This is a genomic window from Hydrobacter penzbergensis, assembly GCF_900106985.1.
GTDB classification, from domain to species: domain Bacteria; phylum Bacteroidota; class Bacteroidia; order Chitinophagales; family Chitinophagaceae; genus Sediminibacterium; species Sediminibacterium magnilacihabitans.
In genome coordinates, this window is the sequence record NZ_FNNO01000020.1 from 1 (window position 1) to 57671 (window position 57671).

The 57671-nt window shown below is 45.4% G+C and carries 53 protein-coding genes, 1 tRNA gene and 1 pseudogene (1 of these 55 running past the window's edge); 31 read left to right on the plus strand and 24 right to left on the minus strand.

Annotated features, from left to right (window positions below):
• Window positions 1-72: 72 nt before the first annotated feature.
• From BLU98_RS15905 to BLU98_RS15950, 11 genes and pseudogenes are all read right to left on the minus strand, one after another.
• Window positions 73-4305: an AAA domain-containing protein gene (locus BLU98_RS15905; RefSeq protein ID WP_092726690.1), complete on the minus strand. Its 4233-nt coding sequence runs from the start codon at window positions 4303-4305 to the stop codon at window positions 73-75.
• A gap of 71 nt (window positions 4306-4376) precedes the next feature.
• Window positions 4377-4856, minus strand: coding sequence for a site-specific integrase (locus tag BLU98_RS15910; protein ID WP_307777222.1), 480 nt, complete (start codon window positions 4854-4856; stop codon window positions 4377-4379).
• An 87-nt stretch (window positions 4857-4943) separates the two neighbouring features.
• Window positions 4944-5084 (minus strand): annotated as a pseudogene (locus BLU98_RS17985) (phage integrase SAM-like domain-containing protein); the annotation flags it as partial.
• A gap of 12 nt (window positions 5085-5096) precedes the next feature.
• Window positions 5097-5570, minus strand: a complete 474-nt coding sequence (locus BLU98_RS15915) for an Arm DNA-binding domain-containing protein (protein WP_092726695.1) — start codon at window positions 5568-5570, stop codon at window positions 5097-5099.
• 283 nt (window positions 5571-5853) lie between these two features.
• Window positions 5854-5927, minus strand: a tRNA-Asn gene (locus tag BLU98_RS15920).
• Window positions 5928-5999: 72 nt separating this feature from the next.
• Window positions 6000-6350 (minus strand): Rieske (2Fe-2S) protein, encoded by a 351-nt coding sequence (locus BLU98_RS15925; RefSeq protein WP_092726697.1) that lies wholly within the window; start codon window positions 6348-6350, stop codon window positions 6000-6002.
• A 5-nt stretch (window positions 6351-6355) separates the two neighbouring features.
• The gene (gene hflX, locus BLU98_RS15930) at window positions 6356-7543 is read right to left on the minus strand and encodes a GTPase HflX (RefSeq protein WP_092726700.1); all 1188 of its coding nucleotides are present in this window, start codon (window positions 7541-7543) and stop codon (window positions 6356-6358) included.
• A gap of 33 nt (window positions 7544-7576) precedes the next feature.
• Window positions 7577-8311: an outer membrane beta-barrel protein gene (locus BLU98_RS15935; protein ID WP_051347664.1), complete on the minus strand. Its 735-nt coding sequence runs from the start codon at window positions 8309-8311 to the stop codon at window positions 7577-7579.
• Between the two features lie 141 nt (window positions 8312-8452).
• The gene (locus BLU98_RS15940; RefSeq protein ID WP_092726702.1) at window positions 8453-9049 is read right to left on the minus strand and encodes a carboxymuconolactone decarboxylase family protein; all 597 of its coding nucleotides are present in this window, start codon (window positions 9047-9049) and stop codon (window positions 8453-8455) included.
• Between the two features lie 10 nt (window positions 9050-9059).
• Entirely contained in the window at window positions 9060-9629 is a 570-nt protein-coding gene (locus BLU98_RS15945; protein ID WP_092726705.1) for a peroxiredoxin, read from the minus strand.
• Window positions 9630-9784: 155 nt separating this feature from the next.
• Window positions 9785-11245: a redoxin domain-containing protein gene (locus BLU98_RS15950; RefSeq protein WP_092726709.1), complete on the minus strand. Its 1461-nt coding sequence runs from the start codon at window positions 11243-11245 to the stop codon at window positions 9785-9787.
• A gap of 58 nt (window positions 11246-11303) precedes the next feature.
• Here BLU98_RS15950 and rlmD point away from each other — a divergent pair, with 58 nt between their 5' ends.
• The 5 genes from rlmD (at window position 11304) to cysS (ending at window position 17300) form a co-directional block, all read left to right on the plus strand.
• Window positions 11304-12731 (plus strand): 23S rRNA (uracil(1939)-C(5))-methyltransferase RlmD, encoded by a 1428-nt coding sequence (gene rlmD / locus BLU98_RS15955; RefSeq protein WP_026772548.1) that lies wholly within the window; start codon window positions 11304-11306, stop codon window positions 12729-12731.
• A complete protein-coding gene (locus BLU98_RS15960; protein ID WP_092726711.1) occupies window positions 12728-13576 on the plus strand; it encodes a rhomboid family intramembrane serine protease in 849 nt (282 codons plus the stop codon). Before rlmD ends, BLU98_RS15960 begins: the two co-directional genes overlap by 4 nt.
• Before the next feature lie 18 nt (window positions 13577-13594).
• Window positions 13595-14512: a rhomboid family intramembrane serine protease gene (locus BLU98_RS15965; protein WP_092726714.1), complete on the plus strand. Its 918-nt coding sequence runs from the start codon at window positions 13595-13597 to the stop codon at window positions 14510-14512.
• 30 nt (window positions 14513-14542) lie between these two features.
• Window positions 14543-15658, plus strand: coding sequence for an endonuclease/exonuclease/phosphatase family protein (locus BLU98_RS15970; RefSeq protein ID WP_092726717.1), 1116 nt, complete (start codon window positions 14543-14545; stop codon window positions 15656-15658).
• A gap of 136 nt (window positions 15659-15794) precedes the next feature.
• On the plus strand, window positions 15795-17300 hold the full coding sequence (gene cysS, locus BLU98_RS15975) for a cysteine--tRNA ligase (protein ID WP_092726718.1): 1506 nt from the start codon (window positions 15795-15797) through the stop codon (window positions 17298-17300).
• A 2-nt stretch (window positions 17301-17302) separates the two neighbouring features.
• Here the strand turns inward: cysS and BLU98_RS15980 are convergent, their stop codons facing one another.
• Entirely contained in the window at window positions 17303-17707 is a 405-nt protein-coding gene (locus BLU98_RS15980; protein WP_026772552.1) for a MerC domain-containing protein, read from the minus strand.
• Window positions 17708-17806: 99 nt separating this feature from the next.
• Here BLU98_RS15980 and BLU98_RS15985 point away from each other — a divergent pair, with 99 nt between their 5' ends.
• Genes BLU98_RS15985 through BLU98_RS15995 form a run of 3 tightly spaced genes read left to right on the plus strand, consistent with a single transcriptional unit; the run spans window position 17807 to window position 19902 of the window.
• Window positions 17807-18463 carry an SCO family protein gene (locus BLU98_RS15985; RefSeq protein ID WP_092726720.1) on the plus strand — a complete coding sequence of 219 codons (657 nt, stop codon included), beginning with the start codon at window positions 17807-17809 and terminating at the stop codon, window positions 18461-18463.
• A 6-nt stretch (window positions 18464-18469) separates the two neighbouring features.
• Window positions 18470-18892, plus strand: coding sequence for a Fur family transcriptional regulator (locus tag BLU98_RS15990; RefSeq protein WP_092726722.1), 423 nt, complete (start codon window positions 18470-18472; stop codon window positions 18890-18892).
• A gap of 35 nt (window positions 18893-18927) precedes the next feature.
• Complete coding sequence (locus tag BLU98_RS15995; RefSeq protein ID WP_092726724.1) at window positions 18928-19902, plus strand: NAD-dependent epimerase/dehydratase family protein; 975 nt, start codon at window positions 18928-18930, stop codon at window positions 19900-19902.
• Window position 19903: 1 nt separating this feature from the next.
• On the opposite strand, the gene BLU98_RS16000 is transcribed toward BLU98_RS15995, so the two are convergent.
• The gene (locus tag BLU98_RS16000) at window positions 19904-20848 is read right to left on the minus strand and encodes a UDP-3-O-(3-hydroxymyristoyl)glucosamine N-acyltransferase (RefSeq protein WP_092726726.1); all 945 of its coding nucleotides are present in this window, start codon (window positions 20846-20848) and stop codon (window positions 19904-19906) included.
• A gap of 425 nt (window positions 20849-21273) precedes the next feature.
• Here BLU98_RS16000 and BLU98_RS16005 point away from each other — a divergent pair, with 425 nt between their 5' ends.
• The 3 genes from BLU98_RS16005 to lysS are packed head-to-tail and all read left to right on the plus strand — an operon-like array spanning window position 21274 to window position 23864.
• Window positions 21274-21864, plus strand: a complete 591-nt coding sequence (locus BLU98_RS16005; protein WP_092726728.1) for a pseudouridine synthase — start codon at window positions 21274-21276, stop codon at window positions 21862-21864.
• Entirely contained in the window at window positions 21851-22315 is a 465-nt protein-coding gene (locus BLU98_RS16010) for a GNAT family N-acetyltransferase (RefSeq protein WP_092726730.1), read from the plus strand. The genes BLU98_RS16005 and BLU98_RS16010 overlap by 14 nt, the downstream gene beginning before the upstream one ends.
• A gap of 28 nt (window positions 22316-22343) precedes the next feature.
• Window positions 22344-23864: a lysine--tRNA ligase gene (lysS, locus tag BLU98_RS16015; protein WP_092726732.1), complete on the plus strand. Its 1521-nt coding sequence runs from the start codon at window positions 22344-22346 to the stop codon at window positions 23862-23864.
• Here lysS and BLU98_RS16020 read toward each other — a convergent pair.
• From BLU98_RS16020 to BLU98_RS16035, 4 genes are read right to left on the minus strand one after another with little or no spacing between them, the layout of a single operon-like run.
• The gene (locus tag BLU98_RS16020; RefSeq protein ID WP_092726734.1) at window positions 23861-25321 is read right to left on the minus strand and encodes an amidohydrolase; all 1461 of its coding nucleotides are present in this window, start codon (window positions 25319-25321) and stop codon (window positions 23861-23863) included. The two genes, lysS and BLU98_RS16020, sit on opposite strands and share 4 nt — an antisense overlap.
• Before the next feature lie 23 nt (window positions 25322-25344).
• A complete protein-coding gene (locus BLU98_RS16025) occupies window positions 25345-26163 on the minus strand; it encodes an SDR family oxidoreductase (protein WP_026772559.1) in 819 nt (272 codons plus the stop codon).
• An 18-nt stretch (window positions 26164-26181) separates the two neighbouring features.
• Window positions 26182-26760: a guanylate kinase gene (gene gmk, locus BLU98_RS16030; RefSeq protein ID WP_092726737.1), complete on the minus strand. Its 579-nt coding sequence runs from the start codon at window positions 26758-26760 to the stop codon at window positions 26182-26184.
• A gap of 16 nt (window positions 26761-26776) precedes the next feature.
• Window positions 26777-27370: a nitroreductase family protein gene (locus BLU98_RS16035; RefSeq protein ID WP_092726739.1), complete on the minus strand. Its 594-nt coding sequence runs from the start codon at window positions 27368-27370 to the stop codon at window positions 26777-26779.
• Between the two features lie 95 nt (window positions 27371-27465).
• Between BLU98_RS16035 and BLU98_RS16040 the strand changes: the two genes are divergently transcribed.
• Together BLU98_RS16040 and BLU98_RS16045 are read left to right on the plus strand one after the other, a co-directional pair.
• Complete coding sequence (locus tag BLU98_RS16040) at window positions 27466-28677, plus strand: DUF2252 domain-containing protein (protein WP_257575059.1); 1212 nt, start codon at window positions 27466-27468, stop codon at window positions 28675-28677.
• A 6-nt stretch (window positions 28678-28683) separates the two neighbouring features.
• Window positions 28684-29313 (plus strand): MgtC/SapB family protein, encoded by a 630-nt coding sequence (locus tag BLU98_RS16045; protein WP_092726743.1) that lies wholly within the window; start codon window positions 28684-28686, stop codon window positions 29311-29313.
• Window positions 29314-29321: 8 nt separating this feature from the next.
• Here BLU98_RS16045 and BLU98_RS16050 read toward each other — a convergent pair whose 3' ends face one another.
• The gene (locus BLU98_RS16050; RefSeq protein WP_092726745.1) at window positions 29322-30611 is read right to left on the minus strand and encodes a sugar MFS transporter; all 1290 of its coding nucleotides are present in this window, start codon (window positions 30609-30611) and stop codon (window positions 29322-29324) included.
• Between the two features lie 161 nt (window positions 30612-30772).
• Between BLU98_RS16050 and BLU98_RS16055 the strand changes: the two genes are divergently transcribed.
• Genes BLU98_RS16055 through BLU98_RS16065 form a run of 3 tightly spaced genes read left to right on the plus strand, consistent with a single transcriptional unit; the run spans window position 30773 to window position 34172 of the window.
• Entirely contained in the window at window positions 30773-32296 is a 1524-nt protein-coding gene (locus BLU98_RS16055) for an arylsulfatase (RefSeq protein ID WP_257575060.1), read from the plus strand.
• A gap of 2 nt (window positions 32297-32298) precedes the next feature.
• Window positions 32299-32817, plus strand: coding sequence for a hypothetical protein (locus tag BLU98_RS16060; protein ID WP_092726747.1), 519 nt, complete (start codon window positions 32299-32301; stop codon window positions 32815-32817).
• A complete protein-coding gene (locus tag BLU98_RS16065; RefSeq protein WP_092726750.1) occupies window positions 32814-34172 on the plus strand; it encodes a Gfo/Idh/MocA family protein in 1359 nt (452 codons plus the stop codon). The genes BLU98_RS16060 and BLU98_RS16065 overlap by 4 nt, the downstream gene beginning before the upstream one ends.
• Before the next feature lie 49 nt (window positions 34173-34221).
• Here the strand turns inward: BLU98_RS16065 and BLU98_RS16070 are convergent, their stop codons facing one another.
• Entirely contained in the window at window positions 34222-34953 is a 732-nt protein-coding gene (locus tag BLU98_RS16070; protein ID WP_092726752.1) for a FadR/GntR family transcriptional regulator, read from the minus strand.
• A gap of 97 nt (window positions 34954-35050) precedes the next feature.
• On the opposite strand from BLU98_RS16070, the gene BLU98_RS16075 reads away from it, so the two are divergent.
• The 9 genes from BLU98_RS16075 (at window position 35051) to BLU98_RS16115 (ending at window position 49402) form a co-directional block, all read left to right on the plus strand.
• Window positions 35051-36619, plus strand: a complete 1569-nt coding sequence (locus BLU98_RS16075; protein WP_257575061.1) for a sialidase family protein — start codon at window positions 35051-35053, stop codon at window positions 36617-36619.
• Window positions 36620-36733: 114 nt separating this feature from the next.
• The gene (locus BLU98_RS16080; RefSeq protein ID WP_092726759.1) at window positions 36734-40075 is read left to right on the plus strand and encodes a SusC/RagA family TonB-linked outer membrane protein; all 3342 of its coding nucleotides are present in this window, start codon (window positions 36734-36736) and stop codon (window positions 40073-40075) included.
• A gap of 37 nt (window positions 40076-40112) precedes the next feature.
• Window positions 40113-41663 carry a RagB/SusD family nutrient uptake outer membrane protein gene (locus tag BLU98_RS16085; RefSeq protein WP_092726761.1) on the plus strand — a complete coding sequence of 517 codons (1551 nt, stop codon included), beginning with the start codon at window positions 40113-40115 and terminating at the stop codon, window positions 41661-41663.
• Window positions 41664-41894: 231 nt separating this feature from the next.
• Window positions 41895-42815, plus strand: a complete 921-nt coding sequence (locus BLU98_RS16090) for a dihydrodipicolinate synthase family protein (RefSeq protein ID WP_092726763.1) — start codon at window positions 41895-41897, stop codon at window positions 42813-42815.
• 18 nt (window positions 42816-42833) lie between these two features.
• Window positions 42834-44036, plus strand: coding sequence for a kelch repeat-containing protein (locus tag BLU98_RS16095; RefSeq protein WP_257575062.1), 1203 nt, complete (start codon window positions 42834-42836; stop codon window positions 44034-44036).
• Window positions 44033-45265 carry an MFS transporter gene (locus BLU98_RS16100; protein ID WP_092726764.1) on the plus strand — a complete coding sequence of 411 codons (1233 nt, stop codon included), beginning with the start codon at window positions 44033-44035 and terminating at the stop codon, window positions 45263-45265. The genes BLU98_RS16095 and BLU98_RS16100 overlap by 4 nt, the downstream gene beginning before the upstream one ends.
• Window positions 45262-46635, plus strand: coding sequence for a sialate O-acetylesterase (locus BLU98_RS16105; protein WP_092726767.1), 1374 nt, complete (start codon window positions 45262-45264; stop codon window positions 46633-46635). The genes BLU98_RS16100 and BLU98_RS16105 overlap by 4 nt, the downstream gene beginning before the upstream one ends.
• Window positions 46632-47801, plus strand: a complete 1170-nt coding sequence (locus tag BLU98_RS16110; RefSeq protein WP_092726770.1) for an AGE family epimerase/isomerase — start codon at window positions 46632-46634, stop codon at window positions 47799-47801. The genes BLU98_RS16105 and BLU98_RS16110 overlap by 4 nt, the downstream gene beginning before the upstream one ends.
• 68 nt (window positions 47802-47869) lie before the next feature.
• On the plus strand, window positions 47870-49402 hold the full coding sequence (locus tag BLU98_RS16115; protein WP_092726775.1) for a S10 family peptidase: 1533 nt from the start codon (window positions 47870-47872) through the stop codon (window positions 49400-49402).
• Between the two features lie 44 nt (window positions 49403-49446).
• Here BLU98_RS16115 and murA read toward each other — a convergent pair whose 3' ends face one another.
• Window positions 49447-50757 (minus strand): UDP-N-acetylglucosamine 1-carboxyvinyltransferase, encoded by a 1311-nt coding sequence (gene murA, locus BLU98_RS16120; protein WP_092726778.1) that lies wholly within the window; start codon window positions 50755-50757, stop codon window positions 49447-49449.
• Between the two features lie 46 nt (window positions 50758-50803).
• Complete coding sequence (locus BLU98_RS16125; protein WP_257575063.1) at window positions 50804-51556, minus strand: DUF4290 domain-containing protein; 753 nt, start codon at window positions 51554-51556, stop codon at window positions 50804-50806.
• A gap of 25 nt (window positions 51557-51581) precedes the next feature.
• Between BLU98_RS16125 and pheS the strand changes: the two genes are divergently transcribed.
• Both pheS and recO read left to right on the plus strand, forming a co-directional pair.
• Complete coding sequence (gene pheS / locus BLU98_RS16130; RefSeq protein ID WP_092726782.1) at window positions 51582-52613, plus strand: phenylalanine--tRNA ligase subunit alpha; 1032 nt, start codon at window positions 51582-51584, stop codon at window positions 52611-52613.
• A 5-nt stretch (window positions 52614-52618) separates the two neighbouring features.
• The gene (recO, locus tag BLU98_RS16135; RefSeq protein ID WP_092726786.1) at window positions 52619-53356 is read left to right on the plus strand and encodes a DNA repair protein RecO; all 738 of its coding nucleotides are present in this window, start codon (window positions 52619-52621) and stop codon (window positions 53354-53356) included.
• A gap of 50 nt (window positions 53357-53406) precedes the next feature.
• On the opposite strand, the gene BLU98_RS16140 is transcribed toward recO, so the two are convergent.
• From BLU98_RS16140 to BLU98_RS16150, 3 genes are read right to left on the minus strand one after another with little or no spacing between them, the layout of a single operon-like run.
• A complete protein-coding gene (locus BLU98_RS16140; RefSeq protein ID WP_139173987.1) occupies window positions 53407-54591 on the minus strand; it encodes an amidohydrolase family protein in 1185 nt (394 codons plus the stop codon).
• Window positions 54592-54595: 4 nt separating this feature from the next.
• Window positions 54596-54967 (minus strand): helix-turn-helix domain-containing protein, encoded by a 372-nt coding sequence (locus BLU98_RS16145; RefSeq protein WP_092726791.1) that lies wholly within the window; start codon window positions 54965-54967, stop codon window positions 54596-54598.
• Window positions 54968-54977: 10 nt separating this feature from the next.
• Complete coding sequence (locus tag BLU98_RS16150; protein ID WP_026772581.1) at window positions 54978-55271, minus strand: type II toxin-antitoxin system HigB family toxin; 294 nt, start codon at window positions 55269-55271, stop codon at window positions 54978-54980.
• Window positions 55272-55584: 313 nt separating this feature from the next.
• Here BLU98_RS16150 and rplM point away from each other — a divergent pair, with 313 nt between their 5' ends.
• The 4 genes from rplM to tsf form a co-directional block, all read left to right on the plus strand.
• Entirely contained in the window at window positions 55585-56028 is a 444-nt protein-coding gene (gene rplM / locus BLU98_RS16155) for a 50S ribosomal protein L13 (RefSeq protein WP_092726793.1), read from the plus strand.
• A gap of 35 nt (window positions 56029-56063) precedes the next feature.
• On the plus strand, window positions 56064-56453 hold the full coding sequence (rpsI, locus tag BLU98_RS16160) for a 30S ribosomal protein S9 (RefSeq protein WP_092726794.1): 390 nt from the start codon (window positions 56064-56066) through the stop codon (window positions 56451-56453).
• Between the two features lie 53 nt (window positions 56454-56506).
• A complete protein-coding gene (gene rpsB / locus BLU98_RS16165) occupies window positions 56507-57394 on the plus strand; it encodes a 30S ribosomal protein S2 (RefSeq protein WP_092726796.1) in 888 nt (295 codons plus the stop codon).
• A gap of 111 nt (window positions 57395-57505) precedes the next feature.
• Window positions 57506-57671: the beginning of a translation elongation factor Ts gene (tsf, locus tag BLU98_RS16170; RefSeq protein ID WP_026768411.1), read on the plus strand. The gene runs 674 nt beyond the window's last position; only the first 166 of its 840 coding nucleotides appear in the window; the start codon lies at window positions 57506-57508; its stop codon lies off the right edge, out of view.

Genomic DNA, 57671 nt, shown 5'->3' on the forward strand with positions numbered 1-57671 from the left:
TCTACACGAACTATTCGCTGAACCCATACAACAAAATTTCAAAGAGCAAAAAGATAATCAGTTGAAATTCTTTTAATTAAGACGAAACGTTAATGATACAATATCAATTCTAAATCCTGCAAACTGTAATTGAGGAATTAATTTATCAGGTCCTAAACGATCAGCTAAACATTGGTAAACTTCTTCTTCAAAAGGAGATTCTAATTCGCCGAACGTTTTAGGGTCAATTCCAGCACTCTTTGTTGTATTTTCGGCAAGTGTTGTAAGGACAGCTAAACGCAATTCGTTGTTTGATTCGCTTACTGCTTTGCAGTAAGCCAAATATGCAAAGAAAACAGCCGACTTATTATTTGAACCCTCGATTATTAAAGACTCCTTATAATTCATAAATACTTGTTCAGGTATAGAAGAACAACAATAAACCTTAAACTTTGCTCTGGTAATAATTACATTTAATAACTTATAGCCCTTAGAATGATTTATTGGACCAAATCTTCTTGCAAATTTTTTGTCTTTCCCTATCCCGTAAGTAGTGGAGAGAATAATTACATCTCTTTCATCTCCTTGAATATTTTCCAAGTTTTTAATAAACATTCCGTTTTCTTCTAACTCCTGAACTTTAGCATTAAACTCTTCAAATTTCGAGAACTTTTGACGCTCTAAAATTTTGCTTTTAATCAGATTTCGTTGAGTAATGTTAAAAGTAGCAATTCCTACAGTTGGATATTCTCCATTTGGTAATCTGTTTATGTTCTTGTCAATGATTGATAAAACCATTTCGGCTTCTGCTTCATTTGTATGTTCCGAAAATATACCATTTACCTGAATATATTTTATCGGTACATAATCAAAGTTATTTGGTAAAGGTTTTAACCTCTGATTGTAAAAAGCATAGTTAGAAAAATCAATTAAAAAAGGATGTCTTGAACGATAGTGAAAGTCTAAGTGTTTTCTTTGAAAGTTTAATTCTGAACCAAAATCAAGCAAGGACTCACAGGACAGTAAAATATTTTCTTTATCAACAAAAACTTCTTTTTCTTCTTCCAAATCATCTTCATCCTCGGCTGCGCCATCAAAGACTTTACTGAAATAATTTGATGGCGGCATTTGGTGTTCATCTCCAGCAATAATGATTTGCTTACCTTTTAAAATTGCTGGCAGATTATCTTCTAACCTCAATTGACTGGCCTCGTCAAACATTACGATGTCAAAATAGCTATTCATTCCTTTGAATAGATTACTTGCAACATCAGGAGAAGTAAGAATGATTGGAAAGAAAGTTGTAAATAGGTTTGCGTCATATTGAACAATTTGCCGTAATGAAAGTCTTTTAAAGCGGTTACTACTTCTCTTATTATACAAATTTTCAACTGAAAGATTTACGTTTTTTTGTTCAAATTCTCTTGTGGCATCTATCTGTTTGGAAAACCAAAATTCTTTTATAAATTTTAGCTGCTCTTTTTCTACTCCATTTAATGTTTTATCAAGCTCTTTGTGTTCTTCGTCATTTGTTGGCAAATCCAAATTTGCGTGACTAACAAGCATTGAATTTAGATAAAAAACTAAGAAAGATTTTCTCCAATTACTTTTAGGCTTGAGTTCATTCACAATTGCTTTGTTTGTTTCAGACAAGCCGTTATAAAACTGAAACCACTTAAATTCTATTGCAAAGAAATCCTTCTCCGAGTTGAAATATCCTGTTTTATTGCGAATAAGCGTTTCAACGTCAGTTATGAATTTATAGAATTCTGTGAATACAATTTTTTCAACTGTCCAATTGTCGCTTTGTATTTTTTCGGCTAAAGCATTTACTTTTTCTTGAAGTAGTGGAAGACTTTTTATTTCAATTTCATTTGGATTCGCTTTTAGTAAGCTTATCTGCTGGAACTCACTTTTAATTTTTGATTCAAATTCAGTTTTAATCAATTCAATTTTTTCTCTTGCCTCAGTTAAAAGCGCTTTATTTTCTGGAAAAGAGGCACTAAAACAGTAATTCAGGTTAATGTCTTTACTCTCTGCTAAATCTTTTCCAAGTATTTGGAATGCTGAATTTATCTCTGATAAATAGTTTTTGAATGTAGACTGAATTGATTGAAGTATTTCCTTGAATTCTTTAGAGTTTATTGAATCGTTAATCGCTGTCTGGATTGTTTGGAAACATTTATTACTATCGGTGGAATTTAAAACCAAATGAAGTTCAAATGAATTAAACTCATTATGGATATTGTCAGCGAAACTATTTTTTACTTTTGCAATTTCCTTGCAAAGTGTATTCAGAGAATTTTTATTTGCTTCTAAAGTGCCGCCAAAATCTATTGCTTTAATATCTTTAGTTCCTTTTAAACAATCTTCAAGATTTGAATAAATATTGTGCAATTCTAAATGGTCTGCAATTGTTTGTCTTTTACTCTTTGAGAAAAGGGACAGGAATTTATAACTGAAACTATTAATCTTTGAGTGATTTGTTAAATCAGGGTTGTTTTTGTTATTACTAAAAATTAAATCAATTTGGGAAATATATTGTGATAGTCTTTCATCTTGTTGGGCTAATTCTATAGTTCTATAATTAATGAACTCATCTTTTGATGATGAAACTAAAGCACTTAATTCTGACTCTTTTGCGAATATGTTTTTAATATTTTTCTCAATTGAAGCAATTTGGTTTATAAGTTCTGTCTTTCTCCATTCTGCGTATTCACTGCGGTTTGTTTCGAGAACAATTTTTAGCAATTCTAACTGCTTGGAATAAATGTCAAAATCGTCATTTATACTTTGCTCAATTAAGTAGGGGTTGTCGCCTACCAATTTTAATGAATTAATAAAGGATGTTGATTCTATTGGCAAATATTCGGCATAAAGAGATTGCCCTTTTTGAGCAATGTCAAGTAAAGTGTTTAATTCTTGTGTGGAGTAGATGAATGCATTTCTTTCGATATTCAAGTTGTTATCGTCAGTATTTCCTTTTACTTCTGCTAATAAATTGCCAACAACATCGGACCAAGATTTATTTCCAATAAGTTTTTTATCAAGTTTTTGATGTTTCTTATTGATGTTAGTAATTAGGTCTTTGGCTCGTGTAATCAAATTATCCAAAGATTCTTTTGAATAATTATATCTGTAACGTTTGTATTCGGAGGTATCAACTCTTTCCCTAACTGAATCAACAACTGTTTTGCGATCTTTTACAATATCACGAACCAATACACAGTGATAATTCAGCCCTTTTTCAATAAGTGCATTGTGTAAGACTTCAAGTGCAGTTCTTTTTTCACAGACTACAATAGTTTTTTTATTATTCTCAAGGGCATTTATCAGAACTGCGGTAAGCGTTTGGCTTTTCCCTGTTCCTGGAGGACCCTGAATTAAAATATTTCTCGTTGTTTCTAAGGAATGTAAAATGCTTTGTTGGGAAGGGTCAGTTTCAACAGATGAAATCGGCTGGAATGTATGCCCTTCTAAATCTTCAAGATCAATTGTTAGCCCTTCAAGCTCCATAAGGTTTCCGTAGTCATTAATTATATTTTGTTTTTGTACTTCATAAATTGAAAATAAACCACCAAATTCAATAAAAGAATTAGTTGAATTAAGTGGCAATTTTTCATAATGGTTTTTGTCACCGATTGAAATAATTCTGTCAAGTTTTGCTTTAAAAGTCTCGTCTAAATCTTCAGGCGATGTGGTGTTTACAGTTCTGATTAATTTAGAACAAATCTCAATGAGTTCATTTTTATTAATAAGACCGTCATCAAGCATTTCACTTGGTATTTGCTCTATTTCAACATTTGAATCGCTTTGAAGGTGATTTATTAGAACTTCATTTATATAAATTGGGTCATCTTCGTTCCTTAAAATTTCCCATGTATTAAATTCTTTCGTTCGCTTAATTTTTAAAGACCAAATCAATATTGGAGCAACAGTGAGTTTGTTGTCTGCTTTGTCCCGCCTTGCTAGAATAGGAAACCCAAAACCAAAGGTATTTATCCCTTTTTCAGATTCAATTGCTTCAGTTTGATTGATAAGATTTTCAAATGCTTTTGTGATTTTAACCAGCTGGGCTTGGTCTTCTTCAAAGAGTGAATTCAGGTCAGGCACATTATCTTTCCAACTTATTTTGAATTTAAGTGGCAATTCAGATAGTAAAGCTTTTATAAAATTGTCGGGCAGGTTTTTGTCAATATGAGATAGTCTGTTTAAGTCGAACTTGTATCTTGAATTAGCTGGAATAGCATTTAAATGAACGCCTCTGCGATTCCCAATTTTAAGTCTTCTTTGAAGTTCGGTTAAAAGTTTCTCTGTTAATTCCATACTATATATAATGGGTCATATAAAATTAAAAATTATTTTGTAAAGGAGCCGGTATTTTGCCAGCTCCTTTTTTATAACTTCCCTTTCAACTGTTTCATTTCCTCACTGACCTTCAAATCTGTAACCAAAGCATACTGATGTGTGATTTTCGTAGATGAATGCCCAAGAATTTTAGAAATGGTTTCAATGGATACTCCATTAGCAAGAGCAACAGTGGTAGCAAAAGTTCTCCGACCAACATGGCTTGTAAGGTTCTTATTGACCTCACAGTGATCAGCTATTTCACCAAGATAAGAGTTGAATTTCTGGATTGCATAACAGGGTAGGAGCTTGGTCTCTTTACCCTGATACCTGCCAAGAATGGTCAAAGCCATAGGTAAAAGGGGTATAGCACTCCTTACATCGGTTTTCTTCCTACGAATGATGATCCATTTACCGCCATCAACTCCGGTAGAAATATCCTTATCTGTCAGCTTTGCCATATCACTGTAGGCCAATCCGGTATAACACTGGAATAGGAACAGGTCTTTTACCAATCTAAGCCGTTCCATTTTAAATTCCTTCTGTTCAATGGCTTTTAGCTCCGGTAAGGTCAGATATACCCTTTCAACGTCCTTATAAGCCGATTTATACTCCACAAATGGATTTTTCAGCAACAAACCATTGGTAACAGCCATGTTCACAATCTTTTTCAGATTGGTGATGTACTTTACAACAGTATTATGCTTGTTACCGTCATTATGCTTCAGGTAATAATCGAAATCTGATACAAACACAGGATTAAGGTCTTTTTACCGGATATCAGCTTTGCCATATTTGCTTGGAATGAACAGTTCCAGCTTCTTACGGAGTATATCGTATTTCTCATAGGTAGAGAAGGTATAATCAATCCCGATGCGTTTATGAAAGTCTTCGTTATGGTATTTTACGAGTTCCATAAGGGTCATAGGGCTGGTATCTCTACCAAAGAACCGATCCACCAGTTTATCCAGATTAATATCACCTTCCTTGAGCATTTCGTTATAAATACTGATTAACCGGCTTTGTGTTTGTTGGATATACTCGTTGATTTCCCTAGCATCCGGTAAAGAGCCTTTTACTCTGCCTTTAGCTGAATCCCATCGTTCAGATAATACATAAAACCCGGAAGCTATGTTTTTACGTTTGCTGTTATAAGATACCCTGATATATAAGGGCGACTGGCCTTTTTTATTGGTTTTCACTTTATATAACCATACGAGGATGCTAATATTATTACTGGACATTACATTAAGTGATTAGGGGAGTGAAGAATTGAGTTGAAAAACGAAAACCCTTATCTGTATTGGGTTTCGAGGGAAAATTTGGATACCTTTTAGAAAGAGATAGGAAACCTTTTTGGATACCTGATAGGGTAGTAAAAGATGTAAAGAATGGTATAAAATAAAAAAGCCCGTAAGGTAGATTCTTACAGGCAACTTTTAATGAAATGCTTTAATGACGTGTATTTCTGAGGATTGGTAAGGCAATAAAAAAAACCCGTAAAACTTATGTTCTACGGGCTTCCTGCTCCCAAAGCTGGACTTGAACCAGCGACCCTCTGATTAACAGTCAGATGCTCTAACCAACTGAGCTATTTGGGAATACCTGCCCTATTCGGGGTTGCAAAAATAGGGAAAAATGTATTCCGGAAAAACCAGTTCAGAAAAAATATCTCATAGCCACCAACCCTTCTGTTCTATTCCAATATATATACCATCGGGGCGCTGTTCGGCTAAATAGGTTTTCAGGTAATAACCCTCGCCACTCGTATTACGACCATTCTGCATATTAAAGCGATAACGGTGTACCGGGCATACTACCTGCCCCTGTGCATCAATATATCCATCGGTCATGATGCCGCTGGCATGCGGGCATTTTTGTGCAAAAGCATAGAACCGGCCACCAAAACGCGCCATGGTTATTTTTTTACCATTTGCTTCTATCTGGCACATATTATTGTCTTGCCATGGAAGTAAGGCAGCATCATCGGCAACTTTGAACCAGCTGATCTTTTTTTCTGTCATGGAAACTAAAAATGAACGGTGCGGTAAGGATAACGCACCTGGTACATATCGCGCACTTTATTCAATATCAGCTCGCGCAGGGCATCCACATTCCTGCGTTCCAGGGCCGAAACGAATACACAATTATTGTGGGTAATTTCATCCCACCGGTCTTTCAGGTCCTGTAAAATCTCTGTTTTCACACTGTCTTCCAGCCATTCGTCGAACGTGCGCTCTTCGTACAGGTCCATTTTATTGAAAATGGTGAGTATGGGCTTTTCAAAAGCTTTCAGGTCCTGCAAGGTCTTGTTCACCACACCTATCTGCTCTTCATATTGCGGATGGGAAATATCTACTACGTGCAATAAAATATCTGCCTCTCTTACTTCATCCAGCGTGCTCTTGAAACTTTCTACCAGGTGGTGTGGCAGTTTGCGAATGAATCCTACGGTATCGCTCAATAAAAAAGGTGTGTTTTCAAATACCACTTTGCGGGTAGTGGTGTCGAGCGTAGCGAACAATTTGTTTTCAGCAAACACTTCACTCTTGCTCAGTAAATTCATCAGTGTGCTTTTGCCCACATTGGTATAACCCACCAGCGAAACACGTATCAGCTCGCCGCGGTCTTTGCGTTGGGTGAAGGACTGCTTGTCTATTTCTGCCAAACGTTTGCGCAAGAGAGATATCTTATCCTTCACAATACGACGGTCGGTCTCGATCTCCGTTTCACCCGGTCCGCGCGTACCGATACCACCTCCCTGTCTTTCAAGGTGCTTCCACATACCCTTGAGGCGGGGCAGCAGGTATTGGTATTGCGCCAGCTCTACCTGCACTTTGGCCTGCGCAGTACGGGCGCGCCGTGCGAAAATATCGAGGATGAGGTCGCTGCGGTCGATCACTTTGATGCCCAGCTCTTTTTCAATATTGGTGATTTGGGAGCCCGTGAGTTCGTCGTCGAAAATAACGAGGTCTATCTCCCTGCCCGTTGCATAATCGCGGATCTCTTCCAGCTTGCCCTTTCCTATGAAAGTGCGGCTGTCGGGATGCGCCATTTTTTGTGTAAACCGCTTAATAGCAATAGCCCCGGCGGTCTCAGAGAGGAACGCCAGTTCATCGAGGTATTCGGCAACCTGTTCATTGGTCTGATCTTTCTGTATCAATCCCACCAGCACAGCCTTTTCTTCACGCTGTATAACCTGCTTTTTTTCGATCATAGGCTGCAAAGGTATGGCGGATCGCTGAACTCCTTACAGCCCGCTGATGGTAAGTCCAATAGAGAATTTGTGCATATTCGGCCCTACGCCGTCTTTCAATACGCTGGTGATCTGGTACCCCGCATCCAGCGAAATGATACCATAACCAATACGGCCGGTTACCGCCAGCATGGTGCCGTCGATGAAACGTTTGTCGTACTCTTTTACAATATAAGAAGGTCCATAAATAGAAGCGCCGTTCTTGTTCACCAGGTTCTTACCCTTGGTGTAAGCCTTCAGCAAAGTACCCACTTTCACGCCCAGGGCCGCTTTCCAGGATTTGTTGGGATTGGCGGGATTGGCATAATAGCGCAATTCAACAGGCACTTCCAGGAATATGGTAGTAAGCTTGTTCTTTTTGAAATGATCGGTACTGTCCTGGTTGATGAAGGGCAGTTTGGAAGACATGGATTTGATGTCCACCTTGGTGTTATGAAAGAACATATTACTGGTACCGATGCCCGCGCCCAGTCCCACACTGAAATGAGGGTTGGTCTTGAAGGGCTTATCCAACATGAAATAAAAGTTGAAATGCCGGCTGAAACCGCTGGTTTTTACGCTGTCGGGAGCGCCCTGCCAGCTGTCGATACCATATTGGATCATGAAATGGTCGGCCGACCTGCTGCTGATATCTATTTTACTCCAGTCTTTCTTAGTGTTTGTTTCCGTTTGTGCAATAGATAAAATGCTCAGAGAAACGCCCAGCAGTAATAGTAGTGTTTTTTTCATTTGATAGCTATGAGGGGCAAAAATAATAGAATTGACTGCACCCCAGCCGTTAAAAATAAGTCAAATCGCCGGAAAGGGGCTTTATAAATAAAAAAAGAGCGGGCTTACCCGCTCTTTTTCAACCCCATTCTATCACTCACACTAAGCCAGTACGGTGATCAGTCCCTTCAATACTGCACCCAGTTTAACAGCTTCCAATACCCTTGCTTCACTGCTCCCGTGCTGTAAAACAGATTGCTCATGCGATCGCACGCACAGCTCACAACCATTTACTGCCGAGATCACCAGGCTCACCAGTTCAAAGAACTCTTTTCCCAATACCGGGTTCATCATGATGCTCATTTTGATACCGGCCGGATGGTTCTGGTAGAATTCTTTATCGGTGAAATGGCGAAAACGGTAAAATATATTATTGGTATTCATCAGCGATGTACAGGCAACGATCTCTGCCAGTTCGCCTTCATTGGCGCCGGCTTCGAGCGCCTGGCGCGAGAAACTTTCGCTGAGCGCTGTATGCTTTTCATTCACGGCTACCGCCAGCGCCAGCAACAACGCTTCCTTTTTGTTCAGGTATTGCGTGTTGTTGAGCACATTGCCCACATTGATCTTCAGGTCGCGGATGTATTTGGCATCCACGTCGAGCAGGGCCTGTGCATTGGCAGAAACGGCGTAGTCAGACAACTGCAGGTCGTTGAGCAGGTTGCTGAAAGTTTCATTTTGTATGATGGATTCACTCATGATACGCGTATTAATTCAGGTTCAACTGTGTGGTGAGGGTTTCTTCGCCTTTGCTCCAGTTACAGGGGCAGAGCTCGTCGGTTTGCAAAGCATCCAGTACACGGATCACTTCCTGCACGCTACGGCCTACATTCAGGTCATACACACTTACCCAGCGAACGATACCCTGCGGATCGATGATGAAAGTAGCGCGGTATGCGATCTTTTCTTCTGCATCCAGGATACCCAGCTCTTCGGCCAGCGATTTGGAAGTATCGGCCAGCATGGGAAATTTCAGGTCGCGCAGGTCGTTGTGGTCCCTTCTCCAGGCGGCGTGTACAAATTCAGAATCGGTAGAAGCGCCGATCAGTACCGCATCGCGGTCGGTGAATTCGCTGTTTTTTTTGTTGAATTCGGCAATCTCAGTAGGACAAACAAAAGTAAAATCCTTAGGCCACCAGAATAGCACAGTCCATTTGCCTTTTTCGGTTGCATACTCGTTTGTCAATTCAATGAACTCTTTTCCTTTCTCGATAGAAACCACTGCTTTTTTCTTGAATGCAGGAAACTGGCTTCCAATAGATAATACCCTGTTACTCATATTGTGTAGTTGTTTTTTACAATACTGAAAATGGACAAGCAATAATAAAGATGTAAATGACCGGTAGCCGGTCTGATTATAATGCAAATGTCAGCTATTCGATGATAGCTTTCTATATATAATATCTATAGATTGATAGATAAAATCTATAATGGTTACTTCGTTTTTATTTTCAAAATATCATCGAACTGCTCCAGGCTGAGTTGCTTTGCAATGATGTGTTTGTCTTTGTCGAGCAGGTAGAAAGTAGGGGTCTTGATGATGTCGAATAACTGACGGTAATTAGCCTGTCCTGATTTTTCAGTGGCTTCTTTAGCTTCTTTTGTTTCGTAAGCCTGCAGCCAGTCGGATGATAAGCTCTTGGCCGCTATGAATTTTTTCCAGGAAGGAATTTCATTTTCATAAATATTCACCGATAACACTTTCACGCCCATGTTTCTCCACTTGGCTTTATACAATGAATCGAGTCGTGGAATTTCTTCCTTGCAATGCCCGCAGTTAGGGTCCCAGAAAGCGATCATGGTAAAAGGCGCCTGGATAGCATATAAAGACACGGCTTTGCCCGTGGTATCGCTGAGGTTGAGTGTGGGCGCGGGCTGGCCGATCTGGTTGGCCATCAGGAAATAAGCCCGCTCCGTAACTGTTTTGCGCGAAGCCTGGTTCAGCAACACGGTATCGCCCTTGGCATAAAAATTCTCAAAGAGATACACAAATACTTTGTCCTGCCCCATGAATTCGGGATTCATGTATTTGTTGGTGAACTTGGTCAGCAAGTAAGGATAGATCTCTTTACCCGTTCTGGCATATAATAATATGTATTTCACTTCTGCAATAATAGAGTCGGGTTCGGGCGATACATAGTATTTAAAATATTCATCAAGCTTGAGTTCAAAGAATGGCGTGCGCAGCAGGCGGTCGTCGTTAAAATTCACATCATCCCAAAAATGTTCTTTTACAAAGCGATAAGGATACAACGAATCGGCCTTGCCATTTACAACGGGAATGGCCGGCGCCGTAGGCCGCTTCATGGTATTGAACAGCATGGCCAGCAGCGATTGCGGATATTTTGCAATGATGTCTGACTGGTATTGACGGATCGCTTTATCGGCTTTGACCAACTCGGCCTTTGCAGCGGCTGAATCGGCGCTGGTCCTTGCTGCATGATAAGCAGCTTCGTATTGCTGGATTTTTTTGCCCTGTGTAGTGGATATTTCTGAATAGGTTTTGAAAAGATCGTTATCGAAAGAACCGGTGATCACTGCCTGTTCTTTGAGTGCCGTATCGGCTGCAATGGAAAAATGCTGCTTGTCATCCATCAATAATTCAAACTGAATGGTGAGTTGCGGCGATACCACGAAATAAATACCACCTGTGAGTTTGTTGGCGCCGCGAAACACCCCCTGGCTTTTATCGTTCAGCATGGCGGAATCAACCAGCGCCTTGCCTTTGCCCATATAGCTGCCCAGGTACACTTTGCAGTTCTTAAGCGGGGTAAGGGTGATGTTGATATTGCGTCCGTTGGTAGTAACCTGGGGTTTAACAGGCGCTGTTTTTTTCTGTGCCACAAGCGAAAGACCCGAACAAAGGAAGACCAAAAAGATGCTGATACGATTCATAATAAGGTATTGGATGGTAAATGTAGTTAAATAGGCTATCCTGATTACATTTGCAACCGTGGGAAAACAAAGAAAAAATACAATTTTAGAAAATGTTTTGGTACAGGACTATGCTGCTGAAGGAAAATCTTTGTCGCGCGTGGATGGAAAAGTAATATTTATTGAAGGCGCTGTGCCCGGAGATATAGTAGACATCAGGTTATCAAAGAACAAGTCCGACTGGGCCGAAGGCCAGGCCATCCAGATCAAAACACCATCGCCCACCCGTGTAACACCTTTTTGTTCGCATTTTGGTGTTTGCGGAGGTTGCCAATGGCAGATGCTGCCTTACGAACAACAACTCGTGTACAAACAAAAACAGGTAACAGATAACCTGCAGCGCATTGGCAGGATCAGTTTGCCATCCATTTCACCCATCATCGGCGCCGATGCTACTACCGGCTACCGCAACAAGATGGAATATACTTTCGCCACGCGGAAATTCATCCCCGCCGATGAGTTCCAGCAAATGAAAGCGGCGGGCCTTTCCTGGGAATCGCAACCCGGCGCCGCAGGTTTTCATGTGCGGGGATTTTTCGACAGGGTAGTAGAGATCGATACCTGTTACCTGCAGGAAGAACCCACCAATCAACTGCGCAAGGCAGCCGCCCGGTTTGCCATAGAAGAGGGACTTCCGTTTTACGATATCAAACAACACCAGGGCTGGCTGCGCAATATGCTGGTGCGCAATACCACTACCGGTGAACTGATGGTGAACCTGGTATTCGGATATGAAGATGCAGGCGCGAGAAAAAAATTACTCGATCAACTCTTGCATGATTTTCCGCAGATCACTACCTTATTATATACCATCAATACCAAAAAGAATGATAGTCTCTACGACCTCGATCCCAAAGTGTATCATGGCAAAGGGTATATTATAGAAACACTGGAAGATTTCAGGTTCAAGATCAGTCCCAAGTCGTTCTTCCAGACCAATACCCGCCAGGCCGAAAAATTATACAAGGTAACGCGCGATTTCGCGGAGCTCGATGGCAGCCAGGTAGTGTACGACCTGTATTGCGGCACCGGCAGTATTGGTATTTTTGTAAGCAAAGGAGCGCAGAAAGTAGTGGGTGTGGAAGCCGTGGCCGATGCCATTGCCGATGCCAAAGAAAATGCACAACTGAACGGCCTGGCCCATACCGCTTTTTTCACGGGCGATGTGATCGATATATGCGACGATGCTTTCTTTACCACCCATGGCCAGCCCGATGTGGTGATCACCGATCCGCCAAGAGCGGGCATGCATGAAAAGCTTGTTAAAAAACTACTGGATATTGCAGCCCCCACCGTGGTTTATGTAAGTTGCAATCCGGCAACACAGGCGCGCGACCTGGGATTGCTGGATGAAAAGTACCGGGTAGAAAAAATACAGCCGGTTGACATGTTCCCGCATACCTTGCACATAGAAAACGTTGTACAGTTAAAATTGAAGGATCAATGACAGAATTCAGGCCCAGCCGGTTTGAGATATTACCTACCATCATCAAAAACCTGCTCATCATCAACGGATTGGTTTTCCTGGCGCAGAATACGATAGGAAAGAGCCCGGCTATTGCTGCGCAGCTGGACGACCTTTTTGCACTGCATGCATGGCAAAGCAGTCTCTTCAGACCCTGGCAGCTTGTTACGCACATGTTCATGCACGGCGGGTTCTGGCATATCGTTGGAAATATGTTTGCGCTGTGGATGTTCGGATCGATACTGGAAAATCTTTGGGGATCGAAGCGGTTCCTGATCTTTTACTTTATATGCGGACTGGGCGCGGCTTTCATACACCTGCTGTTCCTGAGCTATGAACTCACACCCATGATGCATGACTATGCATCGATCGTAAGCCGGCATTCGAATGGAAGCGCTGCGGCATTAACAGATGCCATCATGCAGTTCGGACGCAGATACGAATTACAATTTGCAGCAGATCCCAATCTGGTATCATTTATAAATGCCAATCCCGGTGACACCGGAATTGCCAATCAATTGTTCAGGGTGGTCACGGATTACTACGAAAAAAACATCGACATGGCCACGATCGGCGCCAGCGGCGCGGTGTTCGGAGTGCTCGCTGCTTTTGTGTACCTGTTTCCCAACACCTATATCTACCTCTATTTCCTGGTGCCTATCAAAGCCAAGTGGTTGGGACTGATCTACTTTGGATACGAAGTGTTTTATGCCTTCGAGAATTCAGCAGGCGATAATGTGGCACGATGGGCGCATATTGGAGGCGCCATCGTTGGATTGCTGATGGTGATGACCTGGAACAAAACGAATAAAAAGACGTTTTATTAAAGAAGTAAGGAGCTGGCTATGCAATCAATGAAAAGCAATCGCAAAATATTACTCGGACAAGACAACAATGCCCTGGTGTTGCTGTTTGCCATCAACATGCTACTATTTGCCGGCATCATATCACTCAAGATCATTTATTATTTATCGGGCAGCACCAATGAATTGTTTTACCAGCAGGTACTCAACTGGCTCAGTCTACCAGCTTCATTCGGACAACTGGCAGGCAGGCCCTGGACCCTGCTGATATATATGTTTGCGCACCATGGCATCTGGCAACTGGTAAGCAGCATGCTGTGGCTGTGGTGCTTTGGATACATATTGCAGGACCTCGCCGGCAACAATAAACTGTTCCCTCTCTACCTCTATGGAGGATTCATAGGCGGTGTACTTTTTTTGTTGAGCAATAACCTGGTGCCTGTGCTGGCGCGGGACCTGAACAATATAGCACCCATGCTGGGCGCCGGGGCAGCTGTGATGGCCATTGCAGTAGCCACCACCACGCTGGCACCTGATTACCGCATCTTCCCCCTGATCAACGGAGGTATTCCGCTTTGGGTACTGACACTTGTTTATGTGGCGATAGATTTTGCCACCCTGGCCAGTTCGAACGCAGGTATTGTTATTGCACATTTGGGAGCAGGCATCACAGGTTTCTTTTTTATCAGGCAGTTGCGCAGGGGGCAGGACTGGTCTTTGTGGATGATGCGCCTGGTGAGTTGGGTAGATGATCTCTTCAACCCGGAAAAAAAACATACGCAGAAAGAAGGTAAGGGAAGACTGTTTTACAAATCAGACAGGAAGCCATACACCAAAACTTCTCATGTATCCCAGCAAAAACTCGATGCCATACTGGATAAAATCAACCAGCACGGATACGATCAACTCACAGATGAAGAGAAAGCGTTCCTGGAACAAGCCAGCAAAGAAGAGTTGTAAGGCTTGAGATAAGATTTCGTAAATTTACGCATGGCCAAGACCCTTTTTCGTCGCGCAGTAAAAACAACGCTTATCGGAATCAATCTTTTACTCGTTGCTTTGTTTTTACTGGCTTGTCTTTCGCCATACCTCAACCCCACACATTGGTGGTTGATAGGTTTTACCGGGCTTATTGTTCCATACCTGGTTTTATTGCTGATATTTTTTCTGATTGGCTGGCTTATTGCGAAGCCGGTATTGGCGTTGCTGCCACTTGTTGCACTGTGTGTAGGTTACCGGCAACTCAATGTATTGTTTGCCTGGCATCCCGGATCGGGTATCAACAAACCTAAGAAAAGTAACGACCTGCGCGTGGTGGATTGGAACGTGCAGAGTTTTAACGGGCTGTCTAAAAACAAGGAAACAAAAAAACACATCCGCGAAGAAGTAGCGCAAACTGTGCTGAAGCTGGAGCCCGATGTGATTTGCATGCAGGAGTTCAACCATGCCAGCCGTTCAGGCAATGATGCCGATAATCTCTCGTTGTTTACCGGCCGCTTTCCTTATTATTTTTTTTCGAAAGATTACCAGCGTAACAACGGGGAGTACCAGTCGGGCTGCATCATCTTCTCTAAATATCCCATCGTAGACACGGGCAGGGTACGATACCCGGTGGCCGAAAGTCTTATTTACGCGGATATCGTAAAAGGCGCCGATACTATACGATTGTTTACCACGCACCTGCAATCTTTCAAATTCAAAAAAGGCGACTACAACGACCTGGAGAAGATCCGCACGCAGGACGAAGAAGCCCTGATGGCGTCTAAGAATATTTTTGTGAAGATGCGATTGGCCTTCCGCCGGAGGGGCGTACAGGCTTCCCTGGTGCGGGAAGCGCTGGATGCCAGTCCGTACCCCACCATTCTCTGCGGCGATTTCAATGATGTGCCCAACTCCTTCACTTATTTCCATATCAAGGACAGCTGGCAGGACGCCTTCCTTAAAAAAGGCTTTGGTATTGGCCGCAGCTTCATTTCCCTGGCGCCCACATTGCGGATCGATTATATCCTGGCCGACAAACATTTCGAGGTAAGGCAGTTCGATATGGTGGATGAAGACCTGAGCGATCATATTATGCTGATATCCGATCTTCGTTTAAGAAAATAAAATATCTTCGCAGCGAAATGATTAGAATCTATCCATACTGTTGCTGTTGTTGCTGAAGCCGCCGATCTCCTGTTGTTGCGGCAGTATCTGCCTTGTTCCTGTCTTATTGTATCCATGCTAATAACCATAACCTCTCATGCCACTCAAAGTATATAATTCCCTGACCCGCGAAAAAGAAACGTTTACACCCATCAATGCACCGTATGTTGGCATGTATGTATGCGGACCCACCGTAAGCGGAGAAAGCCACCTGGGTCACGCCAGGCCTTTCATTACTTTCGATGTTATCTACCGGTATCTTCTTTACCTGGGTTATAAAGTACGGTATGTGCGAAATATCACCGATGCAGGGCATTTTGAAGAAGAAGGACGCGAAGCGGAAGACAAGATCAGCAAGAAGGCCGTGCTCGAGAAACTGGAGCCCATGGAGCTGGTGCAGAAATACACCAATCTTTATCATTGGGCCATGCGGCGTTTCAACAACCTGAACCCCAGCATAGAACCCACTGCTACAGGTCACATTATTGAGCAGATTGAAATGATCAAAAAGATCATTGCCGATGGATATGCTTATGAAACGAATGGCTCTGTGTACTTCGACGTAGAGAAATACAACACCGATTTTTCTAAAAAGGGACAGCCTTATGGCATATTGAGCGGCCGTATTTTGGAAGACCAACTCGATACCACCCGCGAACTGGATAACCAGGATGAGAAGCGGAATAAAAGCGATTTCGCGTTGTGGAAACATGCGCCTGCCGAACACATCATGCGCTGGCAAAGTCCCTGGGGAGAAGGGTTTCCCGGCTGGCACATCGAGTGCTCGGCCATGAGTACCAAATACCTCGGAGAAGAGTTCGACATACACGGCGGCGGGATGGACCTCGTTTTCCCGCACCACGAATGTGAGATTGCGCAAAGTACCGTATGCAATCACAAAACCCCGGCCCGTTATTGGTTACATAATAACATGATCACCATCAACGGGAAAAAAATGGGTAAGAGTTATAACAATGTGATCAGGCTTACCGAACTGTTCAGCGGCTCGCATCCTGCACTCACACAGGCTTATCATCCCATGACCATCCGTTTCTTCATTTTGCAAAGTCATTACCGGGGCACACTCGATTTCAGCAATGAAGCCTTGCAGGCGGCAGAAAAAGCCATGAAGCGTTTGTGGGAAGCGTATAACTGGTTGCAACAGTCGGGCATCTGTGGAGCCGATACGGCCAGTGATGTGGCACTGGATGAAAAAGTGAAGAAGCTGGTAGATGAGTTCGATGAATTCATGAACGATGACTTCAACACAGCAAAAGTGCTGGCCAATATGTTCGAACTGGTATCCGTGATCAATTCCATTAAAGACAAACATATATCGGCCGAATCTTTATCAACCACTACAGTGGCGCTGCTGCAAACGCAACTGAAAGCCTATGTAGAAGACATCTTCGGATTGCAGAGCGAGCGGTCTGCCGACGATGGCAAACTCGAAGGTGTGCTGCAATTACTGATAGACATACGTAAGGAAGCCAAGACCCGAAAAGATTTTGTTACCAGCGATAAGATCCGGAATGAATTGGCGGCGCTGGGCGTACAACTGAAAGATGAAAAAGGTGGTGGTATGAGTTATACCTTCAGTTAAGATCAGATCACAGATTCGTGGCTGCAATCATCTGCATGCGCGTGGTTGTGTACCCGGCAAAGTTTATAATTCAAAAAATGAGCGGTAACGATCAGGATCACGGCAGGCACCAGCAACCAAAGCTGGAGCGCATGAAAGATCATCTTGGTAACCAGGAATACCATACCAATACTGAAAAGAACAAGGGGCAGCCAGCTATGGTGGTGTTTTTTCCGCCCATGATATAAAGCGTAGCTACCCACACAAAAAGCGATCCCGATCATCAGGTATTCGAACCAGCGGTTCTCAATGATCTCCACCCCGAATAAGGGCAGGCTTGTCAATACCAGCGGCAGGATGGCACAGTGGATAGCGCAGGCCAGCGAAGTGGCAATGCCGAATGCGTCCCAGTTGACTTTGATGCTCATAAGAAGACAAAATTACCACAATGCAACAATGTTGCAAAATATTTCCTTAAACCCGGTTTATCAGGCACTTGGGTGTAACTTTGTAGTTCAAACACGGATATGAAAAGAAAATGGTTGGTTTACCTCTTGTTTTTTGTGGTATTGTTAGCGGGGTTTTACTTCTTCCTTTTCAGGGGAACAGATTTGTGGAAACCCAAACTGCCGGTATTGAGTTATGTGAAATCCTATCGTCTCACTGCGCAGGACGGGCGGCCTTATACCGACCAGGACATGCTGGGAAAAGTAAGTGTGGTGGAATATTTTTTCACCAGTTGCAGGGGCATTTGTCCGAAGATGAATACCAACATGAAAGCCATTTATGAGACTTTCAAACAGGAGCCCGATTTCATGATCGTTTCCAATACCTGTGACCCCGGAACCGATTCTGTGCCCCGTTTGAAAGCCTATGCCGACTCCATGAAAGCAGATCCCGCCAAATGGGTATTCCTCACCGGAAGGAAAGACAGCCTGTACCAACTGGCACGGAATTCGTACCTGTTAGACGATCCGAAGAACAGTTTCCAGAAGATCGAAGACCAGTTCATCCATACCCAGTTTTTTGCATTGGTGGATAAGAATGGCAAAGTGCGCGGACAGATATACGATGGTTTGAAAGCAGACGAACTGGATAAAATGAAGAAAGATATCCGGACGCTTCTGGCAGAAAAAGGATCGGCGCGTTTTGCCAGCAACATTTTTAGTAACAATCCTCAATAGTGTGTCATGTTTAGCAGTACCAGTGAAATATTGAAGCGCAACCAGTTAAGTATTACCGAAAGCCGCAAGAAGATACTGGATATGTTTTTACGTACCGACGGCGCTTTGGCGCATGCCGATATTGAACAACGCAGCGGTACGGGGTTCGATCGCGTAACAGTTTACCGCACGTTGCAGACCTTTGTAGAAAAGGGTATCATTCATACCATACCCACCACCGATAATTCAGTGCGATACGCTTTGTGCAAGGATGAATGTTCTGCCGGCCATCACCACGACGACCATATTCATTTCCTTTGCGATGCCTGTGGCACTACTTATTGTCTCGACCACATAACGGTGCCTGCAGTACAATTACCCAAAGGATTCCGTGCCACTCAAACCGATGTGGTGGTTAGCGGTATATGTTCAAAATGTAATCCTGCCTAAAGGTTCCCGGCCTTATCTTCGTGCAAACAGATAGCATGATCCTAGTAACGGGAGCAACGGGATTGGTGGGTTCACACCTCCTGAAAGAATTAACGGGCCGCGGTTGTACAGTACGGGCCCTGTACCGTTCTGCCATCCCGTCTTCCGATTTCAATGGCAAAGTGCAATGGGTGCGCGGCGATATACTGGATGTTGTATCGCTGGAAGAAGTCATGAAAGGCGTTACGCAGGTGTATCATTGCGCTGCGGTAGTATCGTTTCATCCCAAAAGAAAACAACAGTTACATCAAACCAATATTGAAGGAACAGCCAATGTGGTGAATGCCTGCCTGGATGCGGGGGTACAGAAATTGTTGTTCGTGAGTTCGGTGGCGGCCCTTGGTCGTATCCGGGAAAATGAAGCCATCAACGAAACCATGAACTGGACCGCCGAAACCAGTAACAGCGAATATGGCAAAAGCAAATACCTGGCCGAGATGGAAGTATGGCGGGGAATAGGAGAAGGGTTAAATGCGGTGATGGTGAACCCCGTGATCATTTTAGGAGCAGGTGATTGGGAATCCGGCTCATCGGGTATTTTCAAATCGGCTTATGAAGCGTTCCCCTGGTATACCGATGGGGTTAGCGGTTTTGTAGACGTACAGGATGTAGTGCGGGCCATGGTATTATTGATGGAAAAAGACATCAGCGCACAGCGCTTCATCCTCAGCGGATACGATGTGCCTTACAGGACTATTTTCACGGTAGCAGCACAACAATTTGGCAAACGACCGCCGCATAAAAAAGTAACGCCCTTGCTGGCAGAGATCGTATGGCGACTTGAAGCGATCAAAGGAAAAATAACAGGGAAAGATCCTTTGCTCACCAGGGAAACCGCGCGCACGGCGCAGGCGAAAGTTTACTTCAATAACGAAAAATTGTTGCAATACCTGCCCGGTTTTCAATACACGCCACTAACCGATACCATCCAAAGGGTATGCAGTGAATTGAAACAGCAATACAAACTGTGAATTAATCCATCACTTTTTTCCAGAGCTCGGGAATGCGTTTGATCCACACCAGCTCTCTTCTCTTGGTTGAAGCTTCTTCTGCAGGATAACCGAAATAGGTTTTGCCACCGGCCAGTGAAGAAGGCACACCACTTTGTGCCAGCACAATGGCGTTGGCGCCAATGGTAAGGGTTTTGCTAACGCCTACCTGTCCCCATAGCGTTACACCATCTTCAATAATGGTTCCACCTGCAATACCCACCTGCGCGGCGAACAGGCAATTTTTTCCTACCAGGGTATCGTGACCGATATGCACCATATTGTCTATCCGTGTGCCTTTACCTATTCTTGTGTCGGCCGTTACGCCCCTGTCGATGGTACACCCGGCGCCAATTTCTACATCATCTTCTATATGTACCCAACCGCAGCTTTGCATTCTTTTATACCAGACTTCGCGGTTCTTTTTGGTGTTGTAATAAAATGCATCGCTGCCAATAACAGAGCCTGCTTGTATTACTACATTGTTGCCAATGATGCTGTAATCGAGCAGGGAAACATTGGGATGGATGGTGCAGTTCTTACCTATCCGTACATGCTGACCAATGAATACATTGGGCATGATCACAGTTCCTTCTCCAATCACCGCTGTATCGCTGATGGTTTTATTGGCAGGAACAAAGGGTCTGAAATGATTGACGATTTTTAAATACGATTCGAAAGGATCGGCAACAACGAGAATGGTTTTACCGTCGGGAATCGTTACTTCTTTGGTATTGATGATGATGAAAGTAGCGGCGCTGTTGAGACAGGTATCGTAATATTTTGGATGATCAACAAATGCAAGATCGCCTGCTTCCACGCGGTGAATTTCATTGATGCCTGTTACTTGTGCATCTGGATTTCCTGAAAGGGTTGCCTGGATCAGGTCGGCAATCCATTGTATGGAAACGGGCGCTGGGAACTTCATAATGATGGTTTTGGGTAAAAATCAAAGGTAACAACACCTGGCGAAGAGAAAATTTTTTTAGGCCCCGGTTCCCGCCTTTTTACCTGTTTTTAACGGCTTATAAGACGTAAAAAATGAAGTGTATTTTGTTTGCATGATAAAAATGATAACTGCTGTAACCCTTTATTCATCAGTTTTTCAGCAGATACAACAATGAACTGAAAATGTAAAATTCAAAACACAACAACGGATATTGCAGCGAAAGATCGTGCCAAACATATACGCGCAATTCACATTCCCGCCGAAAATGTGAATAAAATTGTTCAAAATTTTTTTTGCTTTCGATAAAACTATTTTTAATATTGTGTTGGGAAATTTATTTCCCGGTACTTACTAACCCATCCATATACAAAGTCTCGCTTCTGCGGGACTTTTGTTTTTGTAAGATGCGCTACTTCTTCATCAACAAACCTTATGGATGTCTTTCCCAGTTTTCTGCAGTGGAAGGAAAGAAAACACTGGCCGATTATTTCAAAGTGCCCCGTGATGTATATCCTGTAGGAAGATTGGATCATGACAGTGAAGGATTGTTATTGCTAACGAATGATAAAACACTCAACCATCGGTTATTGGATCCGGGCTTTGCACACGAAAGAGAATATTGGGTACAGGTAGATGGCGCCATTACCGGAGAAGCCATTGCACAATTGCAATCTGGTGTGATCATCAACATCGATGGCAAAGCGCATCATACCCTGCCATGCAGGGCAATGGTATTTGAAACAGCGCCGCCTGTTCCCGACCGCGACCCGCCCATCAGGTTCCGGAAAGAAATACCTTCACCCTGGATTCGCATGATCCTCACGGAAGGTAAAAACAGGCAGGTGAGAAGGATGACTGCCAAAGCAGGATTTCCTACTTTGCGTTTGATCCGTTACAGGATCGAGCAACTCGAACTGGGTAAGATGCAACCAGGAGAGATCATCGAATTATCTGAAAACACCATCTGTAAAAAACTTTTTTATGACGCCCATTGATCATCACCATGAAGGATATTCCATCAGTACAGACCCTGCTAAATTGAATATCGATGTGATCCACCGTTACCTCTCGGAAGAATCTTATTGGGCTGCCGGTATTCCTTACGAGGTGGTGAAAAGATCCATTGAACATTCTTTTTGTTTTGGCGTCTACCACCATAACCAACAAATTGGATTCGCCAGACTGGTTACCGACAAAGCCACTTTTGCTTACCTGGCCGATGTTTTTATTTTACCGCAACACAGGGGTAAAGGGTTATCCAAATGGCTCGTTGCTACCATCCATGCGAACCCGGAACTGCAGGGTTTGAGACGCTGGATGCTGGGCACTAAAGATGCGCATGGCCTTTATCAACAGTTCGGATGGGAGCCGTTACCGGAAGAACTCTACCAACGTTTTATGCAACGGCATAATCCCGATGTGTATAAAGTGCCCGCCAACCGTTAATTTTGCAGCCTTCTCAAGCTATTATATTATGAGTCAAGCACACTTATCAGAGCAGGAACTGGTTCGCAGGGAGAAACTGGCAAAACTGGTGGAAGCAGGCATCGATCCGTTCCCTGCGCCATTGTACCCGGTAACCCATTATTCAACGGATATCAAAGACCATTTTACCGAAGAAACGAAAGAACAGTTCGCTTCGGTTTGTGTGGCCGGCCGTATCATGAGCATGAACGACAAGGGTAAAGTGTTCTTCATCAAGATACAGGACAGCAAAGGGCTTATCCAGCTGTACGTGAAAAGAGACGATCTCTATCCCGGGGAAGATAAATCGCTGTGGGATACATTGGTAAAGCATGGCCTCGACCTGGGCGATATCATTGGCGCTACCGGCTATGTGTTCATCACCAAGACCGGTGAAACATCTATCCATGCGCAAACACTTACCCTGCTTACCAAATCGCTGAAACCGCTACCTGTGGTGAAGCGCGATGAAGAAGGGCATGTGTTCGACGCAGTTACCGACCCGGAATTCCGTTACCGCCAGCGTTATGCCGATCTGATCATCAATCCCGCTGTGAAGGATACTTTTGTTAAACGCACCAGGCTGATCAATACCATCCGCGAATTCCTCAATGCCCAGGGTGCGCTGGAAGTAGATACGCCGGTATTGCAGTCCATTCCCGGAGGCGCTGCGGCCCGTCCGTTTGTTACGCATCACAACGCACTGGATATTCCTTTTTACTTACGTATTGCCAATGAATTGTACCTGAAGCGTTTGATCGTGGGTGGGTTCGACTGGGTATATGAGTTCAGCCGCAATTTCAGGAATGAGGGTATGGACAGAACCCATAATCCCGAGTTCACCGTACTGGAATGGTATACGGCTTACAAAGATTATTTCTGGATGATGGAGATCACCGAACAGTTGTTCGAAAAAATAGCCATTGCCCTGCATGGCACTACCGATGTGCCATTGGGCGACCAGGTAATCCATTTCAAAGCGCCTTTCAAAAGGATCAGCATTTACGATGCCATCAAAGAGAATACCGGTATTGATGTGAGTGAGATGGACGAAGCGGGTCTGCGCGAAGTGTGTAAGCAATTACATATCGATGTGCCCAGTAATATTGGTAAGGGCAAATTGATCGATGAGATATTTGGCGCTACCAGCGAACATACTTTCATTCAACCCACTTTCATTATTGATTATCCGGTGGAGATGAGTCCGCTTACAAAGAAACACCGCAGCAAAGCCGGACTGGTAGAGCGTTTTGAACTGATGGTAAACGGAAAAGAGATCGCGAATGCCTATTCCGAATTGAATGACCCCGTTGACCAGCGCGAGCGTTTTGAAGAACAATCAAAACTGATGGAGCGGGGCGATGATGAAGCTATGTTCATTGACCATGACTTCCTCCGCGCCCTCGAATATGGAATGCCGCCTACTTCGGGTATAGGTATCGGTATTGACAGGTTGTGCATGATGATGACCAACCAGGTATCTATACAGGATGTGTTGTTATTCCCGCAAATGCGGCCGGAAAGTATTTAATCCCTATAGTTCAGCGCAGGTTTTCTATTCCCTAACAGCGCTTCATATTTGTAGGTTCCTTTTGCTTTCTTGAATTCTTCTGTAGCGTCTTTGATCAGTGCAGGATTGGTGTACAGGTCAATAGCCGTCAATGCCAATGTTTTGGCAGCCACCATCATTCCCTTGGTACCGATCTCTGTTCCGCCACACGCAACGGCTTGCCAGCTATGTGCAGGCGTACCGGGTACCCAGGTGGCAGCACCCATACCCACTGTAGGAACTGCGTAGCTCACATCGCCTACATCGGTAGAGCCTCCGCCTGCATTCATTTCTACGCGAAGCGGTTTAACGGCACCGGCGGTTTCAATGGCCGGAACCTGGTATCCGAAACTGGACTGTATCTTTTGCGCAAACTGTTTTTCTTCCGGGGTATAGCTCACACCACCAATTTTGTCGAGGTTGTGTTGCATTACTTCGGCCAGTGTTTGATTGAGCAGCAGATCGTGCGTGCCGCCAATGATCTCATAATCCATGGTAGTCTCTGTGCCCATGGCAGCGCCGTTGGCTGCTTTTACCACCCGGTCGAAGATGGCTTTGACATCATCTTTTCGGGGATGGCGTACATAATAATATACTTCTGCATAATCGGGCACCACATTCGGCGCTTTGCCGCCATTGGTGATCACATAATGGATCCTTGTTTCCTGCGGCACGTGCTCACGCATCATGTTTACCATATTGTCCATGGCTTCTACGGCATCGAGTGCAGAGCGACCCCTTTCTGGTGAAGCAGCGGCATGCGCTGCAATACCATGGAACCGGAACTTGGCCGATTTGTTGGCCAGCGCACTGGTCATGGTAACTTTGTTTTCATTGTCGGGATGCCAGTGCAACACCACATCTACATCATTGAACAAACCTTCCCGCACCATGTATACTTTACCGCTGCCACCTTCTTCGGCGGGACAGCCATATACCCGAACGGTACCTTGTATCTTCTTTTCTTCGATCAGTTTTTTTATAGCAATGCCTGCTGCAACTGAAGCGGTGCCAAACAGGTGGTGACCGCAAGCATGCCCTGCATTCTTTCCTTCAATAGGCGCTTTTTCTGGTACAGCTTTTTGTGCAAGGCCAGGCAGGGCATCATATTCGGCAAGGATGGCGATAACGGGTTTGCCGCTGCCATAAGAAGCTACAAAGGCCGTGGGAATGCCTGCAACACCAGCCTGCACGGTAAAACCGTTATCCGTAAGTGTTTGTTGGTGCAACGCAGCACTTTTCACTTCTTTATAGCCCATCTCTGCATAATCCCAGATCTGCAAAGCGTTCTTTTTATACAGATCGTAATTAGCCTGCAGGTTTTGCAGGGCTTCTGCTTTCAGCGGTTCGGCAGCAGCAATGGTTGCTGTGTTTTTCTTTTGTGCTTGCAGCGAGCAAAAACTGGCGAGCAGGATCAAACTAAGTACTGTCTTTCTCATGGCTTTTATTTCAGCAGGTATGGTTAAATAAAAAGATCATTATAAAGTGTTGCGCCAGGCACTACGGCATAAGCATCAAGATCGGTGATGCCTTCTGCTGCGAGCACTTCTTCATCGATAAAAGTACGGCCACTGTATTCGGCAGCGGTCTTGCGTAAAATATAATAAGCAGCATCGGCCAGGATTGCAGGTGTGCGGCTCATCTTGGCCAGCGTTTCACCTCCCAATAAATTCCTTACGGCAGCGGTATCAATGGTGGTACGGGGCCAGAGTGCATTGGAAGCAATGCCGTAGCTTTTGAATTCGGCAGCCCATCCCATGGCCATCATGCTCATATTGTATTTGGTAATGGTATAAGCGATATGTCCGCCCAGCCATTTGGGATCGAGGTTGACAGGAGGCGATAAAGTAAGTATATGTGGATTGTTGCCTTTCTTCAGGTAAGGGATACAATGTTTCACCAGCAGAAAAGTACCTCTTACATTAATATTCTGCATGAGGTCGAAACGTTTGGTCTCGGTTTGTTCGGTGGGTGTGAGTTGTATGGCGGAAGCATTGTTGATGACCACATCGATGCCGCCAAAACGCTCAACGGTTTTCTGTACCAGTGCGCTGATCTCTTCTTCAAACCGGATATCTGTTTTCACAGGCAGGGCTTGTGCGCCGGTGGCTTCCACTTCCTGCGCAGCAGAAAAAATAGTGCCGCCCAAACGGGGGTCTTCTTCCACGCTCTTGGCTGCAACAACAATATTGGCGCCTGCTGCTGCCAACCTGAGTGCAATGGCTTTGCCAATGCCCCTGCTGGCGCCTGTGATCAGAACAGTGCGGTTTTTAAATGACATGGCAACAGGTTTGTATCATCAATCCCAGCCCAGGAATGCTTTGATCGCCTGCTCGGTTTCGGAACAGGCTTTGTCCAGGTTGTCGTTGACAATCGTTTTATTGAAATGGTGGTTGAAAGATATTTCATAGGCAGCCTTGCTCACGCGTGTGGAAAGGCTTTCAGTTGTTTCGGTACCGCGACTTTCAAGCCTGCGCTTCAACTCTTCAACGGATGGCGGTTCGATGAAAATGCTCAGGCACCGGCTGCTAAGCTGTTCCTGTACATGAATAGCGCCATTAACGTCGATATCCAGTATGGGTGTTTTTCCTTCATTCCATATCCTTTCCAGTTCGCTTTTCAGTGTGCCGTAATATTTTCCTTCATACACCATTTCCCACTCAATGAAAGCATTTTCTTCGATCTTTTGATGGAAAGCTTCCACGCTCATGAAATAATAATCCACACCGTTCTGCTCTTTTCCCCTGGGTTGCCTGGTGGCTGCGGAAATAGAAAAAGCCAGGCGTGGGTATTTGTTCAGCAAATAATGTGTAATGGAGGTTTTGCCCGCCCCCGAAGGCGCTGTGATGATGATGAGCTTATGAGCTTGTGTGGCCATTGGCAAAGAAACAATTTTATTTGAATTCTCCCTTCCATTGCACTTTGGCTTCCACAGGAACTGCACGGGTGCCTTTTTGATGCGGCTCATCGGAATATCCCATGTACAGTAATCCCATCACAATGTCTTCCTCACCCAATCCGAGGTATTGTTTCATGGAAGGATGATGGGTCATGCCGCCAGTGCTCCAGAGTACGGCTATATCCAGTGCTTCGGCGCCGAGCAGGATGTTCTGGATGGCTGCTGCAACGGCTGCGATTTCCTCGATCACCGGGATTTTGGCAATAGCCTGCCGGTGCATGTACACTACTACAAGATGCGAAGCTTTATCGCCATTGTGTTTGATCGATTCAAATTTGGCCTGGGTGAACTTATCTTCCGGCGTGTATTTTTGATAGAGTTCGGCGTGGGCAGCGCAGAATGCATGCAATGCAGCGCGGCTGTACACCACGAAACGCCAAGGCTCGGTGCGCGCATGGGTGGGGGCCCAATTGGCCAATTGCAAGAGTTCTCCAATAACAGTATCATCGATTTTTCTGCCATTCAGTGCTGCCGGTTTGGTGCTTCTCCTGTTGCTGATGATCTCTTTCAGTGTTTCAAACTTTGTCATCCGGCAAAAATAAGAGAACTTTAGAGTTACTGACCAATATCCAGCTGCCGGAGAAAATGGACAGGCTAACTATTCTTTCACTTAAAAAGAACATTATGAGCCAGGACCTATTATCCAGGATAAAAAAATTCAATGCGCCAAGACAGCAGCAAGTGTTACCGTTGAAATATGCTGCTATGGCGGGAAGTCCGTTCCGTTTTTTCAGGGGCACCTGCCATTTGTATTACGAAGACCTGATGAAGAAATACCCTTTCGGCCCTTCACCCAAAACCTGGATATGCGGCGACTTACATACCGAGAATTTCGGATGTTATAAAGGGAGTAACCGGCTGGTCTATTTCGACATGAATGATTTTGATGAAGCCATCATTGCACCGGTGTTGTATGAAATCTCGCGATTGGCGGTTGCCGTGATACTCAGCGGCGTGGAATCGGGATATTCAAAAAAAGAAAGTGAAGCATTGATGGAACTGCTGCTGAAAGAATACCAGCAAGCGCTCATTTACAATAAAGCAGTGGTAGTAGAAGAAGAAACGGCCAGGGGGTTGATTAAAAAAACGATCAAAGGAGTGGTGAACAGGAAAGAGAAAAACTTGTTAAGGGAACGTACGGACAATAAAAAGAAAAATGCCAAGTTCCTCGTCACGCCGAATCTGCTGAAATTAGCCGAAAAAGAAAAGAAAGAGCTGATACCGGCTTTCCAGGCCTGGTTTAGTAAATACCACGTAAAGTATAAACAATACAAGGTGAGCGATGCCTGCTATCGTATTGCCGGAACGGGTAGTATTGGTGTGAAGCGGTATTGCCTGCTGATGGAGAACCAAAGCAATCCGAAGAAAAAAATGATCCTGGATATGAAGCAGGTAGTGCCGTCTGAAGTGCTGGCGCATGGCCATCTGCCCCAGCCCAAATGGAAAAACCCTGCGCATCGCGTAATTGATGTACAACAAATGATGGAGCATGTAACGCCATATCTCTTGTCGTCGTTTGAATACAAGAAAGACTGGTACGTGGTAAAGGAAATACAACCTACTACTGATAAAGTGGCGATAGCGCCTTCCAGGAAAAAGTCGAAAGCCCTGGATGAATATATCACCGACCTGGCTGTGATTACGGCTTCGGCGCAATTGAGAAGCAGCGGAAGACAGGGGTCTGCCACCGCGGATGCATTGAAAGCATTTGCAGCTGAGGGAAAATGGATAGCTGCTGCGAAGAAATGGGCAATACTATACGCGAGCCAGGTGAATCATGATTTTACTATTTTTCAACAAGCATATAAAAAAGGTTTTTTCAAAACCTCAAAATGAGTTGATATGGACTTTGAAATCTTTCTCCGCTTTTTATTGGCAGCGTTGTGGGGTGGTATGGTGGGTATTGAGCGGGAATACCGCAGCAAGTCGGCCGGCTTCCGCACCATGATCATGATTTCTATCGGCTCCTGTTTGTTTACCATGCTTTCGGTTCGTATTGGCATGCCGGGTAATCCTGATCGTATTGCTTCCAATATTGTTACCGGGATCGGGTTCCTGGGTGCAGGTGTTATTTTTCACGGGCAGAACAAGATCAATGGTATTACTACGGCTGCCACTATTTGGGCCGTAGCGGCTGTAGGAATGGGTATTGGCAATGGTCATTATTTTGCCGCAGGCTGTGCAAGCATACTCATATTACTGGTGCTGACCATTCTTCCTTATATTGAAAGAATGATCGACCGGTTGAATAAATCGAGGAATTATTCTATTTCATGCACCTACACGGAATCGGCGCAACATCACTACGAAACACTCCTCAAAAAAAGCCGTCTGCGTTTCAGGGTCATTGGTTATTCAAGAGAAGGCAATGACCTGTCCGTTACATGGGAAGTAGATGGTCATTTGAGGAACCATGATGCATTCATTCATGCCATTTGTGATGACAAGTCCATCAAGCGGTTCGACTACTGATCGCAGATTTATTTTTTCGCGATACTGATCTGCGCTTTTCCAACGGCAAAGCCCTTCACTGCATAATAGTATATATACAGGTAAGGGGGCAGCATGCAGATGAGGAAAGATGCCTGGTTTGACGCAATATGCTTGTCTTTTAAAGTGGTATATAAGAGTGGTATCAATGCACCGCCGGCAATACCCATGATCAGTAATGCAGCTCCGGTTTTGGTAAACTTACCTAATCCATCGATGGCAAGCGGGAAGATCGCGGGCCACATCAATGCGTTGGCAATGCCCAGGAGTGCAATAAAAATGATGGCAGTATACCCGGTAGAAAAGAATACACCTAAACAAAAGATCACACCTAATACGGCTGAGATTGCCAGGGCCTTCTGTTGTGAAATGTATTTAGGTATGGTGAACACCCCAATGATATATCCGGCCAGCATAGCTGTTAAAGTGAAAGTGGTAAAGAATTTGGTTTGGTCGAGCGGCATGCCCAACATCCGTCCATAAGTACCAATGGCATCACCTGCCATTACTTCAACGCCTACATACAAGAAAAGACAAAGAACGCCGAGCATAAGGTGAGGGAACTGAAAAGGACTGGTTTTGTCGCCCGAATGTGTATCTGCGCTGTGTTCATCTGCTGATTCAATTTCAGGCAGGGAAGATCGCTTGATCATTATGGCCAGTAGCAATAAAACAACTGCAATGATGATGTAAGGAACGATCACCCTTCCGGCCAGTTCATTCAACAAAGTCTCTTTCAATGCGGCATCGGTAGTAGTAGTAACCTGCTCCTGTATGGAATTGGCATTCTTCAGTACCAGCGCACCTACGATGATAGGACTGAGCATACCAGCTATTTTGTTACAGATACCCATGATACTGATGCGCTGCGCAGCACTTTCAATAGGACCAATGATACTGATGTAAGGATTGCTGGCTGTTTGTAATAATGATAAACCGGCGCCCTGTACAAAAAGGCCCGTAAGGAAAAGTCCGAAGTTGCGGCTATTGGCAGCCGGAATGAAAATGAGTGATCCAACGGCCATTACCACCAATCCAAGCGCCATACCATTCTTAAAACCTGTTTTCTTCAGCAGCACAGAAGAAGGCAATGCCAGGAAGAAATAAGCCATATAAAAAGCAAATGTTACAAAGAATGCCTGGATATCGTTTTCGAGCTGACAAGCCAGCTTGAGAAAAGGGATCAATGTACCATTGAGCCAGGTAACGAAACCGAAAACAAAGAATAAAATACCAATGATAATGATGGCGTACCTGTTACTGGAATTGGTTTGTTGCATAACAGCCGGTTGGGGTAGATCGTTGAAAAATAAGGTTGAAGTGCGTAAGATACAGCCAAAATCATTCGGGAGGCTTTAAAATTTAATCAACCGTTTGCATAAAAGGGATAGGTTCGAAAGGCTTATTTTCACCGTTGCCTGATCGTCTAAAACGAATGCGGATGCCCATGCGTATATACAAACCTTCATTCATGATGAAAGCCAGCCTGGTGCTGGTACTGTTCCAGTTATCGTGTATACATGCCTGGTCTCAACCCAAAAGAAAGACACCTAATGTGATCTATATCTATGCAGATGATATGGGTTATGGAGAATTGGGTTGTTATGGGCAACAAAAGATCCGCACACCTTATCTCGACCGGATGGCCAGGGAAGGCATGCGCTTCACCGATCATTATACCAGCACACCTGTTTGCGCACCTGCCCGTTGTATGCTCATGACAGGCAAGCATGGCGGCCACACTTACATACATGGCAATTATGAAATGGGAGGATTTGCCGATAGCCTGGAAGGCGGGCAAATGCCGCTTCCGGAAGGCAGTTTTACCATTGCAAAATTGATGCAGCAGGCCGGCTATGCAACGGGCGCCATTGGGAAATGGGGCATGGGTATGGTCAATACTACAGGTTTTCCATTGAAGCAGGGGTTTGATTATTTCTACGGTTTCCTGGATCAGAAACAGGCGCACAATTATTATCCTACCCATCTCTGGGAAAATGATCACTGGGATACTTTGCGCAACCCCAGTATCTATGTGCACAAAAGCGTTGATTCTGCTAAAGCTACCGATGCCGATTTCGATTATTTCAAAGGGAAAGACTATGCACCGGCGAAAATGACTGAAAAAGCGCTTGCATTTATAGAACGCAATGCCCGCAAACCATTCTTTCTTTACCTGCCCTATACTATTCCGCATGTGTCTTTACAGGCGCCCGACGAATGGGTGAAACGATATATCGGCCAGTTCAATGAACAGCCTTATTATGGCCAGGCAGGCTATGCCGCCTGCAAATACCCATTGTCTACCTATGCAGCCATGATCAGTTACCTGGATGCGCAGGTAGGTATCATCATGGAAAAAATAAAACAACTGGGTCTGGATGATAATACCCTGGTCTTTTTTTCGAGCGATAACGGTGCCGCTTTCAATGGAGGGGTTGACCGGTTTTTCTTCAACAGTACCGGTGGGTTGCGCGGACAAAAAATGGATCTGTTTGAAGGGGGCATACGTGAGCCGTTGATTGCCAGGTGGCCGGGTACGATTCCTGCGGGAACTACCAGCGGGCTGGTATCAGCACAGTTCGATATGGTGGCTACACTGGCCGAGCTAACAGGACAAAAAGTTGGGCATACCGATGGTATTTCTTTTTTACCTGAGTTAAAGGACCATACGAAGGCGCAAAAAAAGCATGAATATTTGTATTTTGAATACCCTGAGAATGGCGGTCAGCTTGCCATTCGCATAGGAAACTGGAAAGGTGTAAAGTTGGATGTAAGACATCACCCCGAAAAGCCCTGGTTATTGTTCAATCTCGAATCGGATCGCAATGAAACAACCGATCTTGCAGCACAGCATCCTGAACTGATCAGTCAATTCCAGGCGATCGTTAAAAAAGAACACCAGCAGGCACATATCAGGGAATGGGAATTTGTAGATCCTAAATTCAATACGAAAGATCAATAAGCATGAACCGCAGGGATATCTTTAAAAAATTATTTGCGCATGCTGCCAATGCCGGTGTTACTACGCCGGAAACAGGCAGACGGCCACCTGCTGTTGTTGCACCCAAATATTTTACGGCCAGTGTTGAATTGTGCTTCCTGGATATAGCGACTAACAATGAAACGCCTATCCATGCGGGCTTCCGGCTGTCTGAAAGGCTGGAGAATGGTGAAAGCGTTGCTGTATTGCAGGCCGGTATGACAAAGGATGGCTATTTGTTTATTGGCGATGCGGTTTCTTTCAAACCCATCGAACAAAATATTACTTTCTCACGCACTAAAATTGTGCTTACGATGATACCGCAAGCTTCAGGTAAACAGTTCCTGAAGCTGAAAGCTTTTGATGGCTATGGCAATACACTGGCAACATTGAGCGCTGAACACGTGATGACGGATGACCCGGATACAGCGCTGTATACTGATAACGTGACTTGCGTACAATTTATCAATCAGCAATTTTATACTCCAAATAGAAAACAATGAACAGAAAAGAATTCGTAAAAACAGCCGGACTGGCAACGGCAGCAACCGCTGTTTTATCTTCCGGTAAATTGTTTGCCCACCCGGTGGCAGATGATAAAGTAAGGATAGGGATCATTGGCGTTGGGCAGCGGGGCCTCTCGCACCTGAGCCTGCTGTTAAGAAGGGATGATACGGAGGTGATAGCTATTTGTGACCTGGACGAAAAAGTGTTGAATACAGCCAGGGGGATGGTGAGTAAAGCCGGAAAGAAAATGCCGGAAGTGTATACCGGAGATCCCTATGCCTGGAAAAAAATGCTGGACAGTAAAAAGCTGGATGGTATTGTGATCGCAACGCCCTGGGAATGGCACAAGCCTATGATTATCGGTGCACTGCAGGCGGGTATTAAATATGTAGGAACAGAAGTGATACTGGGTATCACGCTCGAGGACCACTGGGAAGTGGTGAGAGCCGCTGAACGCTACGACGCACATGTAATGATGATGGAGAATGTTTGTTACCGCCGCGACGTGATGGCGGTATTGAATATGGTAAGGCAGGGCTTGTTTGGCGAACTCATCCATTTGCAGGGTGGTTACCAGCACGATCTGCGTGGAGTGAAATTCAATGATGGAAATGGTCCGTATACGAAGGGCGCGGAATTCGGTGAAAAAGGTTATTCAGAAGCGCACTGGAGAACAGAGCATTCCGTTCGGCGCAATGGCGACCTCTATCCTACACATGGTATCGGACCGATTGCTCAATACATCAACATCAACAGGGGCAACCGTTTCTTATCGCTCTGCTCTTTCTCTTCCAAAGCAAGGGGCCTGCACAATTACATAGTAAAAGTGGGTGGCGAAAACCATCCCAATGCAAAAGTGAATTTCAAACTGGGTGATGTGGTAACTACTTCTATCAATTGTGCAAACGGCGAAACCATTTTATTGCAGCACGATACCGATTTGCCGAGACCATATTCTTTGGGTTTCCGTGTACAGGGTACCGAAGGTTTGTGGATGGATGTGAACAGGAGTATTTATATAGAAGGGAAGTCGGCCAAGAATGATATATGGGATGATGAAAAAACCTGGCTTGACAAATATGATCACCCGCTGTGGGCCCGCTGGAGCAAAGAAAGTGCCGGTGCCGGTCATGGTGGGATGGATTTCTTTGTAGAGCATGCATTCATTGAATCGATCAAACGTAAAACGGCTACACCATTGGATGTATATGATGCTGCTGCCTGGAGCGCCATCACACCATTGAGTGAAAGATCAATTGAATTGGGTAATGAAACGGTAGATTTCCCTGATTTCACAGGCGGACAATGGATGTACCGTAAACCTGTATTTGCGCTGAACGACGACTATTAACAGGATATGTTGTAACGATGTAAGCAAAGGAGCCCAACTGGCTCCTTTGCTATTTTAATTTCTTTGCCTTGATGGTACGGTCGAAATGTACTTTGAGGTGGCGCTTCATAGCATCCCTGTATTTCTCCGGGTCGCCGGTTTCCAGCACTTTCACCAGGGCGGCGTGGGTGACATAGTTTTTGGGTAATTCTTCCTTCTTCAGTTTGAAGCCTTTGTCGTGTACATATTTAAAGATGGGTAGCAACATCGACTGAAAACGTGTGAGTGTATTGTTTTGAGCGATTTCATATATCCTGCCATGGAACTTGGCTTCAAAATCCATTTCAAAATTATGCTGGTATTCTTTTTCCGTTTTTATAATGGCTTTCAGATCGGCAATATCCTTCGGTTGTATCCGGGCAAAAATGAGTTCTGCAATGCCCATCTCCAATACCAGCCGCATTTCAAACATATCCTGTAAAGTGCCTTCGCTGAGGATATTGGGCTGGATCAGTTTGTCGAGACCAATCAACAGGTCGGGCTCAGTGAGGATCATACCCTTGTTCTTTTTAGACTCGATGAGTCCGATGGTTTTAAGACGGGTAAGCGCTTCCCGGATAACAGTTCTGCTCACACCCATGGCTTCGCAGAGATCGTTCTCTTTGGGAATCGGATCGCCGCTTCTGAGGTTCTCCTTTTTAAACAACTCCAATAACTTGGTCTCAACCTGGTCGGTCAGCGAGTAACTCACGATGGGTTTGAGTTTGCTCTGCAAAGTCGGTTTAGCTGACGCTGTACTCATGTGGCTTTCTTTAAAGGGTAAAGATATTGAATGAATTCCAAGATAAACTAAAATTATGTATTATGTATTACATATTATATTTTTGAAAAAATTTTTTATGAAGATTGCCATCAGATTCGTGCCCATCCTGGTCATGCTCACCTGTGTATATGCTACCTGTAACAAAGTAAGTAAAATCAGCCAGACGCCTGCGGGCGTTGTTGTTCACCAGGACCGGGTGCCGGTGCTGGTGGGGAAGACCGATAACCAGTTGGTGCGTGTGCGTATAGCCGGGCGCGGAAAAACACTGATGAGACTGAGCATCAGGCTTACCGGAACCACCCGTATACAGGATATCAAAATATTGCGGTTGTATGATACCGGGAATGACAGTGCTTTCAATACCCGGGCGCTGGTGGCAACCGCTGTGCCGGAAAGCGAAAAAGTTGTATTGCACACGAACCTTCCTTTGAAAGACAGCGTACATCATCTTTGGTTATCCGCAGAATTGGATAATGGAGCCGGGCTGCTGAACCGCATCAATGCATTGCCGGAAAGTCTTGTGCTGGATGGCAGGCAGGAGCGGATCGGGGCGGACTTTACCAGCATACCGCAACGGATCGGGATCGCCTTACGAAAAGCGGGCGACGATAAAGTGAATACTTACCGTATTCCCGGACTGGTTACCACCCGGTTGGGAACATTGGTTGCCGTGTATGATATCCGCTACAATAATTCGGCAGACCTGCAGGGTAATATAGATGTAGGGATGAGTAGAAGTACAGACGGCGGACAAACCTGGGAGCCAATGCAAACCATCATGGACATGGGTACTTATGGCAACCGCCCGCAAGATGAAAATGGTATAGGTGACCCATCAGTTTTAGTAGACGGGCAAACAGGCACTCTTTGGGTTGCTGCCCTTTGGTTGCACGGCTATCCTAAACAGCGGGCATGGACTGCTTCACAGCCTGGCGTGGCGCCCGAGCAAACGGGGCAATTGATGCTGGTGAAAAGCATGGACGATGGCAAAACCTGGTCGGCCCCCATCAATATCACTGCGCAGGTGAAAGACCCTTCCTGGACATTGTGTTTTCAGGGACCCGGCAGGGGCATCAGCATGCACGACGGCACGCTGGTATTCCCGGCACAGTTCAAAGACTCCAGCAAGCTGCCCCATTCCACGATACTCTACAGCAAAGATCACGGTGTGAGCTGGCATTTTGGCTCTGCCGCTTATCCGAATACCACCGAGGCGCAGGTGGTGGAGACAACACCCGGAATACTGATGTTGAATATGCGCGATAACAGAGGTACTGCAAGAACGATCTTCACTACGCAGGACCTGGGTAAAACCTGGACGGAACATCCTTCTTCGCGGAAGGCCCTGAAAGATCCTGTCTGCAATGCTTCTATCATCAAGCATATTTATCATGGACAAACTGTTTTGTTCTTTGTAAATCCTGATGATACCAAACACCGGGATCGCATGACCATCAAAGCCAGCCTGGATATGGGTTTGACATGGCCGATAAACTTGCAATTGATAGTGGATGATCTCACAGGCAACGGTTATCCAACACTTACTTCCATTGATGAAGACCACCTGGGGCTCCTGTACGAAGGAAGCCAGGCCAACCTGGTTTTCCAGAAAATACCTGTAAAAGACGTGTTGGAAGCCCAGTAAGCATGCGGCTTTCTGCCGATTTCACCCACGGTTAAAAATAAATTTGGACCGAATAAGTATTTCTGTATGTTTGTGTATATGTAATACATAATACATAAAGCCAAAACAGTTGCCATGAATCGAAAAAAGACTATGCTATGGAAGGGGATGATCTGCTTACTCGCCCTTCTTTGCTCTACAGCGCTGCAAGCGCAGGACCGGAAAGTATCCGGTACCATTCTTTCACAGGAAGACAATAATCCGCTCGCCGGTGTAACCGTTACCGTAAAAGGAAAAAAACGTGTTAGCCAAACGCAACCCAATGGAACCTTTGTGATCCTGGCCCAAAAAGGAGACCAGCTCCTTTTCACCTACACCGGTTTCATTTCCCAGGAATGGCGGGTAGGTGATAATGATGAAGTCAGCATCAAGCTGAAACCAGATGTATCAAAACTGGGCGAAGTGGTGGTGGTGGGTTACGGTAAACAAAGCCGGCAGACCTTGTCGGGCGCCGTAACCAGCCTCGACCAGAATGCACTCAAATCTTCCCCCAGTACCAATGTGGCCACTGCTTTACAGGGTACAATGCCCGGATTGAAAATACAGCAGTCCACTGGCCAGCCCGGAACAACGCCTTCCATTTCATTCAGGGGTGGTACCGATTTCAACGGCGGCGGTAGTCCAATGGTGGTAATGGATGGTGTGATCGTGCCCAGTTTGTATGGTATCAATATGGACGATGTGGAAAGCATCGACCTGTTGAAGGACGCGGCTTCTACGGCTATTTACGGTGCCCGCGCTTCCAACGGCGTTATCCTGGTTACTACCAAAAAAGGTAAGAAGGGCAAAGCCCAGGTAAACTACAGCTTCCGTCAAACAACCAATTATATCCGCCGGAATCCATTGGAATATTTAACGGCAGCACAATATATTTCCAAGAACAGGGAAGGTATCGCCAGCCGTTACCAGGCTGATCTTGCCGATGGCAATAACAGCGCTGCGGCTACCGACAGGGGACAAAACCTGGGTTCATGGGGCTGGGCGGTGAACAATGCCTGGACCACACCCATCGGTTTGTATTCAACTCAACTGGTATCTGCTGCGAACAGAAAATACATCGGCAATCCGCAATGGGGTTTGCTGATCGATCCGAACCCTTTTATAGCCGGTCAGATGGATAGTATTCTGTATCACTCCCTCGATGTAAAGACGCGCGAAAATATGATCCTGCAGCAGCAGACCACCCAGGAACATTACCTGAATTTATCAGGGGCCAATGAGCAGGGAAGCTTTTCATTGGGATTAGGTATGGCAAAAGACAATGGCATCATCATCGGCTCATCGTTGAAAAGGCTGAGCATGAATTTTAACGGCGGTCTCAATGTGGGGAAAAACCTGAAAGTGTCCATGAGCACTTCTGCTTATACTGTGAGCCAGTTGGTACCTTATGTGGATCCTGCGGGTGGCGGCGCCGGCGGACTGATGCAACGGTTCATTGGTGTGGCACCTACAGTGCGATATACCAATGATACTTCCGGCGCTGTTTTGCCGGGCCCGAATGACAATACGCTGGGCAATCCCAATTACTGGAGCCAGTTGTACAATAACAACAGTTCACAGCAAAGGATCACAGGTAGCCTGAACATTGAATACAGTATCCTGCCTTCTTTGAAGTTCCTGGCTTCGGGATCGGGTTACCTGTTGTATAACAATGCCAATGCATTTACCAAGGCATATCAGCAGGGCAACGGCGGCGCTTTCAACACCACCAGGCCTGCATCGTTCAGCAATTACAATGATGTTCAGTATTCTTACAACGCTTTCCTGCAATACGATAAATCTTTCGGTAGCCACAAACTGTCGGTATTGGGAGGAGGTGAATTTTACGAGTTTACCGAAAAAAGCTTCTCTGCCAGTGCAAGTGGGGCGCCTACCGACTTGATCCCCTGGTTATATGCATCGCTTCCCGCCAGCGTGGTAAACGGTGTGATCCAGAATCCTGTCAGCGCTTCTTCTGATTTCAATGCATGGGACAGGCTTACATCGGCCATCGGCAGGGTCAATTACAGTTATCTCAATAAATACTTTCTTACTGCCAACTTCAGATACGATGGCAGTTCAAGGCTTGCTAATAATCGCTTCGGTTTATTCCCCGGTATATCGGCCGGATGGAATATGCACAAAGAAGATTTTTTTGAAAAAAGCTTCCTGAGTAAATACATCAATGTATTGAAACCGAGGGTGAGCTGGGGACAGAACGGCAGCATCAATCCGTTGGGTTACTACGCCACCGCACAGGTATATTCATCGGCGGGTATTTACAATGGACTGGGAGGAATTTATGCGCCCTCTTATATCAATACCGATCTGAAATGGGAGAAAGCGTCTACGTTCGATGTAGGTGTGGACATTGGTATCCTGAACAACCGCGTTACATTGATCGCCGATTATTTTGTGCGCGATGTATACGATAAGATCGCTTCTCTTCCCATCTCTGCACAAACAGGGTTTACTTCTTTTACTACCAACCTTGGCCAGTTAAGGAACAAAGGGATTGAACTGGAAGTAAAAGCGAAAATCATCAAGCCGGTGAAAGCAGATGGATTGAGTGTTGATGTCAGCGCCAACTTCTATACGTTCAAAAACTATGTAGTGAAACTGCCTTACAACGGGCTTCCCGGAAACAGGCAGAGCACCATACAGGTATGGGATCCGAATCATCCCGGCCAGTTAATGCAGGTAGCCGGGTTACAGGAAGGCAGCAGGGTAGGTACCGATGAAATCTGGGCGCCCAGCTATAGCGGCATTTACAGATCTGCCGCCGATCTCAGCAAGGATGCCAGTGTATACAACGCGTTTATGCCTTACATACATAAGAACCTGCACCAGTTGGGTGATGCGATGTGGAACCAGGTATACAAGAACGACACCATTGACAGCCGCCAGTTTACTTATGTAGGCAGGTCAGTGCCCAATATTCTAGGCGGATTTTCGACAATGGTAGGCTATAAAGGCTTTAGCCTGTATGCACAGTTCGATTATGCGCTGAACTTCATGATCCTTAATAATGAGAAATTAAGGGGATTGAGCCAGGTGCAGGGTTCACAGAACTCAACCGTAGATGCATTGAAGACATGGTCGCCCACCAATCCGAACGGCACATTGCCCAGGTTCTACTGGGCCAACCAGGGAAGGAACTATGCTACCGATGCATCCGGCAACAATCCTTTTAAAGAGTTTTGGGAGAAAGGAGATTACCTGGCCCTGCGGGAGCTTACACTGAGCTACGACATGACTCCTGCATTATTGAGAAAAGCCTTGAATAATAAAGTGCATAACCTCCGCCTGTTTGCAACAGGAAGCAACCTGTTTTACCTGACACAATACAGTGGCAACTTCCCTGAAGTGGGTGGTGTGGACAATGGCAAATTTCCACTTCCCAGGAGGCTGACACTGGGCGTGAACATTACACTTTAATTATGATTCAACAGAGAACCATTCAATACAATGTATTATGAAACAGCATAGATTTTCAATACTTATCATATTGGGCCTGGGACTGCTGACAGGCGCCACATCCTGTAAAAAAGATTTACAGGATGTGATCCCGCAGGATCAGATCAGTACCGCCCTTACTTTATCGGACCCCAACGCTGCACAAACGCTTTATTCAGGTGTGTATGCATCGCTAAGAGGTTATAACAGTACTTTATTTGCATTGGGTGAAATGCGAAGCGAAATATGGACAGACGGGTTGTTTACCGAGTCTGTCGATGGAGGCCTTTCACAATATTATACCCATAACATCAGCGCACTGAATGTGCCGGCAAATAACTGGGGTGGCTTTTACAATCTGCTTTACCAGGTTAATAACGTTATCAACTTGTATCCGCAGGTATCGGTTTTATCATCTGCAGTAAAGAACCAGGCATTGGCCGAAATGTACGGCCTCAGGGCATACATTTATTATACCATGCTGCGTACATGGGGAGATGTGCCCCTCAATACAACACCCATTTCCACGATCAATAATGCGGCACAGACCTATAAGGCACGCACTAAAGTCGATTCTATCATGTTACAGATCAAAAACGACATCAACCAGTCGCTCACCCTGTTCAACGGCAACAACGCGCTGCCGGCCGGTAAAAGGGTTTACTGGAACCGGCTTGCTACCTTGTCGTTGAAAGGAGATGTGTATTTGTGGTCGGGCACTTTGATGGGTGGCGGAACCAATGACCTGAATACGGCACTGGCGGCCTTACAGGAATTAGAAGGCATGCAGAGCGCAACATTGAACCTGGACGCGAATTATGCAGATATATTCGACCCTACAAAAAAAGCGAATAACCCGGAAATCATTTTTGCGCTGAATTATGAACTTAACCAGGCGCAGATGGGAACCTTTGGTTCCTTCCAGGTCAACAGCATACAGGCGACCACGCTTTCATTTCAGCAGGTACCCAACGCGCCTACGGTTTCCAGCATCTATCCTTATGTGAATGGAGCCAACCGTTGTGGTATGAATCAGAATATGATCAACAAGTTGACAGGCGGACCGGCCGACCAGCGGATCAACGGCAGCTTTAAAGTGATGTACAGCACCAGTGCACCTTATGCCACCAGGGGTGTATTGCTTACCAAATGGATCGGATCTACATCGGGTACCACCCAGGTTTATAATAACGATTACCCCATTTACCGTTATGCAGAAATATTGTTGATGGCTGCGGAAGCAAAAGCGAAGCTGGGGCAGGACCCCTCGGCCGAAATCAACCAGATACGGCAAAGGGCTTATGGAGCCACTTATATTCCTTATGTAAATAGCACGATCGACGATAATATACAGGCCGTTCTGGAAGAGCAGTTAAGAGAATTCATTGGCGAAGGCAAACGTTGGTTTGGCTTGAGAAGGGCTGGAGATAAATGGGTATTCAAATATGTTGATCCCAAATACCTGTCGCCTGCAACGGTTAACTCAGGTAAAGGACCTACTTTTTTGCTGCCCATTTCTATGAGCATGCTGAACAATGATCCTCTGCTGACACAAACCACCGGATACTGATAGCCCGGTATTCTTGAGTATCAGCGCCATTCGTTCCCTGCCTGTGTTCTGGCAGGAACGATTTGCGAATGGTTATTTAGATAGAGCGGTTGACCGGAGCTCGTCTCCGGTCATTTTTACTGCAACCGGATTAAATGGCATCAATGCTTACATTTATTAGAACAAAATATGATCCAAACAACTGTGAACGAACAAATGGAAAGCATCTCAGAATAGTAATAAAAGAAACCAATGACCATTAAACATTTAAGCGGGCTGATAGCAGCTCCTTTTACACCCATGTATGCAGACGGATCGGTGAATCTGTCGCTGATCCCCACTTATTATGCATTCTTAAAACGCAACGGCGTAAAGGGGGCTTTCATAGTAGGGTCTACCGGAGAAGGCGTATCCTTAAGCCTGGAAGAAAAGAAAGCAGTGATAGAAGCATGGGGCGCCTGCACCAAAGGAGATATGGATTTCAAAGTGATGCCACTGTTGGGAGGCACCAGTTTGACCGATTGCATGGAGCTTGCAAGGTATGCACGCAGCACAAACATGTACGCAGTTGCTTTCACGGCGCCATTTTATTTCAAACCGGCTGATGCCGCAACACTGGTACAGTGTTGCATAACCGTTGCGCAAACCGTACCGGATATGCCGTTTTATTATTACCATATACCCGTGCTCACCGGGGTCGACATTCCCATGTACAACCTGTTGCAGGAACTACACGGCAAACTGCCCAATTTCGCCGGCATCAAATACACGCACGAAGATTTTATGGACTTCCAGTCCTGCCTGAATTTCGACAACCGCCGGTACGACATGTTGTGGGGTCGTGATGAAAATATGTTGTCGGCATTGGCCATAGGTGCAACAGGCGCAGTAGGCAGTACCTACAATTATGCAGCCCCTCTTTATTCCGATCTCATCAATGCATTCAATAGTAACCAACTTGAAGAAGCACGTATGCTGCAACAACAGTCGATAGACATGATACATCTGCTGGGTAAATACGGAGGTATTGCAACCGGTAAGGCATTCATGAAACTGGTTGGTGTTGATTGTGGTGAATTCAGGCTGCCTGTGAGGAACATGAGCGCCGAACAGTTTGCCAGGTTCAGCGCCGATGTGGCGGCGCTGGGCTTCAGCCAGTTCAGTGCAAGATGATTAAATTAGCTGTAAAAAATGTTGCCTACAAAGCAATTCATATACGTTTCCTTTCTTTTCATTTCCATCATGATACATGCCGGGTTGTTTGCACAGGGGAGAAAATCTGAATACATTCAATGGTCATCAGATCTTATATTACCAGCGCCTGAAGGTGCACCAAAACAAATAGGCGTTGCCGGTGTATTCGCCGGCGTGCACAATGGGGTGCTCCTGGTTGCCGGCGGAGCTAATTTTCCGGATGCCATGCCCTGGCAAGGAGGAAAAAAAAGATACCACAACGAAATCTATGTGTTGAAGCTGGATGAGAAAAAAGGTTTCAGTTGGATCCATGCGCGCGATGCTCGTTTAAAACAGGCTATGGCCTATGGGGCAAGTGTTACCATTCCCGCTGGTGTTGTATGCATTGGTGGTGAAACAGGTGCAGCCACTTACAGTAACCAGGTATTCCTGATGCAGTGGAACGATGCTGAACAAAGCGTGATCTTCCGGGAACTTCCTTCATTACCCATACCTATTGCAAACGCGGCTGTTACCCATATCGGAGATAGTATTTATGTAGCAGGCGGCGAAACAACAGGCAAGGTATCGGAGGCCTTCTTTCGGCTCAATCTTTCGGCTGCTAACCCGCAGTGGGAAACATTACCTTCAATACCGGTTGCCATGTCGCATTCAGTAGCAGTAGCACAGTCTGATGGCACACATGATTGCGTGTACGTCATAGGCGGAAGAACCGCATCAGCCTCGGGCATCAGCAAACTGCACCATACCAATTTTTGCTTCGATCCTGCGATTAGTCAATGGAAAGAAAAGCATCCGATCAACGACGGTAATAAAAATACCAACCTGTCTGCCGGTACAGGTGTTGCACTGGGTGCCGACTATATTTTGCTGCCGGGCGGTGATAACGGCCTTACCTTTCATAAAATAGAAACGTATAACGCACATATTGCATTGGTACAATCTGAATCTGAAAAACAGGCGCTGCAGAAAGAAAAGCTGTCATTGATCCACCATCACTCCGGTTTTTCCAGGAACCTTTATCTCTACCACACCACAAACGATCGATGGGAAAAAATAGGTGAGTTACCCGATAACGCACAGGTAACCACGACACTGGTGAAATGGAAAGCGTATATTTTTATTCCGAGCGGAGAAATAAAACCAGGTGTGCGTACTCCTAAAATCATGGTAGGCAGGATACTGCCGGATAAACAATGAAACCATCCAAGACATATTCATGGGTTGTAGTAGGCCTGCTTTGGGGTGTGGCGCTGCTCAATTATATGGACCGGCAAATGTTGTCGACCATGAAGCCCGCGATGCAGCATGATATTACCGAGTTGCAGTCGGCCACGAATTTCGGTTACCTCATGGCCATATTTTTATGGATATATGGATGCATGAGTCCGGTCTCTGGCATCATAGCCGATAAGTTCAATCGTAAATGGTTGATCGTTGGTAGTCTCTTCGTGTGGTCGGGCGTTACTTTCACCATGGGATATGCCCGCACGTTCAACGAGTTATACTGGCTGCGCGCCATCATGGGAGTAAGCGAAGCTTTGTATATACCCGCCGGACTATCATTGATTGCAGATTATCATCAGCATAAAACCCGGTCACTTGCAGTAGGCATTCATATGACAGGTTTTTATCTGGGCCAGGCCATTGGCGGCTTTGGCGCTACAGTAGCAGCCAGTTATTCCTGGCAGGCTACTTTTCATTCATTTGGTATGATCGGGATTGTTTACGCTTGTGCATTGATGATTGGCCTCAAAGAGTACAGGAAAAAAGAAATGGTTCCCGCTACGCAGCCGGCAACACCTGGTGTTTCATTTTTGAAAGGATTGGTACCCCTGTTTTCCAATATGGCTTTCTGGGTTATACTGTTCTATTTTGCCGTGCCAAGTTTACCCGGATGGGCTACCAAGAACTGGTTACCTACCCTGTTTGCAGGAAACCTGAACATCCCCATGTCAGAAGCAGGTCCTTTATCAACCATCACCATCGCCTCATCTTCTTTCCTGGGTGTGATCACCGGAGGAATATTGTCGGATAAATGGATACAGAAAAATATCCGCGGAAGGGTGTACACCAGTGCCATTGGCATTGCGTTGACCATTCCCGCGCTTTTATTATTGGGATCGGGTCACACACTGATTCATATTGTGGGTGCGGCTCTTTGTTTTGGTTTTGGTTACGGCATGTTCGATGCGAACAATATGCCCATTCTCTGCCAGTTTGTACCGGCGAGAAGCAGGGCTACCGCTTATGGAATGATGAATATGGTAGGCGTTTTTTCCGGCGCCTTCATCACCAACCTGCTGGGCAAATCAACCGACGGGGGGCATCTGGGCAGGGACTTTGCCATGCTGGCCGTAATTGTGCTGGTGGCGCTGGTGGTACAACTTTATTTCCTGCGCCCTAAAGAAAATGACCTGGCAGAATGAAACCCATCCCTGTATACGGAACTGCCGATGCAGGTGAAAGAATAGAAGTGCAATTGACAGGCAACAATGCATCTGCCGTAACTGATGCAAACGGAAAATGGAAAATAATGCTGCCTCCTATGGAGCATGGCGGTCCGTATGAACTTTCCATCACCGGCAGGCATCAAAAAATCATTGTAGAAAATATTCTTATCGGAGATGTATGGTTTTGTTCCGGCCAGTCGAACATGGATTTTAAATTGAAAAATGCAGAAGGAGGCAAGGAGGAATTGAAAGGCGTGAATGCGGTTCACAGGAATATCCGCTTATTCAGGCTGGAGGCAATTGCCCAAACAGATAACAGTGCCTGGGATTCTCTTACATTGGTAAAAACGAACCGGGGTGAATTTTTCTCGGGCAATTGGAAAGATTGTGATTCCAGTGCAGCGGCCGATTTCTCGGCCATTGGCTATTATTTCGGGAGGAGACTGGCGAAAGAAGAAAATATACCCATTGGATTGATACAGGCTTCGGTGGGAGGATCTCCCATTGAATCATGGATAGACAGGCATACCATGGAACAGGATCCGCTGTTGGTAGATGAGCTGAACAACTGGCGAAAATCTGATTTTTACCAGGACTTCTGTCGTGAAAGATCGTCGGTTAATTTGCGGAATGCAACGAACGACAAACAACGGCATCCTTATGAGCCTTGCTATAATTATGAAACGGCCATAGAGCCGCTCACTTCGTTTCCAATAAAAGGAGTGATCTGGTACCAGGGCGAAAGCAATGCGCACAATGTGGAACTATACCATCACCTTTTCCCTGCCCTAGTGAACAGTTGGCGGAAAAAATGGGGCGCGGCATTTCCTTTTTATTATGTACAACTGACCAGCATCGACAGGCCTTCCTGGCCATCTTTCCGCGACCTGCAAAGACAAATGGTTAAGGAAATACCCGGTACGGGAATGGCGGTGACGCTTGATCTGGGAGATTCTCTGAATGTAAATCCAACCAGGAAAAAAGAAGTGGCCGACCGCCTGGCAGCGCTGGCGCTGCACTATACCTACCAAAGACCGGTTGCGGCAAACGGACCGGAACTTATCGGCACCGATATCCGGGGGCAGAAAATGATTTTGCAGTTCTCTCATGCAAGAAGATTGTCAACCGGCAATGGTAAAACGCCTACCGGGTTTGAACTCGTGAACGACAAAGGTGTTCGTTTTGCAGCAGCCGCTTCTATTCATGCAAATGAAGCGTGGATCGAAATACCGCCTGGCGAACGTTTTCAAAAAATACTATATGCCTGGCAGCCCTTTACACGGGCCAATCTCGTTAATGAACACGGGCTGCCTGCATCTACTTTTTCAAAAAAATTACATCCATGAGTTATACCCAAGATGATTTGCAGCGACTGAAGACGTTTTACCATAATCAACTGGTGAATGATACGATACCCTTCTGGTTCCCGCGTTCTTATGACCATGAATACGGTGGTTATACGTTCATGCGTGATGCAGACGGAGCACTGATCGATGACGATAAAGCAGTATGGATACAGGGCCGTGCTACCTGGACATTATCCACCTTATACAATACCATTGAACCCCGGCAGGAATGGCTGGATGGTGCTAAACTAGGGTATGAATTTTTACAACGACATTGCTTTGATACAGACCGAAGAATGTTTTTTCATGTAACAAGAGAAGGCAAGCCCATCCGCAAAAGACGGTATTTTTTTTCAGAAACGTTTGCAGCTATTGGGTTTGCAGCTTACGCCAAAGCTACCGGAAGTGAAATAATTGCTGCAGAGGCCAGACAGCTTTTTGGAAAATGCATTGAATATGCGTCAACCCCGGGACTGCTGCCACCCAAATTCACACATACCAGACCTGCCAAAGGTATCGGCGTACCTATGATCATGATCAATACGGCGCAGGAGATCAGGAATACCATCGGTGATCCGCGCTGTGATGAATGGATTGAAAAATGGATGGAAGAAATTGAGACGGATTTTGTTAAACACGACATCAAATGTGTGATGGAACAGGTGGCGCCGGATGGAAGTATCATCGATCATATCGATGGACGGACCCTCAACCCCGGTCATGCCATCGAGGGCGCCTGGTTCATTCTTCGTGAAGCTATGCATCGCAATAACGACCAACAACTCATCACCCTCGGCTGCACCATGCTGGATTATATGTGGGAGCGGGGATGGGATAAAGAATACGGCGGCATCCTTTATTTCAGGGATGTATATGGGAAGCCCGTGCAGGAATACTGGCAGGACATGAAATTCTGGTGGCCGCACAATGAAGTCATCATCGCTACGCTCATGGCTCACCTGTTAACGGGCAACGAAAAATATGCCCGTTGGCACAAGATGGTGCATGACTACGCTTATGATAAATTCCACGACAAAGTGAACGGAGAATGGTATGGATACCTGCATCGCGACGGAAGTATTGCCCAAACGGCCAAAGGCAATCTTTTCAAAGGGCCTTTCCACCTGCCCCGGCAAGAATGGTTCTGTTATCAGTTGCTCCGCTAGTCATTTCTATAATATTCCCTATTTTTAGTCTCCGTTGAACCTATTCACGGGAACTAACAAGAACTAACATGAAGAGAATATTACTGTCATTGCTATTGCTGATTACTTGCCTTGCCAGTGTTCATGCTCAGAAGCCTGCGGCAGCCGATACTACTTCCAAAAACGATAAACAGCAGAATGCCCATAAAAGGGCGGTTGAGGTTGAATCGTCTGTTGTTACCAAAAACGAAATTACGATCAAGGGACAGCGAGTGCCTTATAAAGTAGTTGCCGGCACCCTGCCGGTATGGGATGAAGAGGGAAAGCCCATTGCTGGTATTTTCTATACTTACTATGAGCGGTCCGATGTGAGCGATCGTTCAGCAAGACCCCTCATGATCTCTTTCAACGGAGGTCCCGGAACCGCTTCTGTGTGGATGCAAATCGGGTATACCGGACCGCGGATACTCAAGGTTGATGACGAAGGCAATCCTGTACAACCTTATGGTCTCAAGGATAACCCGAATTCGATCCTGGATGTTGCAGATATTGTTTACGTAGACCCTGTAAATACCGGCTTCTCCAGGCCTTTGTCGAAAGATGTGCCTACGTCCAAGTTTTTTGGTGTCAATGCCGATATCAAATACCTGGCCGATTGGATCAACACTTTTATCAGCCGTTATAAACGTTGGGCTTCACCCAAATACCTTATTGGGGAAAGTTATGGTACTACCCGTGTATCCGGACTATCGCTGGAATTACAGAATGCCCACTGGATTTACCTGAACGGGGTTATACTGGTGTCGCCTACTACATTGGGTATCGAGAGAGACGGGCCATTGAGCGCCGCATTGCGATTACCTTATTTCGCGGCAACGGCCTGGTATCATAAAGCGCTGGCGTCTGATCTGCAACAAAAAGACCTGACGGCTGTTTTGCCTGAAGTAGAAAAATTTACGGTGGATGAATTCATTCCTGCACTTGCGCTCGGCGGCTCTTTAACGGAGAACAAGAAAAAAGAGATTGCCGAAAAAGTTGCCCGCTATTCCGGGATAGGAGTACAACAGGTATTGGATCAGAATCTTGATGTTCCTGCAGGCTATTTCTGGAAAGAATTGTTGCGCAGCAAGGGGCAGACTGTTGGTCGTCTCGATTCCCGCTACCTGGGTATCGACCGCAAAAACGCAGGCGATTATCCCGATTATAACGCAGAGCTCACATCCTGGTTGCATTCATTCACTCCGGCTATCAATATGTACCTGAGAGAAGAATTAAACTACAAGACTGATCTGGACTATTATATGTTTGGTCCCGTTCATCCCTGGGATGGTAGTAATGACAAAACGGGTGAGAACCTGCGCCAGGCGATGGCCGAAAACCCTTACCTGCATTTATTGGTACAATCGGGTTACTATGATGGGGCTTGTGATTATTTCAATGCGAAATACAGCATGTGGCAGATGGACCCCAGCGGCAAACTGAAAGACCGTATGAGTTGGGAAGGTTACCGCAGCGGACACATGATGTACCTGCGCAAGGAAGACCTGGCTACGAGCAATGAACGCCTTCGTGAATTTATTAAGCAATCTACTCCTAAGCCGGGACAAGCAGCTAAATATTAGTTGTTAGTTGTCAGAAGGTGTTTTATTCTCACAACTGACATCTATCAACTAACAACTCTCTTTATATCAGCTCCAAGGCTCCTGAGCCTTTCGTCAATGTACTGGTATCCGCGGTCGATTTGTTCAATGTTCTGGATGATGCTTTTGCCTTCGGCGCTCAATGCGGCAATGAGGAGGGCTTGTCCTGCGCGGATATCGGGACTGGTCATGGTAATACCCCGCAGGTTCTGTTTCCTGCCAAGGCCAATAACGGTGGCGCGATGCGGATCGCAGAGAATGATCTGTGCGCCCATATCGATCAGTTTATCGGTAAAGAACAAACGGCTTTCGAACATTTTCTGGTGAATGAGCACACTGCCTCTTGCCTGTGTAGCTACTACGAGTACAATACTCAACAAGTCGGGCGTAAATCCGGGCCAGGGATGGTCGTATATCGTGAGGATGCCTCCATCCATGAATGTTTGTATCTCGTAAACGTCTTGCGAAGGGATATAAATATCATCGCCTTTTATTTGAAACTGAATGCCCAATTGCTGGAATTTTTCAGGGATAACACCAAGGTGTTCCACGCCGGCATTCTTGATGGTGATCTCGCTTTGCGTCATGGCTGCTAATCCAATAAAGCTGCCTATTTCAATCATATCGGGCAACATGCGGTGCGTAGTGCCGCCGAGCTTGCTTACTCCTTCAATGGTGAGGAGATTACTGCCGATGCCACGGATGCGTGCACCCATGCGATTGAGCATTTGACACAGTTGCTGCACATAAGGTTCACAGGCAGCATTATAAATAGTAGTAATGCCTTCAGCCAATACGGCTGCCATGATAATGTTGGCAGTGCCGGTAACAGAAGGTTCATCCAACAACATATATGCACCACGTAAACGCGGAGAACTCAATTTGAAGCAACTGTGTAATTCATCGTATTCAAATCGCGCACCCAGTTTTTCAAAACCAATGATATGCGTATCCAGTCTTCTGCGCCCGATCTTATCGCCGCCCGGCTTGGGTATATAGGCTTTGCCAAACCTGGCTAACATAGGCCCCGCGAGCATTACGCTTCCACGAAGGCGGCCGCCTTTTTTCCTGAACTCATCGGAAGCCAGGTAATCTGCGTCTATCTGGTCGGCCTGGAAGGTGCAGGTATGCCTGTTGCTGCGGGAAATTTTAACGCCGATCTCATCGAGCAGTTCAATGAGCAAATTAACATCCAGTATATCGGGTATATTGGCAATGGTAACGGGTTCAGCGGTCAGCAACACTGCCGACAGGATTTGTAATGCTTCGTTTTTTGCCCCTTGCGGAACAATTTCTCCTTTCAGTTGTTTGCCTCCCCTTACTTCGAAGGAACTCATGTAGTTAAGTTGTTATTGAGCCATTGCCTATGGAGCAACTATTACATTAATTGAACCGCTTTTTGAACTGCCGGTTCTTATTGTTATTCCGGTTTCCGTTATTGTTGCGGTTGTTGTTGTTGTTGTTATTATTATTATTCCGGTTGTTGCGGTTGTTTCTGCCGCCAAAATTCTGTTGCCAGCGGCCGCGGTTTCCGGTACCGTAATCATCACGCTCGAAATTCTGGTTGCGGTGTTTGATAAAAGGGGTGTTGCTGAATTCCAGCTCACCTCCGGTGATATTGTTCAACTCGCTGCGGATGGCATCGTCATGCACCAGTTCTTTATGCCAGTTGCTGTAAGCCAGTTTCATGTAATAGGCAATGGCATGGGCAAAACCTGCTTTCTTTTCAGCGTCTTCCTGTTTTAACGCTTTATCGATGACCATTTCCAGGTTTTTACCCAGGTGGGCATATCGGGGATTACGCTTCGGGTAAGGAAGCGGATCGGGCTTTTGCTTGTAAGTCTCTCTTTGGGGGATGGGGTAAGGACTGTCTACATCCAGGCTGAAATCGCTGATGAAAAAAAGATGGTCCCACAACATGTGCTTGAAATCATCTACGTTTTTCAGGTGCGGGTTGAGAAATCCCATCAATTCAATCACCGACTGTGCCTGTCGCTGTCTTTTTTCGCGGTCTTCTATGGTAAGCAGGTATTCCACCATCTTCTGCACGTGGCGACCATATTCCTTCATGCCCAGGTAATTCCTGCTGGTATTATATTCCATGTAATGTTCGTTCTTCGAAGCAAATGTACTCATTTATTTTATCTCTATCTTCGTTCCCATGGAACAATTAGTGCAACAGATAGAGGCGTACAAGCAGGAAATGGCTGCGTATGAGGCTTCGACTGCCGAAGCGGTGGAAGCTTTTCGCATCAAATACCTGGGAACCAAGGGGCTGGTAAAAGAAGTGATGGGTGAAATGAAGAATGTGCCGAATGAACAGAAAAAGGCATTCGGACTGGTATTGAACGAATTCAAGCAGTTTGCTGAAACACGTTACGAAACGCTGAAATCCCTGGGTGCGCAGGAAGACCATGCACATGGTAACCAGATCGACTGGTCATTACCCGGAGATCCTGTTGCCATAGGTTCACGCCATCCGCTCAGCCTGGTGCGGAACCAGATCGTATCCATTTTTAAAAGATTAGGTTTTGCTGTGGCCGAAGGGCCTGAGATAGAAGACGACTGGCATAATTTCGGCGCGATGAACCTGCCGGAAGACCATCCGGCCAGGGATATGCAGGACACTTTTTACATCAGCCGCAATCCCGACTGGTTGTTGCGTACCCATACCAGTAGTGTGCAGGCAAGGGTAATGGAAAAACAAAAACCGCCCATCCGTGTGATATGTCCGGGCAGGGTGTATCGTAATGAAACGGTCAGTGCCCGCGCACATTGCTTCTTCCACCAGGTAGAAGGTTTGTATATCGATGAGAATGTAAGTTTTGCCGACCTCAAACAAACACTTTACTTTTTTGTGCAGGAAATGTTTGGGAAGGATGTGAAAGTGCGTTTCCGGCCAAGTTATTTCCCTTTTACTGAACCCAGCGCCGAAATGGACATCAGCTGTCTGATCTGTGGTGGTGACGGATGTAATATTTGCAAACATACCGGCTGGGTAGAGATATTGGGCAGTGGTATGGTGCATCCGAAAGTGCTCGAGAATTTTGGTATCGATCCGAATAAATACACCGGTTTTGCTTTTGGAATGGGTGTGGAAAGGATCACCCAGTTGAAATACCAGGTGAACGACCTGCGCCTTTACTCCCAGAACGACCTGCGCTTCCTGAAGCAGTTTACCGGGGCGATCTGAAGCCTATGATACATGCTACCAAAGGCATTGTGTTGCGTACCGTAAAATATGGCGATACAAGCGTCATTACCACGGTATATACCGAATTGTTTGGGGTGCAGAGTTATATTGTAAAAGGGGTGAGGCAAAGCAGTAAGACCTCAGCGGGCAAAGCAGTTTATTTTCAGCCGGCAGCCATACTGGAGATGGAAGTGTATCACAACGAACTCAAACAATTACAGTTTGTAAAAGAGTTCCAGTGGGCTTATCTCTACGAGAGATTATTGTTCGATGTGCTGCGGAATGCAGTTGCCATGTACGTGATAGAATTACTGCAGCACAGCCTCAAACAACCGGAAGCTAACCCGGAATTATTCTACCTGATAGAAGATACCCTTAAACAACTCGATAAAGGCTCAGATACACTGGTAGCCAATCTGCCACTGTATTTCATTCTCCACCTGGGAAGCGAACTGGGATTCCAGATGCAGGGCACTTATCATGCACAGACGCCCGTACTGGATTTACAGGAAGGAATTTTTATCCTGGAAAAACCTGCACATCCTTATTACATAGCAGGCCAGTTAGCCCAGATAGCAGGCCAGTTATTATCGTTACAGTTTTACAATGATCTTGATCATATATCGTTGAACAGGCAAATAAGGCGGGAACTTTTACAAGCGTTTCAAACCTATATCGCACTGCATGTAGCTGATTTTGGTGAAATGAGGAGTCTGGGTGTTTTACAGGAAGTGTTGAGTTAGTTGTCAGTTGATAGTTGTTAGAGGATGTCTTTTCTAACAACTAACAACTCCTATAATATCCTCCGAACAGTAGTAGCTTCATCGATCTTCCCATCACTACCCTCGAGTAATACAACGCCCGGCCTCTTGCCTTTGGCAAAGCTTCCCAGTTCATCTTCCATCTGCAATGCTTTTGCGCCGTTGAGGGTTGCCCATCGTAATAATTCGTTGAGCGGCACCTGGGGGAAATATTTAGTGATCGATTGAAGTTCTGCAAGAATGTTCAGACTGTGGTTACTGGCCAGGCTGTCTGTGCCCACCACGATGGTACAATCGCAGTCGCGCAGGAGCTGAACCGGAGGAATGCTGTTTTCGATATAACGGTTTGCATTGATGCAGAGGCAATGAAACAGGGTCTGCCTGTTAGCGATTGCCTGGCTTTTAGCAAATAACAGATCGGGCTCTTTAGTGAATGTATTGTGAACGAGGAGTACTTGTCGGGCATTCGATAACTGGCTGTAATAAGATTGCAGACTGGTCTTGCCAGTGGGTTTAAAGAAAGAGGTATCCAATTGCATTATTTCATACATACGGGAGAAACCGCCGCTGCCTTTTTCGAACAGTTCATCTTCGAAAGCCGTTTCCTGGTTATGTATGGTGATGGTTTTATTGTTGAAATGAGGTTGTAACAAATGCCACAATTCTTCGGAAACCGAATAAGGGGCATGTGGGGAGAGCGAACGGGGATTACAGGCGTTCAGGTTTTTGAATTCCTGGTAATACCCGAAAGACCGTTGGAACCTTTGCTCTGCCAGAGCGGGAAGCCAGCCGCTTACTTCAATGAAATTATAATATGCCAGTCGCTGTAACTGTTTTTGCGGAATGGTGAGTGTATTGTTACAGATATCCCCCACTGCTACAATACCATTTTGCAGCATTTCATCTTCTGCACGGGTAATATGTTCCAGTATTTCAGCATCAGGGAAATGCCGTTGGGTGATTACATGGAAAACAAAATCGACCAGTCCTGTTTGTTCGGGTATCAAACTCTTCATGTGACTGAGCTCCAGGTGGCAATGACAATTGATAAATCCCGGTGAAAGGATGCCTTTATACGATTCAACGTTATCACCGGCATCTGCCAGGGATACCAGGTCTTTGATAACCCCGGTTTCATCGATGACCAGTACAGCATCATTACCGCGCATCTCCGATCCGGTAAAAAGATGTGTTGCCTGGAGTTTTCTGAATGCCAAAATGCTAGGATTGAAGTTTATATTCTTTGATCAACGCTTCAACAGGGATGTGCAATATCTCACTAAATTTCCGGATCATCGTTAAGGAAAGCGGTTGTTTATAATTCAACACCTTGCTAACGGTGCCTTTGTCTCCGTATGCTCTGGCAAGATCAGTGGCTTTATAGCCAAAATCTTCCATTCGAATTTTAATGAATTCGATGGGGTCTAATTCGGGGAGCGAAGATGTTTTGTCTTCATAACGGTCGATGAGGTGAGCCAGTAACATTTTCTCCCTGTACTCCATACTGCCTTTTTCGGCGTATTTAATTTCCTGAAAACGCTCCATCGCTTTTTGATACTCGGATTCGTTTTCGATAAAGAACCAATCTGACATAATTCAATATTTATACAGTTAAAGGATCGATCTTATCATATTCCGTATGCGTGCCGATGAACCTTACTTCCACCAATCCATCTTCATAAAACACTTCGGCAATCAGACGGTATTTATTGTGTTGTATCTCGAATCTTGCCCTGTTATTGCCCAGGACTTTTGCATTGGGAAAAGAAAAAAGTATATCCTGTTTCTTTTTCCAGGAAGCTTCTTTGGTTGCTTTTCTCCATGCTGCCAGACTTTTTCTTGTAGAAGCATGGGCAAGGGCAAACGAATCCAGTAGCCTTCCGTTGATAATAAGCATAAGCAATGGTTTTGTACCTGCACCCTTGCTTACGATCATAAAGCAAAGGTATTAAAAGTTGGTAATTTGCCAACTTTTAAGGCTATTAAATAATGTTACAAATATGAATAGCTGTGCTTCGGCTGTAGCGGAGTGGGTAAAATAGGCGTGATGATTTTTGAGACGCTATTTTTTTATTGATTATCAATAATTTGCAAAGATTTCATTTAAAATACTTCGCAAATTCCTTGGAAAATCGGTTGCTGTGGCCGTACCTTTGCCGTCCATTTAAAAACCGTCGGGATAGCGCCGGTTGAACAAAAAAATAAAGATTATGAGTAAACTTCATTTCACTACAAAGCATGCGAATGCGGCTACCGTGCAGCACAACTGGTACGTGGTTGACGGTACTAATCAAACCGTAGGTCGTATTGCATCCAAGATCGCTGCTGCTCTTCGCGGTAAGAACAAAGCGTATTATACACCTCACGTAGATTGCGGGGATTATGTCATTGTTATCAATGCAGAAAAAGTAGTCTTCACCGGTAACAAGTTCGAAGACAAACAATACATCAACTACTCCGGCTACCCCGGTGGTAAGAAAGAAGAAGCTGCCCAGGACCTGATCAGGCGTCGTCCTGAAGTGATCATGGAAAGAGCGGTAAAAGGCATGCTGCCTAAGAACCGCCTGGGTCGCAAAATGATCAAGAAACTGTTCGTGTATGCCGGTCCCAACCATCCGCATACTGCACAGCAACCCAAAGAATTTAAATTCTAAATCAACCGTTTTAAAACACTTTAATTCCAACATAAATGGAAAAACAAAAAAACGCAGTTGGTCGCCGTAAAGAAGCCGTTACCCGCGTATTCATTAGCAAGGGTGAGGGTAAGATCACTGTAAATGACAGGGACTATAAAGAATATTTTCCGCTGGTATACCTGCAGAACCAGGTGGAAGCTCCACTGAAAACTGCCGATGTGTTTGGTAAGTACGATGTGGTGATCAATGCAACCGGTGGTGGTTTGAAAGGCCAGGCCGAAGCAGCCAAACTGGGTATTGCCCGTGCATTGCTGGAAGTAAATGCTGAATTACGTCCTGCTCTGAAAGCAGAAGGCCAGCTGAAGCGTGATCCCCGTGGTGTTGAGCGTAAGAAATTCGGTCACAAGAAAGCACGTAGAAGCTACCAGTTCAGCAAGCGTTAATCGTTGGCTCCTGTGGTTATTATTAAATTATAACAACTTATACAATCAATACAATGGAAAATAACACTTCACTGCAACAACAACTCCTGGAGGCCGGCGTACACTTTGGTCACCTGAAAAAGAAGTGGAATCCCAAGATGTTGCCTTATATCTTCGCTGAGAAGAAAGGCATCCACATCATCGACCTGAATAAAACAGTGGATCACCTGCAGGAAGCTGCCGCTGCTGTTAAACAGATTGCGAAAAGCGGTAAGAAGATCATGTTCATTGCTACAAAAAAGCAGGCGAAAGAAATCGTGAGCGAGTGCGCCAAGCGTGTGAACATGCCTTATGCTACCGAGCGTTGGCTGGGTGGTATGCTTACCAACTTCAATACGGTTCGTAAGAGCGTTAAGAAAATGCAGAGCATTGAAAAAATGCTGGCAGATGGCAGCGCCGACAGCCTCACCAAGAAAGAGCGTCTGACTTTGAGTCGCGATAAGGATAAAATGGAAAAAGTACTGGGTGGTATCGCTCAACTGGGTCGCCTGCCGGCTGCTTTGTTCCTGGTAGACATCGGGCATGAGCATATTGCACTGGCAGAAGCCAAGCGCCTGGGTATTACTACTTTTGGTATGGTTGATACCAACTGCGATCCCAATAAAGTGGATTTTGCCATCCCTTCCAACGACGATGCCACTAAGTCAATCGCTATCATTGTTAATTATATCGTAGCTACTATTGCTGAAGGTTTGGCAGAACGCCAGGCTTCTAAAGATGAAGAAGAAACCGAAGAGAGCAATAACGAAAATGAAGCAAAAGCCCGTCGCCTCGAAGCGGAAGCCCAGTCTGAATCTGGCCGCGGAGGCAGACAGCGTGGAAGCACCGATGCAGGAGGACAAGGACAACCCAAACGTCGTGTTCCGGGTAACCGTCGCCCTGCCGGTGGTGGAAGCAGATAATCATCCTGAATGAAATATTCGTTGGGTCATTACGTCATTCTCTTATGGGTAATGGCATGATGACCCAATTTATTTGATCAACAATAACGTTTTCAAAATTGTAAAAAGAATATGAGTACTGCAACAATTACAGCCGCAGAAATTAATAAACTCCGCCAGGCTACCGGCGCCGGCATGATGGATTGCCGCAAGGCCCTCACCGAAACAAACGGTGATTTTGAAGCAGCGATCGACTGGCTGCGCAAGCAGGGTCAAAAAGTAGCTGCAAAACGCAGCG

Bases quoted from the DNA above. Each gene is read 5' to 3' on its own strand.
- BLU98_RS15905 (WP_092726690.1), bottom strand. From the start codon at position 4,305: ATGGAATTAACAGAGAAACTTTTAACCGAACTTCAAAGAAGACTTAAA.
- BLU98_RS16080 (WP_092726759.1), top strand. From the start codon at position 36,734: ATGAATCGAAAAAAGACTATGCTATGGAAGGGGATGATCTGCTTACTC.
- BLU98_RS15910 (WP_307777222.1), bottom strand. From the start codon at position 4,856: ATGGAACGGCTTAGATTGGTAAAAGACCTGTTCCTATTCCAGTGTTAT.
- BLU98_RS16095 (WP_257575062.1), top strand. From the start codon at position 42,834: ATGTTGCCTACAAAGCAATTCATATACGTTTCCTTTCTTTTCATTTCC.
- BLU98_RS16085 (WP_092726761.1), top strand. From the start codon at position 40,113: ATGAAACAGCATAGATTTTCAATACTTATCATATTGGGCCTGGGACTG.
- rplM (WP_092726793.1), top strand. From the start codon at position 55,585: ATGAGTAAACTTCATTTCACTACAAAGCATGCGAATGCGGCTACCGTG.
- BLU98_RS16065 (WP_092726750.1), top strand. From the start codon at position 32,814: ATGAACAGAAAAGAATTCGTAAAAACAGCCGGACTGGCAACGGCAGCA.
- BLU98_RS16145 (WP_092726791.1), bottom strand. From the start codon at position 54,967: ATGTCAGATTGGTTCTTTATCGAAAACGAATCCGAGTATCAAAAAGCG.
- BLU98_RS15945 (WP_092726705.1), bottom strand. From the start codon at position 9,629: ATGAGTAACAGGGTATTATCTATTGGAAGCCAGTTTCCTGCATTCAAG.
- BLU98_RS16005 (WP_092726728.1), top strand. From the start codon at position 21,274: ATGCGCTACTTCTTCATCAACAAACCTTATGGATGTCTTTCCCAGTTT.
- gmk (WP_092726737.1), bottom strand. From the start codon at position 26,760: ATGGCCACACAAGCTCATAAGCTCATCATCATCACAGCGCCTTCGGGG.
- BLU98_RS15960 (WP_092726711.1), top strand. From the start codon at position 12,728: ATGACAGAATTCAGGCCCAGCCGGTTTGAGATATTACCTACCATCATC.
- BLU98_RS15970 (WP_092726717.1), top strand. From the start codon at position 14,543: ATGGCCAAGACCCTTTTTCGTCGCGCAGTAAAAACAACGCTTATCGGA.
- BLU98_RS16150 (WP_026772581.1), bottom strand. From the start codon at position 55,271: ATGCTTATTATCAACGGAAGGCTACTGGATTCGTTTGCCCTTGCCCAT.
- BLU98_RS15940 (WP_092726702.1), bottom strand. From the start codon at position 9,049: ATGAGTGAATCCATCATACAAAATGAAACTTTCAGCAACCTGCTCAAC.
- pheS (WP_092726782.1), top strand. From the start codon at position 51,582: ATGGAACAATTAGTGCAACAGATAGAGGCGTACAAGCAGGAAATGGCT.
- BLU98_RS16115 (WP_092726775.1), top strand. From the start codon at position 47,870: ATGAAGAGAATATTACTGTCATTGCTATTGCTGATTACTTGCCTTGCC.
- BLU98_RS16125 (WP_257575063.1), bottom strand. From the start codon at position 51,556: ATGAGTACATTTGCTTCGAAGAACGAACATTACATGGAATATAATACC.
- BLU98_RS16045 (WP_092726743.1), top strand. From the start codon at position 28,684: ATGGACTTTGAAATCTTTCTCCGCTTTTTATTGGCAGCGTTGTGGGGT.
- BLU98_RS16110 (WP_092726770.1), top strand. From the start codon at position 46,632: ATGAGTTATACCCAAGATGATTTGCAGCGACTGAAGACGTTTTACCAT.
- BLU98_RS16100 (WP_092726764.1), top strand. From the start codon at position 44,033: ATGAAACCATCCAAGACATATTCATGGGTTGTAGTAGGCCTGCTTTGG.
- BLU98_RS16055 (WP_257575060.1), top strand. From the start codon at position 30,773: ATGCCCATGCGTATATACAAACCTTCATTCATGATGAAAGCCAGCCTG.
- BLU98_RS16070 (WP_092726752.1), bottom strand. From the start codon at position 34,953: ATGAGTACAGCGTCAGCTAAACCGACTTTGCAGAGCAAACTCAAACCC.
- BLU98_RS16105 (WP_092726767.1), top strand. From the start codon at position 45,262: ATGAAACCCATCCCTGTATACGGAACTGCCGATGCAGGTGAAAGAATA.
- BLU98_RS16000 (WP_092726726.1), bottom strand. From the start codon at position 20,848: ATGAAGTTCCCAGCGCCCGTTTCCATACAATGGATTGCCGACCTGATC.
- hflX (WP_092726700.1), bottom strand. From the start codon at position 7,543: ATGATCGAAAAAAAGCAGGTTATACAGCGTGAAGAAAAGGCTGTGCTG.
- BLU98_RS16025 (WP_026772559.1), bottom strand. From the start codon at position 26,163: ATGTCATTTAAAAACCGCACTGTTCTGATCACAGGCGCCAGCAGGGGC.
- cysS (WP_092726718.1), top strand. From the start codon at position 15,795: ATGCCACTCAAAGTATATAATTCCCTGACCCGCGAAAAAGAAACGTTT.
- BLU98_RS15965 (WP_092726714.1), top strand. From the start codon at position 13,595: ATGCAATCAATGAAAAGCAATCGCAAAATATTACTCGGACAAGACAAC.
- BLU98_RS16090 (WP_092726763.1), top strand. From the start codon at position 41,895: ATGACCATTAAACATTTAAGCGGGCTGATAGCAGCTCCTTTTACACCC.
- BLU98_RS15985 (WP_092726720.1), top strand. From the start codon at position 17,807: ATGAAAAGAAAATGGTTGGTTTACCTCTTGTTTTTTGTGGTATTGTTA.
- BLU98_RS16040 (WP_257575059.1), top strand. From the start codon at position 27,466: ATGAGCCAGGACCTATTATCCAGGATAAAAAAATTCAATGCGCCAAGA.
- rpsI (WP_092726794.1), top strand. From the start codon at position 56,064: ATGGAAAAACAAAAAAACGCAGTTGGTCGCCGTAAAGAAGCCGTTACC.
- rpsB (WP_092726796.1), top strand. From the start codon at position 56,507: ATGGAAAATAACACTTCACTGCAACAACAACTCCTGGAGGCCGGCGTA.
- BLU98_RS15980 (WP_026772552.1), bottom strand. From the start codon at position 17,707: ATGAGCATCAAAGTCAACTGGGACGCATTCGGCATTGCCACTTCGCTG.
- murA (WP_092726778.1), bottom strand. From the start codon at position 50,757: ATGAGTTCCTTCGAAGTAAGGGGAGGCAAACAACTGAAAGGAGAAATT.
- BLU98_RS16075 (WP_257575061.1), top strand. From the start codon at position 35,051: ATGAAGATTGCCATCAGATTCGTGCCCATCCTGGTCATGCTCACCTGT.
- BLU98_RS16020 (WP_092726734.1), bottom strand. From the start codon at position 25,321: ATGAGAAAGACAGTACTTAGTTTGATCCTGCTCGCCAGTTTTTGCTCG.
- BLU98_RS16050 (WP_092726745.1), bottom strand. From the start codon at position 30,611: ATGCAACAAACCAATTCCAGTAACAGGTACGCCATCATTATCATTGGT.
- BLU98_RS15950 (WP_092726709.1), bottom strand. From the start codon at position 11,245: ATGAATCGTATCAGCATCTTTTTGGTCTTCCTTTGTTCGGGTCTTTCG.
- BLU98_RS15925 (WP_092726697.1), bottom strand. From the start codon at position 6,350: ATGACAGAAAAAAAGATCAGCTGGTTCAAAGTTGCCGATGATGCTGCC.
- BLU98_RS15935 (WP_051347664.1), bottom strand. From the start codon at position 8,311: ATGAAAAAAACACTACTATTACTGCTGGGCGTTTCTCTGAGCATTTTA.
- BLU98_RS15990 (WP_092726722.1), top strand. From the start codon at position 18,470: ATGTTTAGCAGTACCAGTGAAATATTGAAGCGCAACCAGTTAAGTATT.
- BLU98_RS15915 (WP_092726695.1), bottom strand. From the start codon at position 5,570: ATGTCCAGTAATAATATTAGCATCCTCGTATGGTTATATAAAGTGAAA.
- recO (WP_092726786.1), top strand. From the start codon at position 52,619: ATGATACATGCTACCAAAGGCATTGTGTTGCGTACCGTAAAATATGGC.
- BLU98_RS16010 (WP_092726730.1), top strand. From the start codon at position 21,851: ATGACGCCCATTGATCATCACCATGAAGGATATTCCATCAGTACAGAC.
- lysS (WP_092726732.1), top strand. From the start codon at position 22,344: ATGAGTCAAGCACACTTATCAGAGCAGGAACTGGTTCGCAGGGAGAAA.
- BLU98_RS15995 (WP_092726724.1), top strand. From the start codon at position 18,928: ATGATCCTAGTAACGGGAGCAACGGGATTGGTGGGTTCACACCTCCTG.
- BLU98_RS16035 (WP_092726739.1), bottom strand. From the start codon at position 27,370: ATGACAAAGTTTGAAACACTGAAAGAGATCATCAGCAACAGGAGAAGC.
- BLU98_RS16060 (WP_092726747.1), top strand. From the start codon at position 32,299: ATGAACCGCAGGGATATCTTTAAAAAATTATTTGCGCATGCTGCCAAT.